At 73.3% G+C, this 55,572-nt stretch carries 50 protein-coding genes and 1 pseudogene (1 of these 51 only partly in view); 20 read left to right on the plus strand and 31 right to left on the minus strand.

The window, feature by feature from the left end; genetic code table 11:
• Window positions 1-103: 103 nt before the first annotated feature.
• The 15 genes from hpnH to AC3ET3_RS26320 all read right to left on the minus strand — a co-directional run bounded on the left by hpnH (window position 104) and on the right by AC3ET3_RS26320 (window position 15,913).
• Entirely contained in the window at window positions 104-1,126 is a 1,023-nt protein-coding gene (hpnH, locus tag AC3ET3_RS26250; RefSeq protein ID WP_435612999.1) for an adenosyl-hopene transferase HpnH, read from the minus strand.
• A gap of 5 nt (window positions 1,127-1,131) precedes the next feature.
• Complete coding sequence (locus AC3ET3_RS26255; protein ID WP_432138749.1) at window positions 1,132-1,776, minus strand: phosphorylase family protein; 645 nt, start codon at window positions 1,774-1,776, stop codon at window positions 1,132-1,134.
• Window positions 1,776-3,812 carry a squalene--hopene cyclase gene (shc, locus tag AC3ET3_RS26260; RefSeq protein ID WP_432138750.1) on the minus strand — a complete coding sequence of 679 codons (2,037 nt, stop codon included), beginning with the start codon at window positions 3,810-3,812 and terminating at the stop codon, window positions 1,776-1,778. The genes AC3ET3_RS26255 and shc overlap by 1 nt, the downstream gene beginning before the upstream one ends.
• A 120-nt stretch (window positions 3,813-3,932) precedes the next feature.
• Window positions 3,933-5,069 carry a polyprenyl synthetase family protein gene (locus AC3ET3_RS26265; protein WP_432138751.1) on the minus strand — a complete coding sequence of 379 codons (1,137 nt, stop codon included), beginning with the start codon at window positions 5,067-5,069 and terminating at the stop codon, window positions 3,933-3,935.
• Window positions 5,066-6,496, minus strand: a complete 1,431-nt coding sequence (hpnE, locus tag AC3ET3_RS26270; protein ID WP_435613000.1) for a hydroxysqualene dehydroxylase HpnE — start codon at window positions 6,494-6,496, stop codon at window positions 5,066-5,068. Before hpnE ends, AC3ET3_RS26265 begins: the two co-directional genes overlap by 4 nt.
• Window positions 6,493-6,645, minus strand: a complete 153-nt coding sequence (locus AC3ET3_RS26275) for a DUF6380 family protein (protein WP_432138753.1) — start codon at window positions 6,643-6,645, stop codon at window positions 6,493-6,495. The genes hpnE and AC3ET3_RS26275 overlap by 4 nt, the downstream gene beginning before the upstream one ends.
• Window positions 6,645-7,595, minus strand: coding sequence for a presqualene diphosphate synthase HpnD (gene hpnD / locus AC3ET3_RS26280; RefSeq protein ID WP_432138754.1), 951 nt, complete (start codon window positions 7,593-7,595; stop codon window positions 6,645-6,647). Before hpnD ends, AC3ET3_RS26275 begins: the two co-directional genes overlap by 1 nt.
• Window positions 7,592-8,503, minus strand: a complete 912-nt coding sequence (gene hpnC, locus AC3ET3_RS26285; RefSeq protein ID WP_435613001.1) for a squalene synthase HpnC — start codon at window positions 8,501-8,503, stop codon at window positions 7,592-7,594. The genes hpnD and hpnC overlap by 4 nt, the downstream gene beginning before the upstream one ends.
• Before the next feature lie 377 nt (window positions 8,504-8,880).
• Window positions 8,881-9,660 (minus strand): ABC transporter ATP-binding protein, encoded by a 780-nt coding sequence (locus tag AC3ET3_RS26290; RefSeq protein ID WP_432138756.1) that lies wholly within the window; start codon window positions 9,658-9,660, stop codon window positions 8,881-8,883.
• Window positions 9,653-10,552, minus strand: a complete 900-nt coding sequence (locus AC3ET3_RS26295) for an ABC transporter permease (RefSeq protein ID WP_432138809.1) — start codon at window positions 10,550-10,552, stop codon at window positions 9,653-9,655. The genes AC3ET3_RS26290 and AC3ET3_RS26295 overlap by 8 nt, the downstream gene beginning before the upstream one ends.
• A 134-nt stretch (window positions 10,553-10,686) precedes the next feature.
• Window positions 10,687-11,559: a glycosyltransferase family 2 protein gene (locus tag AC3ET3_RS26300; RefSeq protein WP_432138757.1), complete on the minus strand. Its 873-nt coding sequence runs from the start codon at window positions 11,557-11,559 to the stop codon at window positions 10,687-10,689.
• 5 nt (window positions 11,560-11,564) lie between these two features.
• Entirely contained in the window at window positions 11,565-12,344 is a 780-nt protein-coding gene (locus AC3ET3_RS26305) for a CDP-alcohol phosphatidyltransferase family protein (RefSeq protein WP_432138758.1), read from the minus strand.
• Window positions 12,322-13,383, minus strand: coding sequence for an iron-containing alcohol dehydrogenase family protein (locus tag AC3ET3_RS26310; protein ID WP_432138759.1), 1,062 nt, complete (start codon window positions 13,381-13,383; stop codon window positions 12,322-12,324). The genes AC3ET3_RS26305 and AC3ET3_RS26310 overlap by 23 nt, the downstream gene beginning before the upstream one ends.
• A complete protein-coding gene (locus AC3ET3_RS26315) occupies window positions 13,371-14,123 on the minus strand; it encodes a phosphocholine cytidylyltransferase family protein (protein ID WP_432158476.1) in 753 nt (250 codons plus the stop codon). Before AC3ET3_RS26315 ends, AC3ET3_RS26310 begins: the two co-directional genes overlap by 13 nt.
• Complete coding sequence (locus tag AC3ET3_RS26320) at window positions 14,120-15,913, minus strand: DUF5941 domain-containing protein (protein WP_435613002.1); 1,794 nt, start codon at window positions 15,911-15,913, stop codon at window positions 14,120-14,122. The genes AC3ET3_RS26315 and AC3ET3_RS26320 overlap by 4 nt, the downstream gene beginning before the upstream one ends.
• Window positions 15,914-16,337: 424 nt before the next feature.
• Between AC3ET3_RS26320 and AC3ET3_RS26325 the strand changes: the two genes are divergently transcribed.
• Window positions 16,338-17,273: a cation diffusion facilitator family transporter gene (locus tag AC3ET3_RS26325; RefSeq protein ID WP_432158477.1), complete on the plus strand. Its 936-nt coding sequence runs from the start codon at window positions 16,338-16,340 to the stop codon at window positions 17,271-17,273.
• 151 nt (window positions 17,274-17,424) lie between these two features.
• On the plus strand, window positions 17,425-18,018 hold the full coding sequence (gene idi / locus AC3ET3_RS26330) for an isopentenyl-diphosphate Delta-isomerase (protein ID WP_432138763.1): 594 nt from the start codon (window positions 17,425-17,427) through the stop codon (window positions 18,016-18,018).
• 6 nt (window positions 18,019-18,024) lie between these two features.
• Here idi and AC3ET3_RS26335 read toward each other — a convergent pair whose 3' ends face one another.
• Together AC3ET3_RS26335 and AC3ET3_RS26340 are read right to left on the minus strand one after the other, a co-directional pair.
• Window positions 18,025-18,543: an ATP-binding protein gene (locus AC3ET3_RS26335; RefSeq protein ID WP_432138810.1), complete on the minus strand. Its 519-nt coding sequence runs from the start codon at window positions 18,541-18,543 to the stop codon at window positions 18,025-18,027.
• Between the two features lie 174 nt (window positions 18,544-18,717).
• A complete protein-coding gene (locus tag AC3ET3_RS26340) occupies window positions 18,718-19,413 on the minus strand; it encodes an HdeD family acid-resistance protein (protein ID WP_432158478.1) in 696 nt (231 codons plus the stop codon).
• 118 nt (window positions 19,414-19,531) lie between these two features.
• Between AC3ET3_RS26340 and AC3ET3_RS26345 the strand changes: the two genes are divergently transcribed.
• Complete coding sequence (locus AC3ET3_RS26345) at window positions 19,532-20,305, plus strand: enoyl-CoA hydratase/isomerase family protein (protein ID WP_432138765.1); 774 nt, start codon at window positions 19,532-19,534, stop codon at window positions 20,303-20,305.
• Here AC3ET3_RS26345 and AC3ET3_RS26350 read toward each other — a convergent pair.
• Window positions 20,292-20,927 carry a DJ-1/PfpI family protein gene (locus AC3ET3_RS26350; protein ID WP_432158479.1) on the minus strand — a complete coding sequence of 212 codons (636 nt, stop codon included), beginning with the start codon at window positions 20,925-20,927 and terminating at the stop codon, window positions 20,292-20,294. The two genes, AC3ET3_RS26345 and AC3ET3_RS26350, sit on opposite strands and share 14 nt — an antisense overlap.
• 34 nt (window positions 20,928-20,961) lie before the next feature.
• Window positions 20,962-21,921, minus strand: coding sequence for a GlxA family transcriptional regulator (locus tag AC3ET3_RS26355; RefSeq protein ID WP_432138767.1), 960 nt, complete (start codon window positions 21,919-21,921; stop codon window positions 20,962-20,964).
• Between the two features lie 135 nt (window positions 21,922-22,056).
• Between AC3ET3_RS26355 and AC3ET3_RS26360 the strand changes: the two genes are divergently transcribed.
• The 3 genes from AC3ET3_RS26360 to AC3ET3_RS26370 all read left to right on the plus strand — a co-directional run bounded on the left by AC3ET3_RS26360 (window position 22,057) and on the right by AC3ET3_RS26370 (window position 26,079).
• Complete coding sequence (locus AC3ET3_RS26360) at window positions 22,057-22,188, plus strand: LPFR motif small protein (protein WP_432138768.1); 132 nt, start codon at window positions 22,057-22,059, stop codon at window positions 22,186-22,188.
• 90 nt (window positions 22,189-22,278) lie between these two features.
• Window positions 22,279-24,678, plus strand: coding sequence for a Tex family protein (locus tag AC3ET3_RS26365; protein WP_432138769.1), 2,400 nt, complete (start codon window positions 22,279-22,281; stop codon window positions 24,676-24,678).
• A 222-nt stretch (window positions 24,679-24,900) separates the two neighbouring features.
• The gene (locus AC3ET3_RS26370; RefSeq protein WP_432138770.1) at window positions 24,901-26,079 is read left to right on the plus strand and encodes a serine hydrolase domain-containing protein; all 1,179 of its coding nucleotides are present in this window, start codon (window positions 24,901-24,903) and stop codon (window positions 26,077-26,079) included.
• On the opposite strand, the gene AC3ET3_RS26375 is transcribed toward AC3ET3_RS26370, so the two are convergent.
• Window positions 26,076-27,716, minus strand: coding sequence for an ABC-F family ATP-binding cassette domain-containing protein (locus AC3ET3_RS26375; protein WP_432138771.1), 1,641 nt, complete (start codon window positions 27,714-27,716; stop codon window positions 26,076-26,078). The genes AC3ET3_RS26370 and AC3ET3_RS26375 overlap by 4 nt on opposite strands.
• Before the next feature lie 391 nt (window positions 27,717-28,107).
• On the opposite strand from AC3ET3_RS26375, the gene AC3ET3_RS26380 reads away from it, so the two are divergent.
• Together AC3ET3_RS26380 and AC3ET3_RS26385 are read left to right on the plus strand one after the other, a co-directional pair.
• The gene (locus AC3ET3_RS26380; RefSeq protein ID WP_435613003.1) at window positions 28,108-29,622 is read left to right on the plus strand and encodes a M1 family metallopeptidase; all 1,515 of its coding nucleotides are present in this window, start codon (window positions 28,108-28,110) and stop codon (window positions 29,620-29,622) included.
• Between the two features lie 118 nt (window positions 29,623-29,740).
• On the plus strand, window positions 29,741-30,433 hold the full coding sequence (locus AC3ET3_RS26385) for a MerR family transcriptional regulator (protein WP_432138773.1): 693 nt from the start codon (window positions 29,741-29,743) through the stop codon (window positions 30,431-30,433).
• A 27-nt stretch (window positions 30,434-30,460) separates the two neighbouring features.
• On the opposite strand, the gene AC3ET3_RS26390 is transcribed toward AC3ET3_RS26385, so the two are convergent.
• The 3 genes from AC3ET3_RS26390 to AC3ET3_RS26400 are packed head-to-tail and all read right to left on the minus strand — an operon-like array spanning window position 30,461 to window position 35,120.
• The gene (locus AC3ET3_RS26390; RefSeq protein WP_435613004.1) at window positions 30,461-32,659 is read right to left on the minus strand and encodes a 3-hydroxyacyl-CoA dehydrogenase NAD-binding domain-containing protein; all 2,199 of its coding nucleotides are present in this window, start codon (window positions 32,657-32,659) and stop codon (window positions 30,461-30,463) included.
• A 42-nt stretch (window positions 32,660-32,701) separates the two neighbouring features.
• A complete protein-coding gene (locus AC3ET3_RS26395) occupies window positions 32,702-33,916 on the minus strand; it encodes an acetyl-CoA C-acetyltransferase (RefSeq protein WP_432138775.1) in 1,215 nt (404 codons plus the stop codon).
• A 10-nt stretch (window positions 33,917-33,926) separates the two neighbouring features.
• A complete protein-coding gene (locus tag AC3ET3_RS26400) occupies window positions 33,927-35,120 on the minus strand; it encodes a CaiB/BaiF CoA transferase family protein (RefSeq protein ID WP_432138776.1) in 1,194 nt (397 codons plus the stop codon).
• Between the two features lie 287 nt (window positions 35,121-35,407).
• On the opposite strand from AC3ET3_RS26400, the gene AC3ET3_RS26405 reads away from it, so the two are divergent.
• Window positions 35,408-36,586 (plus strand): saccharopine dehydrogenase family protein, encoded by a 1,179-nt coding sequence (locus AC3ET3_RS26405; protein ID WP_435613005.1) that lies wholly within the window; start codon window positions 35,408-35,410, stop codon window positions 36,584-36,586.
• Window positions 36,587-36,593: 7 nt separating this feature from the next.
• Here the strand turns inward: AC3ET3_RS26405 and AC3ET3_RS26410 are convergent.
• Together AC3ET3_RS26410 and AC3ET3_RS26415 are read right to left on the minus strand one after the other, a co-directional pair.
• Window positions 36,594-36,710, minus strand: a pseudogene (locus tag AC3ET3_RS26410) (morphogenic membrane protein MmpA); the annotation flags it as partial.
• 119 nt (window positions 36,711-36,829) lie between these two features.
• Entirely contained in the window at window positions 36,830-37,546 is a 717-nt protein-coding gene (locus AC3ET3_RS26415; protein WP_432158484.1) for an endonuclease V, read from the minus strand.
• Window positions 37,547-37,609: 63 nt separating this feature from the next.
• Here AC3ET3_RS26415 and AC3ET3_RS26420 point away from each other — a divergent pair, with 63 nt between their 5' ends.
• The gene (locus AC3ET3_RS26420) at window positions 37,610-37,906 is read left to right on the plus strand and encodes a YciI family protein (protein WP_432158485.1); all 297 of its coding nucleotides are present in this window, start codon (window positions 37,610-37,612) and stop codon (window positions 37,904-37,906) included.
• Between the two features lie 19 nt (window positions 37,907-37,925).
• On the opposite strand, the gene AC3ET3_RS26425 is transcribed toward AC3ET3_RS26420, so the two are convergent.
• The gene (locus AC3ET3_RS26425; RefSeq protein ID WP_432138780.1) at window positions 37,926-38,264 is read right to left on the minus strand and encodes a plasmid stabilization protein; all 339 of its coding nucleotides are present in this window, start codon (window positions 38,262-38,264) and stop codon (window positions 37,926-37,928) included.
• Between the two features lie 229 nt (window positions 38,265-38,493).
• Between AC3ET3_RS26425 and ssgD the strand changes: the two genes are divergently transcribed.
• The 4 genes from ssgD to AC3ET3_RS26445 all read left to right on the plus strand — a co-directional run bounded on the left by ssgD (window position 38,494) and on the right by AC3ET3_RS26445 (window position 42,931).
• Window positions 38,494-38,910, plus strand: a complete 417-nt coding sequence (gene ssgD / locus AC3ET3_RS26430; RefSeq protein ID WP_432138781.1) for a spore wall synthesis regulator SsgD — start codon at window positions 38,494-38,496, stop codon at window positions 38,908-38,910.
• A gap of 324 nt (window positions 38,911-39,234) precedes the next feature.
• A complete protein-coding gene (locus AC3ET3_RS26435) occupies window positions 39,235-40,848 on the plus strand; it encodes an ABC-F family ATP-binding cassette domain-containing protein (RefSeq protein ID WP_432158487.1) in 1,614 nt (537 codons plus the stop codon).
• 92 nt (window positions 40,849-40,940) lie between these two features.
• A complete protein-coding gene (gene ddaH / locus AC3ET3_RS26440; RefSeq protein WP_432138783.1) occupies window positions 40,941-41,717 on the plus strand; it encodes a dimethylargininase in 777 nt (258 codons plus the stop codon).
• A gap of 239 nt (window positions 41,718-41,956) precedes the next feature.
• A complete protein-coding gene (locus AC3ET3_RS26445) occupies window positions 41,957-42,931 on the plus strand; it encodes an acyl-ACP desaturase (protein WP_432158488.1) in 975 nt (324 codons plus the stop codon).
• Window positions 42,932-42,958: 27 nt separating this feature from the next.
• Here AC3ET3_RS26445 and AC3ET3_RS26450 read toward each other — a convergent pair whose 3' ends face one another.
• The gene (locus AC3ET3_RS26450) at window positions 42,959-43,204 is read right to left on the minus strand and encodes a WhiB family transcriptional regulator (protein WP_432138785.1); all 246 of its coding nucleotides are present in this window, start codon (window positions 43,202-43,204) and stop codon (window positions 42,959-42,961) included.
• Window positions 43,205-43,481: 277 nt separating this feature from the next.
• On the opposite strand from AC3ET3_RS26450, the gene AC3ET3_RS26455 reads away from it, so the two are divergent.
• A complete protein-coding gene (locus AC3ET3_RS26455; RefSeq protein WP_435613006.1) occupies window positions 43,482-44,273 on the plus strand; it encodes a VOC family protein in 792 nt (263 codons plus the stop codon).
• A 124-nt stretch (window positions 44,274-44,397) separates the two neighbouring features.
• On the opposite strand, the gene ligD is transcribed toward AC3ET3_RS26455, so the two are convergent.
• On the minus strand, window positions 44,398-45,423 hold the full coding sequence (gene ligD, locus AC3ET3_RS26460; protein ID WP_432138787.1) for a non-homologous end-joining DNA ligase: 1,026 nt from the start codon (window positions 45,421-45,423) through the stop codon (window positions 44,398-44,400).
• A gap of 74 nt (window positions 45,424-45,497) precedes the next feature.
• Between ligD and AC3ET3_RS26465 the strand changes: the two genes are divergently transcribed.
• Window positions 45,498-46,574: an ATP-dependent DNA ligase gene (locus tag AC3ET3_RS26465; protein ID WP_432138788.1), complete on the plus strand. Its 1,077-nt coding sequence runs from the start codon at window positions 45,498-45,500 to the stop codon at window positions 46,572-46,574.
• Between the two features lie 52 nt (window positions 46,575-46,626).
• Here AC3ET3_RS26465 and AC3ET3_RS26470 read toward each other — a convergent pair whose 3' ends face one another.
• Entirely contained in the window at window positions 46,627-47,817 is a 1,191-nt protein-coding gene (locus AC3ET3_RS26470; protein ID WP_432138789.1) for a zinc-dependent alcohol dehydrogenase, read from the minus strand.
• Window positions 47,818-47,986: 169 nt separating this feature from the next.
• Here AC3ET3_RS26470 and AC3ET3_RS26475 point away from each other — a divergent pair, with 169 nt between their 5' ends.
• A complete protein-coding gene (locus AC3ET3_RS26475) occupies window positions 47,987-49,027 on the plus strand; it encodes a DUF3048 domain-containing protein (protein ID WP_435613007.1) in 1,041 nt (346 codons plus the stop codon).
• A 36-nt stretch (window positions 49,028-49,063) separates the two neighbouring features.
• Here AC3ET3_RS26475 and AC3ET3_RS26480 read toward each other — a convergent pair whose 3' ends face one another.
• Window positions 49,064-51,757 carry an ATP-binding protein gene (locus tag AC3ET3_RS26480; protein ID WP_435613008.1) on the minus strand — a complete coding sequence of 898 codons (2,694 nt, stop codon included), beginning with the start codon at window positions 51,755-51,757 and terminating at the stop codon, window positions 49,064-49,066.
• A 307-nt stretch (window positions 51,758-52,064) separates the two neighbouring features.
• On the opposite strand from AC3ET3_RS26480, the gene AC3ET3_RS26485 reads away from it, so the two are divergent.
• Window positions 52,065-53,108, plus strand: coding sequence for a DUF2510 domain-containing protein (locus AC3ET3_RS26485; RefSeq protein ID WP_432138791.1), 1,044 nt, complete (start codon window positions 52,065-52,067; stop codon window positions 53,106-53,108).
• A 151-nt stretch (window positions 53,109-53,259) separates the two neighbouring features.
• Here the strand turns inward: AC3ET3_RS26485 and AC3ET3_RS26490 are convergent, their stop codons facing one another.
• Complete coding sequence (locus AC3ET3_RS26490; protein ID WP_432138792.1) at window positions 53,260-53,874, minus strand: TetR/AcrR family transcriptional regulator; 615 nt, start codon at window positions 53,872-53,874, stop codon at window positions 53,260-53,262.
• A gap of 227 nt (window positions 53,875-54,101) precedes the next feature.
• On the opposite strand from AC3ET3_RS26490, the gene AC3ET3_RS26495 reads away from it, so the two are divergent.
• Together AC3ET3_RS26495 and AC3ET3_RS26500 are read left to right on the plus strand one after the other, a co-directional pair.
• On the plus strand, window positions 54,102-54,995 hold the full coding sequence (locus tag AC3ET3_RS26495; RefSeq protein WP_435613009.1) for a phosphatase PAP2 family protein: 894 nt from the start codon (window positions 54,102-54,104) through the stop codon (window positions 54,993-54,995).
• Window positions 54,992-55,572, plus strand: the 5' portion of a protein-coding gene (locus tag AC3ET3_RS26500) for a DMT family protein (RefSeq protein ID WP_432138794.1). The gene runs 391 nt beyond the window's last position; only the first 581 of its 972 coding nucleotides appear in the window; the start codon lies at window positions 54,992-54,994; its stop codon lies off the right edge, out of view. The genes AC3ET3_RS26495 and AC3ET3_RS26500 overlap by 4 nt, the downstream gene beginning before the upstream one ends.

Genomic DNA, 55,572 nt, shown 5'->3' on the forward strand with positions numbered 1-55,572 from the left:
GCCCACCGCGACGGAACCGACCTGGATCCGGCGCGACGGGCGGCGGGCGGCGACCGAGCGGGCGGGCACCTCGGGGACGCCCAGGGGTACGGCGGTCATGGGCTCACTCCCGGTTGCCGCTGACGGTCTCGCGCATGGCCCGCAGGGACTCCTTCAGGGAGCCCATGGTGGCCAGGACCGCGGTGGGTTCGTAGCCGCAGTGCGCCATGCAGTTGGCGCAGCGCGGGTCCTTGCCGCGGCCGTACTTGTCCCAGTCGGTGTCCTCGACCAGCTCCCGGTACGTCGGCACGTACCCGTCGCTCATCAGGTAGCAGGGCCGCTGCCAGCCGAACAGCGAGTAGTTGGGGATCGCCCACGCCGTGCACGGGAAGTCGACCTTGCCCTCCAGGAAGTCCAGGAAGAGCGGGGAGTGGTTGAGCCGCCACCTTCTGCGGTTGCCGCCCCCGAAGGCCTTCTTGAACAGCTCCCGGGTCTGCTCGACACCGAGGAAGTGCTCCTGGTCGGGGGCCTTCTCGTAGGCGTAGGCGGGCGAGATCATCATCTCGTCGACCTTGAGGTCGTCGTTGAGGAAGTTGAGCACCTCCACGACGGTCTGCGGGGTGTCGGTGTTGAAGAACGTGGAGTTGGTGGTCACCCGGAAGCCGCGCCGCTTGGCCTCCTTGATGGCCGCCACCGCCTCGTCGAAGACGCCCTCCTTCGCCACCGACTCGTCGTGCCGCTCGCGCAGCCCGTCGATGTGCACGGCGAAGGCGAAGTACGGGGAGGGCGTGAACCTGTCCATCTTCTTGCGCAGCAGCATGGCGTTGGTGCACAGGAAGACGTACTTGCGGCGGGCCACCAACTGGCGCACGATCTCGTCGATCTGAGGGTGCATCAGCGGCTCACCGCCGGCGATGGACACCATCGGCGCCCCGGACTCCAGCACCGCGCCGACGGCCTGCGCCACCGGCATGCGCTGCTTCAGCACCCCCGCAGGGTGCTGGATCTTGCCGCATCCCTCGCACTTGAGGTTGCAGGCGAACAGCGGTTCCAGCTCGACGATCAGCGGGAACTTGTCACGCCTGCGCAGCTTCTGTTCGGCCAAGTAAGTAGCGACCTTGATGGACTGACGCAGCGGCATGGCCATCGGGCTCACCTCCTGGGGAGCAGCACATTACGGTGCCATTCAAAGAAAGTAGGCAGAACGGAACGGAGAACGCGGAAGGCTGATATTCCACCGCGCAGTGTGCCGATCCGGACGAGTTCATGTTCTGGAGCGTCCACGACCACCCGGACGGCCGCAACGGGGCGCCCGCCGGCCCGGACGGCGCTCAGGAGCGTCGCCGCCGACTCCATGTCCACGGCGATCGCGCCGGTGGCGAGCAGATCGGAGCGCTCCGGTCCGCGCACCACATGGTCGGATCCGGTGAGCGGACCGGTGTGGACGGTGCGACCGGGCAGGGTGCGCGCGAGCTCCTTGACGAGCAGTTCGGTGCCGGCGCAGGGCACCGTGGCGCGCGGATCCCGGGTCTCCTCGGCGACGACCAGGTCGCCGGGGTGCATGCCGGGGGCGAGGCCCGCGCAGAAGCCGGTGGCCAGCACGGCCGCCCCGGCCAGCTCCGGGCCGGCCAGGAGCCGGGTGACGGAGCGTTCGGCCGCCTTCGGCCCCATGCCGGTGCGCAGCACGGTGACGGGCCCGGCGGCCCCGTCGCGGTCACCGGTGCGCAGGGCGAGGTGCTCGATGCCGAGCGCGCAGGCGATCAGCAGCGGCGGGACCGGAGCGGGCCGCGGGTTCATCAGCTTGCCTCGGCCCGGGCGGCTGCCGGGTCGTCCGCGGCCCGTTCGGCGGGGCGCCGCAGGACCGCGGGCTCCCCGTGCACGTACCGGCCGAGCGCGGTGAGCGGGAAGACCTGCCGGTAGAGGTGGTAGTTGATGGAGAAGTCCCACGGGAAGCCGGTGCCGGTGAAGTAGGGCTCGTCCCAGGTGCCGTCCTCGCGTTGGGTCTCGGCCAGCCACTCGACGCCGCGCTCGACGGACTTGGCGTCGCGCTCCCCCGCCGCCAGCAGGGCCATCAGCGCCCACGCCGTCTGGGACGCGGTGGAGGCGCCGGTTCCGCTCCACTTGGTGGAGTCCCGGTAGGAGCGCAGGTCCTCGCCCCAGCCGCCGTCGTCGTTCTGCACCCGCTCCAGCCAGGCCACCGCCCGCCGGATCGCGGGATGCTCGACGGGCAGTCCGGCGGCGGTCAGGGCGGGCACCACCGACCCGGTGCCGTAGACGTAGTTGACGCCCCAGCGGCCGAACCACGAGCCGTCCTGCTCCTGCTCGGCGAGCAGCCAGTCGATGCCCCGCCGGGTGCGCGGGTCGTGGGCGTAGCCCTCGACGGCGAGCATCTCCACGACGTGCGCGGTGACATCGGCCGACGGGGGGTCGATGACCTCGCCGAAGTCGCAGAACGGCAGCCGGTTGGGGAACGGGCTGGTGTTGTCGACGTCGAACGCGCCCCAGGCGCCGTTCCTGGACTGCATGCCGAGGTTCCAGCGCACCCCGCGCGCGATGGCGTTGTCCAGCCGCCGCGGGTCGTGGTGGCGGACCCGGCGCAGGGCGAGGACGACCTCGGCGGTGTCGTCGATGTCGGGGTAGTTGTCGTTGTGGAACTCGAACGCCCAGCCGCCGGGCGGCAGTCCGGGGCGCCGCACGGACCAGTCGCCGGGCCGGACGATCTGCTCACCGAGCATCCAGTCGGCGGCCTTGACCAGTTGCGGGTGGTCGGCGGGGACGCCGGCGTCGGCCAGCGCGATGGTGGCGAGACAGGTGTCCCACACCGGCGACTGGCAGGCCTCGACCATGCGGGCGCCGTCCTCGCGCCAGACGGTGTAGCGGTCCAGGGACTCCAGTCCGGCCCGCATCACGGGGTGTTCGAGGTCGTAGCCGAGCAGGTGGAGGGCGATGATCGAGTACACCGCCGGGGGCTGGATCCCGCCCCAGCAGCCGTCGTTCTCCTGCCGCTCGACGATCCAGCGGGCGGCGGAGTTCAGCGCCGCTCTGCGCAGGGATCGCAGCGCCACGTTGCGGTAGCCGCGGACCACCTTGTCGAGCCGCTGGAACAGGCCGTCCCAGGTGAACAGGGGGGCCGGCGGCCGGGGCGGGTTGGGGTTGCCGGGGTCGGTGTGCAGTTCGTCGAGCGCGAAGGGCGCCGGGCGCACCGGCCGTTTCGCGGAGACGACGGTCAGCGGCACGATGGTCTGCCGGGCCCAGCAGCCGAAGTTGTAGATGCTGAGCGGGAACCACTTGGGGAAGTAGACGAGCTCCGGGGGGAGTTCGGGCAGGTCCTCCCACTTCCACCAGCCGAACAGGGCGAGCCAGATCCGGGTGAAGACGCGGGTGGCGGCGATGCCGCCCCGGGCGCGGATCCAGGCGGCCGCGCGGGCCATGTGGGGGTCGTCGGGGGCGTCCCCGGCCAGCCGCAGGGCGACGTACGCCTCGACGGTGGCGGACAGGTCGCCCGGTCCGCCGTAGAAGGTGGCCCAGGTTCCGTCCTCGCGCTGCTCGCCGCGGATGAAGAGCGCGGCCGCCCGGGTCGTCGGCTCGTCCCGCACCCCGAGGAACTGACGGAGCATCAGATCCTCGGCGTCCATGCTGACGTTGGTCTCCAGGTCGCCCTTCCACCAGCCCTGGGCGTCCTGCCGGGAGAGCAGCTGGTCGGTCGCGCGGGTCATCGCGCGCCGGGCGGCTTCCTGGACCCCGGCCGCCTCGGGGGTGGTGATGTCGGTGTCGCTGGCCGAGGCAGCGCGGGGCGGGAGTGCCCCGGTGCTTCCGTCGGTCGTCGCTGTCATGGCTTCCCCTTCGTGCAGTCGTGCGAGTCGTGCTGCTGTGGGTCCGCCGTCGGCCGGTGCGGTGTTGTCGTCCCGCGGCACCGGCCGGCGACTACGCGAGGGTTATTCGACCGATAGTGATCATCTCTTTCGTACGACGACGAAGTCGGCGAGCGCCGTGAATCCGGCCCGCACCTGCTCGGGCATGTCGACGGCGTCGAGGGCTTCGATGGCGATGGCGTGCTGACGGCGCGCTTCCTCGGCGGTCCACTCGCGGCCGCCGGCCTCCTCGATCAGTCGCGCCCGGGCCGCGAACTCCTCCTCCGAGAAGTCCTCGGCGGCACTGCTCCCGGCGTCGGCGGCGAGCATCTCGCCGAGCCGCTCGGAGGCCGGCCCGCCCGCGGCCAGCGCGGCCACCACCGGCAGGGACTTCTTGCGCTGGCGCAGGTCGCTCCAGGTCTGCTTGCCCGTGGCCACCGGGTCGCCCCAGATACCGAGGAGGTCGTCGACGGCCTGGAAGGCCAGGCCGAGGTGGTGGCCGTAACGCTCCAGCGTGTCGGCCGTGCGCACGTCGGCACCGCCGAGCACCGCGCCGATGGAGCTGGCGCAGGCGAGCAGGGCACCGGTCTTGTTGCCCTCCATCTCCAGGCACTCCTCGACGGTGACGCGGTCGCGGTGCTCGTAGGAGATGTCCTGGGCCTGGCCGTCGATCAGGGCGCGGGTGGCGGTGGTCAGCCTGCGCGCGGCGCGGGCGGCCTCGGCGGACCCCAGTTCCAGCAGTACTTCGTTCGCGAGGGCGAACAGGGCGTCGCCGACCAGGATCGCCTGGGCGGGGCCGTGCACCTTCCACACCGTGTCGCGGTGGCGGCGCTGCTCGTCGCCGTCCATCAGGTCGTCGTGCAGGAGGGAGAAATTGTGGACCAGTTCGACGGCGACCGCGCCGGGCACGCCGGTCTCCGGGGCCGCCCCGGTGACCTCGGCGGACAGCACGGCGAGAGCCGGGCGGACGGCCTTGCCGCCGTCGCCGGACGTCGGGTGGCCCTGGGCGTCGATCCATCCGAAGTGGTAGGCGGCGACCGTGTCCATGGGAGGGGCCAGTCGGTCGACCGCCGCCCGCAGCACCGGCGTGGCCAGGGTCCGGGCCCGCTCCAGGAGCGCGGACACGTCCACCGCGGTCCTTCGAGCGGCCGTGGAGGCCGGGGGCACAGTGGGCACAGTTTCTCCTCTTGTTGCGGTACCGGAGGTGCGGGGGTCGGTCCCGCGCAGATCGGTCCTCACGCCGCCTCCCCGAAGAAGTCCGGGAGTCGGTCGCAGGACCGGCCCAGGGCGCCGAGGGCGGCCTCGGCCGCGCTCACACCGCTGCGGACCGCACTCTCCATCGTCGCGGGCCACCCGGTGGAGGTCCACGATCCGGCCAGGTACAGGCCGGGGGCCTTGGTGCGGGCGCCGGGCCTGAGCCGTCCGACGCCGGGGGCGGGAGCGAACGTCGCCGTCCTCTCCCGGGTCACGAAGAAGTCCGTCACCTCGGCGCCGCGCGCCGCGGGCAGCAGCCGCCGCAGTTCGGGCAGATAGCGCTCGCGCAACACGGCGACCGGCGCGTCGATCTCGTCCCGCGCGGCCGACTGCGACAGCGCCAGGTACTGGCCCGCCCGTCGCCCGCCGTCCAGCAGGCCCGCGGCGTCGGTGCGGTCGAACACCCACTGCACGGGCGTGCCGAGCGCGGCGAGGAAGGGGGCGTCGAGCACCTTGCGGTCGTAGACGACGTGCACGTTGAGGATCGGCGCGGTGCCGATCTCCAGCAGCCGTTCGGGGGCGTCGAGCGCCCCCTGCGGCAGCAGGTCGTGCGCCTCCCGCTGGGGCACGGCCAGCACCACGGCGTCGGCGTGCAGGGTCTCGCCGGGAACCTGAACGCTCCAGCGCCCGTTTCCGTGAAGGGAGAGGGAGGTGACGCGTGTACGGGTCTCGGTGCGTACGCCCGCGGAGTCGAGCGCCTTGCGGGCCAGCCGGTCGTGCAGTTCGCCCAGCGGGACGCGCGCCCAGCCGATGTCGGCGGCGCCCGGGTCGGACAGCAGGCCGGTCTTGAACACCATCGCGGCGAGCGCCAGCGACGCGTCGCCCGCGACCGCGTTGAGCGTGGCGACCCCGACCAGGTCCCACAGGACGCGCACGGCGCGCGCCGACTGGCCGTGCGCGGCCAGCCAGCTGCCGAAGTCCTGGGTGTCCAGGGCCGGATCGGCGAGGTCGAGGCCCTGGAGCGCGAGCGCGGCCCGGCCCACCCTGGCGCGTTCGGCGAGCGAGAGGTGCGGGTAGGTGGCGAGGCTGCGCCCGAGGTGGAGCGGCACGGGCAGCGGGTCGCGGCGCAGCCGGCCGAGCCGCCGCCCCTCGGGGCGGGTGACGTCGACGACGGGCACGTCGAGACGATCCTGCAGGGGCGCCAGCGCACTGCCGTCGATGCGGTCGAGGAACCAGCGGTAGGCGGTGCAGCAGCGCAGGTAGACGTGCTGGCCGTTGTCGACGGTGAGGTCGCCGCGGCGGAAGGAGAAGGCGAGGCCGCCGAGCCTCGGCCTGCCCTCCAGCAGGGTGACGCGGACGCCCGCGTCGGCGAGGGCGAGCGCCGCGGTGATGCCGGCGAGCCCGCCGCCGACCACGACGGCGTGCCGTCCGGGACCCGGCGGTGCGTCCGCCGGCCGCGTGCCGTCGCTCATCGTGGTTCCTCCCCTGCGCGCCCGCCGTGGTGCTTGAACTCTGCACGACCGGTGGTCGCCTTCAGGGACGCCGCGCCGTGGCGGAGGGTTGCGTGCCGCTTCCCGCCGCCGTCACCGCCCTGGCCGGCCGCGTCGCCGGTGGCGTCCATCAGCCCCGCCTCCTCAGGGCCTGCCGGGACACATGACGGGTGTCCAGACCGGACAGCCCGCGCACGGCGACGTACGCCTTCTCCCGGCCGGGCAGCGAGACCCGGCCGCGCAGCACGGCCTGCGGGTCGCGTTCGATGCGGTCCAGCAGCCGGCGGTAGATACCGGCCATGGCGGCGACGCAGGCACCGCTGCGCCGGTCGAGCAGCGGCAGCAGCCGGTAGCCCTCGGCGAACAGGGCGCGGGCCCGCCGCACCTCGAAGTGGACCAGACCCGCGAAGTCTGAGCCCTCCGGCGGGGTCGGCCCGTCGAACCCGGCCGAGCAGCCGAACTTGGCGAGGTCGTCGGCGGGCAGGTACGTCCGGCCGCCGCCCGCGTCCTCGCGTACGTCCCGCAGGATGTTGGTCAGTTGCAGGGCGAGCCCGAGGGTGTCGGCGTACTCGGGTGCGCGCTCGGCGCCGCGCGCGCCGGGTTCGGTGCCGAACACGCCGAGGGAGAGGCGCCCGATGGCCCCGGCCACACAGCGGCAGTAGGCCTTCAGGTCGTCCCAGGTCTCGTAGGTCTCGCCGCGGACGTCCATCAGCACGCCGTCGATCAGCTCGTCGAGGCCGCCCAGCGGGACGGGGAAGGCGCGGGCGGCGTGGGCGAGGGCGACCGCGACGGGGTCGGTGTCGTCCTCGTCGACGGCACCGGCGCGCACCCGGGCGAGCAGTCCCCGGGTGTCCTCCAGCCGTGCGATCTTGACGTCGTCGGCCAGCGCGCCGTCGCCGATGTCGTCGACGCGCCGGGAGAAGGCGTACAGCGCCGACATGGCACGGCGCTTGGGCGCCGGCAGCAGCCTGATGCCGTAGGCGAAGTTTCGGGCCTGCTGCCCGGTCACGGTCTCGCAGTAGCTGTAGGCGGCGAGTACCGGTGCGGACGCGTGTGGCCAGGACTCCACGGTCCGGATCACCCCTCTCCTCGCAGAGTCACGCCCACCTCGCGCAGCAGCCGGAGCTTGCCTGGCTTGGGCGGGCCGGGAAGGACGTCGTATCGGGCGGCGGCGATCGCCTGGATCGCCGCCCTTCCCCCCGCCACGAACCCCGCGAGCAGCAGCCTCAGCCTGCCGGTGACGCTACCCACCAGGGGGGCACCTTCATTCAGGAGATCGCGGGCGCGTTCGGCTTCGAAGGCGACCAGGGCGCGCACCGACGCGCCCGCGGTCCCCGTGGCGAGATCCGCCTCCTGGACGTGAAAGCGTTTCATGTCCTCGGCGGGCAGGTAGATGCGGTCGCGGCCGAGGTCCTCGGACACGTCCTGGAGGTGTTCGACGATCTGCAGCGCGGTGCAGACCTCGTCGGAGCGGCGGATCCGCTCGGGACTGGCGGTGCCGGTGACGGCGAGGACGAGGCGGCCGACGGGGTTGGCGGACAGCTCGCAGTAGGCGAGCAGGTCGTCGAAGGTCTCGTACCGGCCGACCAGCTGGTCCTGGCGGTTGGCGGCGATCAGTCCGAGGAAGGGCTCGGGGGTGAGCGAGCGGCGGCGGACGGTGGGCTGCAGCCGGCGCAGCAGGGGGTGGCGCGGGGTGCCCTCGAAGACCCGGCGCAGATCGGCCTCGAAGGCGTCGAGCAGCACCAGCCGGTCGTCGGCCTCCGCGGCCGACACGCCGAGCAGCTGGGCGTCGGCGCCGCCGGGGGCGAGGTCGCCGTCACCGATGTCGTCGACGAGGCGGGCGAAGCCGTAGACGGCCATGAGGTCGGCCCGCCAGTCCCGGGGCAGGAAGAAGGGGGCCACGGGGAAGTTCTCGTGGGCGGCCTTGTCCAGCGTGGAGCGCGTGTCGCGCTCGGGGTCGCCGGTGTACGGCGAGGTGGTGCGCGTCATCGCGCGCTGCCCGCGGCAGGGACGGCGCATGCTGCGTTGAGCTGGGGAGTTTCCGTAGCCATTGCCGTCACATCTCCCGTTCTACACTGCGGACCCAATGCACACTATTTCGGACACGCCGCCCGACCGCTCGCGCGCAGCCCTGACCGGGGGTGTCGCGCATTATCGCCCCACTTGGCGCGTTTCGGGACCGGTACAGCTTACGTTGTACAGCGCGGCCCGGGTCCGCCGGGTGTCCCGGACATCACAACAACACACCGATTGCCGTCAAGCTTCCTGACACGACGGGGAGTTGACGTTTCCTTTGCAGACGCGGGGCCCCGCCGGACGGTCTCGGCGGGGCCCCGGTGCCACAACGTCGCGGCGGGCTCGGCGGGCTACCGGCCCGTGAACTTCTCGTACTCCCGGATGACCTCGTCGGTCGGTCCGTCCAGGCGCAGCACGCCGTGTTCCAGCCACAGCACCCGGTCGCAGGTGTCCCGGATGGACTTGTTGCTGTGGCTGACCAGGAACACCGTACCGGCCTTCTCGCGCAGCTCGCGGATGCGCGCCTCGGAGCGCACCTGGAACTTGCGGTCACCGGTGGCCAGCGCCTCGTCGATCATCAGGACGTCGTGGTCCTTGGCGGCGGCGATGGAGAAGCGCAGGCGGGCCTGCATGCCGGAGGAATACGTGCGCATCGGCAGCGAGATGAAGTCGCCCTTCTCGTTGATGCCGGAGAAGTCGACGATGTCCTGGTAGCGCTCCCTGATCTGCTCCCGGGACATGCCCATCGCCAGACCGCCGAGGATGACGTTGCGCTCGCCGGTCAGGTCGTTCATCAGGGCCGCGTTGACCCCGAGCAGGGAGGGCTGGCCGTCGGTGTACACCTTGCCGCTCTCGGGCGGCAGCAGGCCGGCGATGGCGCGCAGCAGGGTGGACTTGCCGGAGCCGTTGGAGCCGATCAGGCCGATGGCCTGGCCCCGGTAGGCGGTGAAGGACACGCCCCGCACGGCGTGCACCTTGCGCACGCCGCGCTCCTCGCCGCGCCGCACGATACGGCTGAGGGCGGCGGTGGCGCTGCCCTTGCCGGTCTTGGCTCCGTTGACGCGGTACACGATGTGGACGTCGTCGACGATCACGGTGGGGATGCGACGCTCGGACCCGAAGTCAGCCACGGCCGTACCTCTCCTCCGCCTGCCAGAAGTACACGAACCCGCCGACCGCGAAGAGCACGGCCCAGCCGAGGGCCACGGCCCAGACGTGGGCGGGGAGGTTCTCGGAGCCGTAGCCGTCGATGAGCGCGAAGCGCATCAGGTCCATGTAGACGGCGGCCGGGTTCCACTGCAGGACGTCCGCGATCCACTGCGGCTTGTCCTTCAGCATCACCGGGATGGAGAACATCACGCCGGAGGCGTACATCCAGGTGCGCATCACGAACGGCATGAGCTGCGCGAGGTCGGGGGTCCTGGCCCCGGCGCGGGCGAAGATCAGCGCCAGGCCGGTGTTGAAGAGGAACTGCAGGACCAGCACTGGGAGGGCCAGGGCCCAGGAGCCGTCCGGATAGCTGCCGAAGCCGATCACGATGACGATCAGCACGATCATCGAGTACAGCAGCTGCTGGAGCTGCTGCAGGGCGAAGGAGACGGGCAGCGCGGCGCGCGGGAAGTGCAGGGCGCGCACCAGGCCGAGGTTGCCGGAGATCGCCCGGACCCCGCTCATCACCGAGCTCTGGGTGAAGGTGAAGACGAAGATGCCGGTGACCAGGAAGGGGATGTAGACCTCCTTGTCCAGCCCCCGGTCGGCCCCCAGGATCAGGCCGAAGATCAGGAAGTACACGGCCGCGTTCAGCAGCGGCGTGGCCACCTGCCACAGCTGGCCGAGCTTGGCCTGGCTGTACTGGGCGGTCAGCTTCGCCGAGGAGAAGGCGAGGATGAAGTGGCGTCGGCCCCAGAGCCGGCCGACGTAGTCCGGCAGGGAGGGCCGGGCGCCGCTCACGGCCAGCCCGTGCTCGGCGGCGAGCTGCGCCGCGGACAGGCCCTCGTCGGGTGACGGAGGCGGGCTCACCAGAACACCGCCGTCACCGCCGTCATGGCTTCTCTCACTCACAGTGGAAACTTTCGTCTTCGGTCTGCACGGCCGGAAGGGTGCCGGGCGCACCGGGACCGCGGTACGGCCCGGGGTGCCCTCGCGGGACGAGCTTGTCAGATCACCGGGGGCCGGCCCAGTCGGGTCAGCCGCCACACCGTACGCCACTTCATGGGTCTGCGGGGCCCGCAGGGAGCGGACCAGCCCTCCCGGAAACCGCCGAACCAGGCCCGCAGCGCGGCCCCGGAGGGGCGGCGGGCCAGGGTGAGCAGCAGCCACGTCCCGAGGTAGACGGGGACCAGCGGCGCGGGCAGGTTGCGGCGGGCCAGCCAGACCCGGTTGCGCGCCACCATGCGGTGGTAGACGGCGTGCCGGGAGGGCTGGGTCGTCGGGTGGTACAGCACCATGTCGGACCGGTAGTCGATCATCCAGCCGGCGTCCAGCGCCCGCCAGGCCAGGTCGGTCTCCTCATGGGCGTAGAAGAACTCGTCCGGCAGCGCGCCGACCTCGGCGAACACCTGGGTGCGCACGGCGTTGGCGCCGCCGAGGAAGGTGGTGACCCGGGAGGAGCGCAGGGGGTCCGAGGCGCGCAGCCGGGGCACGTGGCGGCGCTGAGTGACGCCGGTGTCGGGGTCGGCGATGCGGAAGCTGACGATGCCGAGCCGCGGGTCGGCGGTGAAGGCCTGCCGGCACAGCTCCGCGGTGTCGTGGTGGGCGAGCAGGCCGTCGTCGTCCAGGAACAGCAGGATGTCGACGTCGCGGCCGCTGGGCCCGAACGCCTCGATGCCGACGTTGCGGCCGCCGGGGATGCCGAGGTTCTCCGGAAGTTCCACGGTGCGTACGCCGTCGGGCACCTCGGGCACGGGCGAGCCGTTGCCGACGACCACCACCTCGACGGGGTCGCCGTCCTGCTTGGCGACCGAGTCGATCAGGGCGCGCAGTTCGTCGGGGCGGTTGCCCATGGTGATGATCACCGCGCCGACCTTCATGCCTGTCACCTCAGCCTGCTCGAGACGAGGACGGACACCAGGTGCAGCAGGGTCTGGAGCAGCGCGATCCCGGCGAGCACGGCGGTGCCGAGGCGGGTGAAGAACAGGTCGCCGCGGTTGGCGTCCACGATCGCGAGGACCAGTATCAGCAGGGAGGCCTCGATGCCGAGGATGAGGCGGTGGAACTTCAGCGCGGCGGCGGCCCGGCGGGCCAGCGCCATGCCGGAGGAGCGCGGCTCGGCCGCGGCGTCCTTCACCGGGGCCAGCCCCGCCTGGTGGCGGGCCACGCCGACGAGGTCGGTCTCCGCCTTGATCAGGACGGCGCCCAGGGCGGCGAGGGTGCCGAGGAACGCCCACAGCCAGTCGATGCGTCCGGTTCCCCACAGGTCGGCGGCGCGCAGTCCGAGGCCGACCAGGACGGCGGCGTCGGTGAGGTAGGCTCCGACCCGGTCGAGGTAGACGCCGCTGAGCGAGTACTGGGAGCGCCAGCGCGCGATCTCCCCGTCGACGCAGTCGAGCAGCAGGTACAGCTGCACCATGACCACGCCGAGGACGGCGCCCCAGACACCGGGCACCAGCAGGGCGGGGGCGGCGAGGACGCCGCAGACCGTCATCAGGTACGTGAGCTGGTTGGGCGTGACCCGGGTGTTCACCAGGTAGCGGTCGACCCGCAGGGACACCTCGCGCATGTAGAGGCGTCCCATCCAGTGCTCGCCGCTGCGCCGGTCCTTCACCCCCGCGGGGTGGACGACCGGGCGGAGTTCAGCTACCGAGGGCCTTGACATAGTCGGCGTAGACGTCCTTGATCTGTTCGGTTGTGAGGTCGAGGTGTTCCAGGATCGTGTAGCGGCCGGGCCGGGTCTCGGGGGCGAACTCCACCGCCCGGACGAACTCGTCCACGGTGAAGCCGATCTCCTCCGGCAGCACCGGAAGGCCGTGCCGGCGCAGTACCTCGGCCATGTACGCCGCTTCCTCGTGCGCGCCGCGCAGGTACATCGCGAAGGCGGCGCCGAGGCCCACCTGCTCGCCGTGGGCGGCGGCCCGCTTCGGGTAGAGCAGGTCGAAGGCGTGGTTGATCTCGTGGCAGGCGCCGGAGGACGGACGGGAGTCACCCGACACGGACATGGCGATACCGGTGAGGACCAGCGCCTCGGCCAGGACCTGGAGGAAGCCGTCGTCACCGACGCCGCCCGGGTGGCGCAGCACGGCCTCGCCGGCCTGGCGGGCCATCGCGGAGGCCAGTCCGTCGATCTTCTCGCCGTTGACGCGGTTGGACAGCTCCCAGTCCGCGACCGCCGAGATGTTGGAGATCGCGTCCCCGATGCCGGAGCGCACGAACCGGACCGGGGCCTCGCGGATCACGTCGAGGTCGATGACGACCGCGATGGGGTTGGGCACGCCGTAGGAGCCGCGGCCCGCGTCGTTGTCCAGGGTGGCGACCGGGGAGCACAGGCCGTCGTGGGCGAGGTTGGTGGCGACCGCGACCAGCGGCAGGCCGACCCGGGCCGCCGCGAACTTGGCACAGTCGATGATCTTGCCGCCGCCGAGCCCCACGACCGCGTCGTGGTGGCCGGACTTCATCTCGCCGGCCAGCCGGACGGCGTCGTCGATGGTGCCGCCGTCGACCTCGTACCAGGTGGCGCCCGGCAGCGAGGGGGCGAGGCGCTCGCGCAGCCGGGCCCCGGAGCCGCCGCTGACGGCGATGGCGAGCCGGCCGGTCTGGGCGATCCGCTGGTCGGCGAGGACCCCGCCGAGGTCGTCGAGGGCACCCGGGCGGATGTCCACGACGACCGGCGACGGGATCAGCCGGGTCAGTACTGGCACGCGATCTCCCGGCCACGGGCGAGGTCGTCGTGGTTGTCGATCTCGACCCACTTGACGTCACCGATCGGGGCGACGTCGATCTTGAACCCGCGGTTGACGAGCTCCTGGTAGCCGTCCTCGTAGTACAGCTGCGGGTCACGCTCGAAGGTGGTCCGCAGGGCGTCGGCCAGCTCCGCGGCGGCGTCGCCCTCGATGAGGGTGACACCGATGTACTCGCCGGTGGCCTCGGCCGGGTCCATGAGCTTCGTGATCTTCTGGACGCCCTTGTCGGGGTCGACGACGACCTTCATCTCCTCGTCGGCGAGCTTCTTCACCGTGTCCAGCGCGAGGATGATCTTCTTGCCGTCGCCGCGGGCGGCGAGCAGCGTCCGCTCGACGGAGACCGGGTGGACGGTGTCGCCGTTGGCGAGGATCACGCCGTCCTTGAGGGCGTCACGGCCGCACCACAGGGAGTAGGCGTTGTTCCACTCCTCGGCCTTGTCGTTGTCGATCAGGGTGAGCTTCAGGCCGTACTTCTCCTCCAGGGCGGCCTGGCGTTCGTAGACGGCCTCCTTGCGGTAGCCGACGATCACGCCGACCTCCGTGAGGCCGATCTCGGCGAAGTTGCCGAGGGTGAGGTCGAGGACCGTCAGGCTGTCCTCCGCACCATCGGGCCCCACCGGTACCAGTGCCTTGGGCAGGGTGTCGGTGTAGGGGCGCAGACGCCGTCCGGCGCCGGCCGCCAGCACGAGGCCGATCATGCGGGTTCTCCTTCATCGTGTACGGCTGGGGCGCCGGCCCGGTGGGCGGCGACCCAGAAGCGGATGCTCTCGGCGAGCACCACGAGGGCGACGGCCACGGCCAGAACGGTGAGCGCGGCCGTGAACCGCTGAGCGGTGAGCAGAGCGGCGAGGACGGTGACGAGCAGCGTCCGCCCTTCCTGCCCCCCGATGGCGCGCACCAGCCAGGCCGGTGGCGCTCCGGCGTCACCGCGGATGCGGTACACCGTGTCGTAGTGATGGTAGGCGACGGCGGCCACCAGCCCGAAAGCCGCGGGCAGCGCTCCGTTCACGTCCGCGTGGGCCGCGAGCAACAGGATCGTCGTGTACTCCGCGGTACGGAAGAGGGGCGGGACGAGCCAGTCGAGGCGGCCCCCCAGCGGCCGGGCGACGGCCGCGCCGGACAGCAGGGCGTAGACCAGGGCGCCGAGGACCGCCGGCAGGCCGGGCCCGTCGAGCGCGGCCACGAGCAGCAGCAGGACGGTGCCGGCGAAGGCGAGGGGCAGCGGGCCGGCGAACGGCGTGCGCGGCAGGACGCGGGCGGCCTGCCCGGCCAGGGGCCCGCTGTCGGCCAGGTCCACGAGGGCCCGGACGGCCCGGTCCGTACGCGGTGCCGTGCGCCGCAGCGAGCGCAGCACCCGCCCGGCGGTGGTGTACAGCGTGGCGAAGGCGCAGCCGGCGAGCAGCGCGTAGAAGGTGATGCGGGGTGTCGCCACCGCGGTGAGGAGGGCGATCATGGCCCAGCGTTCGCCGATGGGCAGGACGATCACCCGGCGGACCCAGACCGTCCAGCCCGCGCTGTCCAGCTTGTCGGAGAGGGCGGCGGTGGCCGTCGGGTCTCCGGTGTTGGCCTCGTGGAAGGCGAAGTCGACCATGTGCCGCACGGTCTGCAGGATCATCGCGGCGAGCGCGAGAGCCCACACGTCGTCGCCGTCGCGGGCCGCGCCGAGCGCGAGTCCGGCGAAGAAGGCGTACTCCTTGGCCCGGTCGAAGGTGGCGTCCAGCCAGGCGCCGAGCGTGGAGTACCGCAGCGCGTAGCGGGCCAGCTGGCCGTCGGTGCAGTCGAGGACGAAGGAGAGGAGCAGCAGGACGCCGGCGGCGACGTACCCGGCGCGGGTGCCGGTGGCCGCGCTGCCGGCCGCGATCAGGGCGGTGAGCAGGGAGGCGGTGGTGACCTGGTTGGGGGTCAGACCGCGCCGGGCGCACCAGCGGGCCAGATAGCGCGAGTAGGGGCTGACGCAGTAGGTGGTGAACAGGCCGTCGCCGGACTTCACGGCCGACTTCAGGCGTACGGCCTCGTCGTCGACGGCGGCGACCGCCTGCCGTGCCTCGTTGCGGGCCTGGGGGTCGTCGGGGACGACGGCGACGAGGCTGCCGAGCCGGGGCCGGTACACCTCGGCGCCGTCGGCGTCGAGAGCGGTGACGACCTGGTCGGCCAGGCTGTCGACGGCCAGCGCGGTGCCCCCGCCGGTGGTGGCGGTGGCGTCCAGCGCGCGGCCGAGGGCCGGCCGGGCGGACGGCTGGGCGGTGACGGCGCCGGGGATGGCGGCGAGCGGGAAGCGCGGGTCGACGAGCCCGAGGCGCAGGGCGTGCAGGTGGCCGACGAAGCGGGCGTCGACGAGGGCGACCCGTTCCTCACCCGGTACGGCGGCCAGCAGCTCCCGCGCGTCGGCCGGGTCGGCTGCGGCGCGGACCTCGAAGCCCAGGCCGCGCAGGTCCGACTCGATCGACGATCCGGGGACCGGCTGACCGGTGAGGATGGCGGTCGGCAACCGAACTCACTCCCTGGGATCCCGGCGCGGGCGCCGGTCGACTGCATGGCGGGGCGCCGCTGGGCGGCTCCCGGCGGGCGGCATGTCGGCTGAGGCTATCGGATCGCCGGAACCCCTCGTTCACCGGCTGTTCAGGCCGGTTCAAGGGCGTCGGCACCGCGCTTCGCCGCGATCATCATCGGGGATCGGCGGCCTCCCTCACAAACCGCGGGCCCCGGGCAGCGCTCCCTCGCGCGGGGGACGGGCGCGCCCGCGCGCGAGGAGGCGCCGGCCGGGGGTGCGCGACCCGCCTGACCTGCGGTTGGTTTACGCAGGTCAGGGCATATGACAACGGTGTTCAGTGCCGCGTTGCCGGGTACCCCCCGCCCGTAGTTGACTGGGCTGCCGGACCAGGCGTCGGATGATCTCAGGAGGGCGGCTTCGCATGGGGGCTGGGCACGACCACGGGCACACGCACGGGCCGCCCGCCGGGACGGCGACGGCCGCCTACCGGGGCACCCTGCGGATAGCTCTCGGCATCACGCTGACCGTGATGGTCGTCGAGATCGTCGGCGGGGTGCTCGCGGACTCCCTGGCACTGATCGCGGACGCCGCGCACATGGCGACCGACGCGCTGGGCCTGGGCATGGCCCTGCTGGCCGTCCACTTCGCGGCGCGGCCGGCGAGCGCCAACCGCACCTTCGGGTTCGCCCGCGCGGAGATCCTCGCCGCGCTCGCCAACTGCCTGCTGCTGCTCGGGGTCGGCGGGTACGTGCTGTACGAGGCGGTGCAACGGTTCTTCACGCCGGCCGGCACCGAGGGCGGGCTGATGATCGTGTTCGGCGCGATCGGCCTGGTGGCGAACATGATCTCGCTGAGCCTGCTGATGCGCGGGCAGCGGGAGAGCCTGAATGTGCGGGGGGCTTTCCTGGAGGTGGCGGCGGACGCCCTGGGTTCGGTCGCGGTGATGGTCTCGGCGCTGATCATCATGACCACCGGCTGGCAGGCCGCCGACCCGATCGCCTCCCTGGTCATCGGCCTGATGATCGTGCCGCGCACCGTACGGCTGCTGCGCGAGACGCTGGACGTGCTGCTGGAGGCGGCGCCGAAGGACGTGGACATGGAGGAGGTGCGGTCGCACATCCTGGACCTGGACGGGGTGGAGGACGTGCACGATCTGCACGCCTGGACGATCACCTCCGGGATGCCGGTGCTCTCCGCGCACGTCGTGGTGCGCTCGGACGTGCTGAGCGCGATCGGCCACGAGAAGATGCTGCACGAGTTGCAGGGGTGTCTGGGCGATCACTTCGACGTGGAGCACTGCACCTTCCAGCTGGAGCCGGGCGGCCACGCGGAGCACGAGGCGCGGCTCTGCTTCTAGGGAGCTCCGGTGCACCGCCCCGCGGGGCGGTGCACCGTCCGCCGCGCCGGGCAAGATCACACACCGGGCCCCCTTCCGTTGCCGTGTAGCGCCGGAAGTGCCGTGTGCGTGCGGCAGACTGGGGTCGCCAGGACCGATGCTAAGGATGGGTATGCCGATCACACCTGCCGCCGCGACGCACACCTCGTCGAACGGCACCGCGGACGCGATTTTGCTGGAACTGGTCGACGAGGACGGCGTGACGATCGGGACCGCCGAGAAGCTCACCGCCCATCAGCCGCCGGGGCAGCTGCACCGGGCCTTCTCGGTGTTCCTCTTCGACGAGCGGGGCCGGCTGCTGCTGCAGCAGCGGGCGCTGGGCAAGTACCACTCCCCCGGCGTGTGGTCCAACACCTGCTGCGGTCACCCGTACCCGGGCGAGGCCCCGTTCGCCGCGGCCGCCCGGCGGACCTTCGAGGAGCTGGGTGCCTCCCCGGCCCTGCTGGCCGAAGCGGGCACGGTGCGCTACAACCACCCGGACCCGGACTCGGGCCTAGTGGAGCAGGAGTACAACCACCTCTTCGTCGGGCTGGTGCGCACCCCGCTGCGGCCGGACCCGGAGGAGGTCGGCGGGACGGCCTTCGTGACGGCCGCCGAGCTGGCGGAGCGGCACGCGAAGGACCCCTTCTCCTCCTGGTTCATGACCGTGCTGGACGCGGCCCGGCCCGCGATCCGGGAACTGACGGGGGACACCGCGGGCTGGTGAGCCCGGTCAGGGGACCCGGGCGGGGACCAGCGGCAGGGCGGCCCAGATGACCTTCCCGCCGCTCGCCGTGTGCTCGACGTCGCACACCCCGCCCGCCTCCCGGGTGATCTCACGCACCAGGAGCAGTCCCCGGCCGCCGGTCGCGCTGTGCGGGTTCTCCAGGGCGGTGGGCCGGTAGGGGTGGTTGTCCTCGACCGAGACCCGCACCCACTCGGCCCCGACGGCCACCTCCACCGCCAGCGTCGGCGACAGCAGCGCCGCGTGCCTGACGGCGTTGGTCACCAGCTCCGAGACGATGAGCAGCAGCCCCTGTTCCACGTCGTCCGTGGTGGGGACGCCCTGCCGGCGCAGCAGGTCCCGCACGGCGTGCCGGGCCTGCGGGACCGAGGCCTCCACAGCGGGGGCGGTGAACCGCCAGACGCCCTCGTAGGGCAGGGTCGGCGGCGCCGGTACCGCGAGGGGGTCGTGCGGTGTCTCCGCGCCGCCGTCTGGGCGTGGGCCGGGCCCGCGCCCGTGATCGTCCATGGTCCGGTCGCCACCCTTGCGCTCGATTGTCGCCACGCGTCGAGTGTTGGCACCGGGGCGCGCGACACCACCTGACTGAACACAAGTCAGCGCCTTTCGGCCGCTTCCGACCGTCCGCGCGTGTTCCCGGCGAAGACACGACCACCGCTGTCCGGGTCGGGCCGACTTCACGACCTATTCGGGGCGTACGGGTTTGACGGCCCCCTCGTCCGCTTCGTCCCCGGCACCCGCGGGCCGGCCGTCATCGGAGCCCCCGCCGCGCTCGGTCTCCCCGCCGCTCTCGGTGTCCCCGCCGGTGAGCCGCTCCGAGACCATGCCGACGATCCGCCGGCCCCCGTAGCCGGTGGCGAGCAGGCCGAGGCCGTCGAAGAGCAGGGCCAGGGAGAAGAAGGTGCCGATGACGTACTGGCTGCTGCTGGGCCAGTTGCCCAGCACCAGGATGCCGAGGAGCAGGTCGAAGGCGCCCAGCAGCAGCGTCCAGCCGAACTGCGGTCCGCGCACCACCAGGCTGCCCACCAGCCGGAACAGACCGGCGGTGAGGAACAGCAGGGCGGCGAACATGGTGAGGGCGGCGGCGCTCTCGTCGGGCTTACGGATGACCACGACACCCGCGGCGATGTTCAGCGCGGCCACGATGACGCCGAGCCAGAAGAAGTTGGTGCCGCGCGCCTGGACCGCGTGCAGCAGGCCGACCGCACCGCCGATCAGCAGCAGCCAGCCGAACAGGAGCATCGAGGTGAGCGTGGCGACGCCGGTGTAGACGAGGCCGACGAGTCCCGCGACGACCAGGATCACCCCGAGCGCGGCGAGCCAGCCGAATCCTCGCCTGAGCTTCGCCGTCTCCTGCTGGGGTCCGGTGGACGTGGTCATGGCGGCGCCTCCTCGATCCTCACCCTCCGTCCCCCAGTCCCCTCATCCCGAGTGATGTAACGCTCATCGGTGCGACCGCCGTGATCACCGGGCGGGCGCGGCGGCTAGCATCCGGCCCATGGAGCCCCAGCTGCTGCACGACGTGACCGGTCCGGTCGCCACGGTCGTCATCCACCACCCGGCCAAGCGCAACGCCATGACGGCCGCGATGTGGGCCGCGCTCCCACCGCTGCTGGACGCGCTGGCCGCCGATCCGGCCGTCCGGGTGCTGGTGCTGACCGGGGAGGGCGGCACGTTCTGCGCGGGCGCCGACATCAGCACGCTGCGCGGCGGGCCGCAGGAGGCGCAGCGGCTGGCCGTCGCCGCCGAGGAGGCGCTGGCCGCCTTCCCCAAGCCGACGCTCGCGGCGGTCCGGGGGCACTGCGTGGGCGGCGGGGCCCAGCTGGCGGCCGCGTGCGACCTGCGGTTCGCCGAGGAGGGGGCGCTGTTCGGGGTGACTCCCGCCAGGCTCGGCATCGTCTACCCGGCGTCGGCCACCCGGCGGCTGGTGGCACTGGTGGGTCCGGCGACCGCCAAGTACCTGCTCTTCTCGGGCGAGTTGATCGACGCGCCGCGGGCACTGCGCACCGGGCTGGTCGACGAGACGCTGCCCGAGGAAGAGCTGGCCGGACGGGTGGCGGAGTTCGCCCGGATCCTCGCCTCGCGCTCGCAGCTGACGCAGGCGGCGGCCAAGGAGTTCGCGGACGGCCGGACCGACCGCGACGAGCACTGGGCCGAGCAGGCCCGCGGCAGCGGCGACACCGCCGAGGGGGTCGCCGCCTTCCTGGAACGCCGGGCTCCGCGCTTCGCCTGGACCGCGGGCCCCGCGTCCGCGGGCACTACATCAGGGTGAAGCGGCTGTCGGTGCGGAACTCCTCGACGAGGTGCGCGGGCGCCTTGTGCGGGGAGCCCGCGTCGTAGGGCGGTCGCGGGTCGTACTCGGTGAACAGCTGGACGGCGCGCGCGTGGTCGTCGCCGGCGATCCTGCCGACGAGGGCGAGCGCCATGTCGATGCCGGCGGAGACCCCGGCCGCGGTGACGTACTTGCCGTCGAACACGACCCGCTCGCCGGTGGGCTCGGCGTCGTACTGCCGCAGGAGGTCGGCGGCGAGCCAGTGGCAGGTGGCGCGCCGGCCGCCGAGCAGGCCGGCGGCGGCCAGCAGCAGCGAGCCGGAGCATACGGACGTCGTCCAAGTGGTGCCGGCGTCGGCAGCGCGCAGCCAGTCCAGCAGGGCCGGGTTCCCGGCCTGGGCGAAGGTGCCGGGCCCGCCGGCCACGACGACCACGTCCGGGCGCCGCACCTCGTGCAGGGCCCGGTCGGCGACGACGGAGAGGAACCCGGTGTCGGCGCGCACCGGTCCGGCCCGCTCGGCCACGAACTCGACGCGCGCGTCCGGCAGGCGGCTCAGCATCTCGTACGGCCCGACGACGTCGAGGGCGGTGAAGCGGTCGTAGACGACCATCGCGATGTGCATGGTGGGTCCCCGTTCGGTGGAGGGGTGAGGCCGTTCAGTGCAGGGGTGCGGTGCGGAACCGGCGGCGGTACTCCGCCGGGGAGGCGCCGAGCGTCCGGACGAACGCCCGGCGCATGGCCTCGGGCGTGCCGTAGCCGCTGGCGCGGGAGATCTCCTCGACGCCGCGGCCGGTGTCCGCCAGCAGGCGGCGGGCGTGTTCGACGCGGACCCGGTCGACGTAGCGGCCGGGCGTCATGCCGGTCTCGGCGTGGAAGGCGCGGGCGAAGTGGCGCGGCGACAGGCGGGCCCGGGCGGCCAGTGCCTCGACGCTCAGATCGCCGTCCGGGTGCTCGGTGATCCACTGCTGGACGTCGCGCAGCGGCTCGCGCCGGGCGGTCTGGGCGGCGAGCTGGGCGCTGAACTGGGCCTGGTTGCCCGGCCGGCGCAGGAAGACCACCAGGTGCCGGGCGACGTTCAGCGCGGTGTCGCGGCCCAGGTCCTCCTCCACCAGGGCGAGCGCCAGGTCGATGCCGGAGGTGACGCCGGCCGAGGTGGACACCCGCCCGTCGCGCACGAAGACGGGGTCGGGGTCGACCTCGACGGCCGGGTGGTCGCGGGCCAGCTTGTCGGCGTACGCCCAGTGGGTGGTGGCGCGGCGGCCGTCCAGCAGGCCGGCCCGGGCGAGCAGGATCGCCCCGGTGCACACCGAGACCAGCCGCGCGGCCCGCGGCCCGTGTCCGCGCAGCCACTCCACCACGCGCGGGTCGGGCCTGCGGGTCCCCGCGCCGCCCGGGACGACCAGCGTGTGCGGGTCGGCCGCGTCGGCGAGGGACTGCTCGGGTACGAGCGTCAGCCCGCTGGACGTGCGCACGGGAGCCCCGTCCGGGGAGGCCGTGCGCAGCCGGTAGCTGCCCGGGGTGTGCGCCTCGGCCCCCGCGAACACCTCCAGGGGCCCGGTGACGTCGAGGCTCTGCACCCCGTCGAAGAGGACGAGAAGAACGGTCAGCCGCGCCATGGCCACGATTCTTCGGCGCCGGCCGCACGGCCGCAATGACGTACTCCCCACCTTTCCTGCCATGGCGCCGGTGTGTCCGGCGCGCCGCGAGGTACCCGCACCCACGTCATCGGACCGTCGAGGAAGGGATGTGCCATGCTCCGGGCGATCGCGGACGTGCTGCGGCAGATCGGGAGCGCGGTGGCGACCGTGGTGACCCTGCCGTTCCGCGCACTGAGCCGGCTGCTGGGCGGAGCGTCGGGCGGGGCGCGCCGGGGCCGGGCCTGACGTCGGCCGGGTCCGTGCCCCGGCCCCCGGATGTCGGTGTCACCTGCCACAATTGCCGCGCAACCTCAGTGGAGAAGGCGGTACGGGATCGTGACGACACCCGGGTCCAACGCAGTAGGGTCCATCGAAGGCAGGATCGCCGAGGAACTCGGCGTACGGGAGCGGCAGGTCAAGGCCGCCGTGGAGCTGCTGGACGGCGGCTCCACGGTGCCCTTCATCGCGCGTTACCGCAAGGAAGCGACCGAGATGCTCGACGACGCGCAGCTGCGCACGCTCGAGGAGCGGTTGCGCTATCTGCGGGAGCTGGAGGAGCGGCGGACCGCGATCCTGGAGTCGGTGCGCGAGCAGGGCAAGCTCACCGAGGAGCTGGCGGCGCGGATCCGGGGCGCCGAGACCAAGGCGCGGCTGGAGGACATCTACCTGCCGTACAAGCCGAAGCGGCGCACCAAGGCGCAGATCGCGCGGGAGGCGGGGCTGGAGCCGCTGGCGGAGGGGCTGCTCGGGGACCCGACCGTGGAGCCGTCCGCGGCGGCCGCCGCCTTCGTCGACGCGGACAAGGGGGTCGCCGACCCGCAGGCCGCTCTGGACGGCGCGCGGGCGATCCTCACCGAGCGGTTCTCGGAGGACGCCGACCTGATCGGCGAGTTGCGCGAACGCATGTGGGTGCGTGGTCGGCTGGCCGCCAAGGTGCGCGAGGGCAAGGAGGAGGCGGGCGCCAAGTTCGCCGACTACTTCGACTTCGCCGAGCCGTTCACCGAGCTGCCCTCGCACCGGATCCTGGCGATGCTGCGCGGCGAGAAAGAGGAGGTCCTCGACCTCGTCCTGGAGCCCGAGGAGCCCACGGACGGGCCGTCGTCGTACGAGGGGATCGTCGCGGCCCGGTTCGGCATCGCCGACCGGGGCCGGCCGGGTGACAAGTGGCTGAGGGACACGGTCCGTTGGGCGTGGCGGACCCGGATCCTCGTCCACCTCGGCATCGACCTGCGGCTGCGGCTGCGCACGGCGGCCGAGGACGAGGCGGTGAACGTGTTCGCGGCCAACCTGCGCGACCTGCTGCTCGCCGCCCCGGCCGGGACCCGCGCGACGCTGGGCCTCGACCCCGGGTTCCGGACGGGTGTGAAGGTGGCCGTGGTCGACTCCACCGGCAAGGTGGTCGCCACGGACGTGATCCATCCCCACGTCCCGGCCAACAGGTGGGACGAGGCGATCGCCAAGCTGGCCCGCCTGGCCGAGGAGCACGCCGTCGAGCTGATCGCGATCGGCAACGGCACCGCGTCCCGCGAGACCGACAAGCTCGCCGGTGAACTGATCACGAAGCACCCCGGGCTGAAGCTGACCAAGGTGATGGTGTCCGAGGCGGGAGCGTCGGTGTACTCGGCTTCGGCGTTCGCCTCGCAGGAACTGCCGGACATGGACGTGTCGCTGCGCGGCGCGGTGTCCATCGCCCGGCGTCTGCAGGACCCGCTGGCCGAGCTGGTGAAGATCGACCCGAAGTCGATCGGTGTCGGCCAGTACCAGCACGACCTGTCCGAAGTGAAGCTGTCGCGTTCGCTGGACGCGGTGGTGGAGGACTGTGTGAACGGCGTCGGCGTGGACGTCAACACCGCCTCCGCGCCGCTGCTCGCGCGGGTCTCCGGCATCACCTCGGGACTGGCCGAGAACATCGTGGCCCACCGTGACGCGAACGGGCCGTTCAGGTCGCGCACCGAACTCAAGAAGGTCCCGCGGCTCGGTCCGAAGGCGTACGAGCAGTGCGCGGGCTTCCTGCGCATCCGCGGCGGCGCCGACCCGCTGGACGCGTCCAGCGTGCACCCCGAGGCGTACCCGGTGGTGCGGCGCATGGTGAAGACCGCCGGTCAGGAGGTCGCCTCCCTGATCGGGAACACGGGTGTGCTGCGCTCGCTGCGGCCGCAGGAGTTCGTGGACGAGACGTTCGGTCTGCCGACCGTCACCGACATCCTCAAGGAGCTGGAGAAGCCGGGGCGCGACCCGCGTCCGGCCTTCCGGACCGCCACCTTCAAGGAGGGCGTGGAGAAGATCTCCGACCTGTCCGCCGGGATGATCCTGGAGGGCGTGGTGACGAACGTGGCGGCCTTCGGGGCGTTCGTCGACGTCGGCGTCCACCAGGACGGGCTGGTGCACGTCTCGGCGTTGTCGAAGACGTTCGTGAAGGACCCGCGGGAGGTCGTCAAGCCCGGGGACATCGTCAAGGTGAAGGTCCTGGACGTGGACATCCCGCGCAAGCGGATCTCGCTGACGCTGCGGCTGGACGACGAGGCGGCCCCGCAGGGCGGTCGGGCCTCCGGCGGGGGCCGGCAGCAGCGGGGCGGCGGTGGCCGTCCGCCGCAGCAGCGGCAGGGGCGCGGCGGTGGCGGCGGCTCCCGCCAGGCACCGCCCCCGGCCAACAGCGCGATGGCGGACGCGCTGCGGCGGGCTGGGCTGGTGGACCCGAAGAAGGGCAGGGGTCAGGGCCACCGTCCGACGGGCTGACGGGCGGGCGGACTGACGGGCTGGCGGACTGGCGGACTGACGCGACGCCGCGGAGTGCCTCGGAAGGATCCGGGCCGGGTCACGGCGGCGGCACGGAGCTTCCCGGGCCGCCGTCGGGCCGGCGGGCCGTCGACCGTTGGGCCGAGTGCAGCAGGCGCGGCGGGCGGGACGGACGGGGCGGGGTGAAGCTGGACGCCCGTTCTCGCACCCCCGGAGTGACCGATGCCGACCCGACGTGCCCGCTTGCGTCCTCGTCCCGCCGCCGCGCTGGCGGCCTGTCTGGCCCTGGTGGCCGCCGCGCCCGCGGTGGCCGCCGGGCATCCCGAGCCACCGCACGGCGAGTCCGGGTTGCGGCAGCAGCTGGAGGAGCTGGTGCGGGCACCGGGCGGCCCGCCCGGGATCATCGCCGTGCTCGCGGACGGCAGGCACAGCCGGGTCGTGCGGGCCGGAGTGGCGGACCTGGAGACCGGCCGCGAGCCCCGGCCGGACGACCACATGCGCATCGCGAGCGCCGCCAAGGCGTTCAGCGGCGCGGTGGCGCTGTCCCTCGTCGACCTGGGCGACCTGGGCCTCGACGACACCCTGGGCGAGCGGCTCCCCCGGCTGCCGGACGCCTGGAGCGCGGTGACGCTGCGCCAGCTGCTCAACCACACCAGCGGACTGCCGGACTACTCGCGCAGCCCCGAGTTCGTGGCGATCCTGCGCGCCGACCCCCGGCACCGCTTCGACTCGCGCCGGCTGCTCGACTTCGTCGCGGGGCAGCCGCTGCTGTTCCCGCCGGGCAGCCGGTACCAGTACTCCAACTCAGACAACATCGCGGTCGCCCTGATGGCGGAGGCGGCCACCGGCGTCCGCTACGAGCGGCTCCTGGAGGAGCTGGTGTACCGCCCGCTGGGTCTGCGCAGCACCAGCCTGCCGCAGGGGTACCGGATGCCGAGGCCGTACCTCCACGGGTACGACGTGAGCCCGCCGCCGCCCCCGGAGGACGTCAGTGAGCTGATCGGCATGTCGGGTGTGTGGGCGTCCGGCGGCATCGTCTCCACGCCCGCCGACATGACCCGGTTCGTGCGCGGCTACGTCGGGGGCCGGCTGTACGGCCCCGACGTGGTGCGCGAGCAGCGCCGCTGGGTGCCGGGCGGGGCGTCCGAGCCGGCCGGGCCGGGACGCAACGACGCCGGGCTGGCGCTGTTCCGCTACACCACCCGGTGCGGGGTCGTGCTCGGGCACACCGGCAACACGGCCGGGTACACCCAGCTGATCGCCGCCACGCCGGACGGGCGCCGGTCGCTGACCTTCTCGGCCACCAGCCAGATCAACCAGGCCATGACCCCGGAACTCCTGCAACGGATGCGCGCCGTGCAGGAGAACTTCGTGTGCGCGCTGCTGAAGGGGAAGTCCTAGCGTTCGGTCACCTTGCCGCCGGCCACCTCCAGGCGGCGGGTGACGTGGACGGCGTCCAGCATGCGGCGGTCGTGGGTGACCAGGAGGAGGGTGCCGTCGTAGGAGTCCAGGGCGGACTCCAGCTGTTCGATGGCGGGGAGGTCGAGGTGGTTGGTCGGCTCGTCGAGGACGAGGAGGTTGACGCCCCGGCCCTGGAGGAGGGCGAGGGCGGCGCGGGTGCGCTCACCCGGTGAGAGGGTGTCCGCCGGACGCAGCACGTGCTCCGCCTTCAGGCCGAACTTGGCCAGCAGGGTGCGGACCTCCGCGGGCTCGGTGTCGGGGACGGCCGCGCGGAAGGCGTCGAGCAGGGTCTCGGGCCCGTGGAACAGCTTGCGGGCCTGGTCGACCTCGCCGACCAGCACGCCGGAGCCGAGCGAGGCCTGCCCCGCGTCCAGGGGGACGCGGCCCAGGAGGGCGGCCAGCAAGGTGGACTTGCCGGCGCCGTTGGCGCCGGTCACCGCGACCCGGTCCGCCCAGTCGACCTGCAGCGACACCGGGCCGAAGTGGAAGTCGCCGCGCCGCACCTCGGCGTCCCGGAGGGTTGCCACGACCGCACCGGAGCGCGGGGCGGCCGCGATCTCCATCCGCAGTTCCCACTCCTTGCGGGGCTCCTCCACCACGTCCAGACGCTCGATCATGCGCTGGGTCTGCCGCGCCTTGGCGGCCTGCTTCTCACTGGCCTCGCTGCGGAACTTGCGGCCGATCTTGTCGTTGTCGGAGCCGGCCTTGCGGCGGGCGTTCTTGACGCCCTTGTCCATCCAGGAACGCTGCGTCTGCGCCCGGTCCTGCAGGGCGGCCCGCTTGTCGGCGTACTCCTCGTACTCCTCTCGGGCGTGCCGCCGGGCGACGTCGCGCTCCTCCAGGTAGCCCGCGTAGCCGCCGCCGTAGAGGTTGATCTGCCGCTGGGCGAGATCGAGTTCGAGGACCTTGGTGACCGTGCGGGTGAGGAACTCGCGGTCGTGGCTGACGACGACGGTGCCGGCGCGCAGGCCGGCCACGAAGTGCTCCAGCCGCTCCAGGCCGTCCAGGTCGAGGTCGTTGGTCGGCTCGTCGAGGAGGAAGACGTCGTAGCGGGAGAGCAGCAGGGAGGCGAGGCCCGCGCGGGCCGCCTGGCCGCCGGACAGGGCGGTCATCGGCTGGTCGAGCCCGACACCGAGGGCCAGGGAGTCGGCGACCTCCGCCGCCCGCTCGTCCAGGTCCGCGCCACCGAGGCCGAGCCAGCGCTCCAGGCTCATCGCGTACGCGTCGTCGGCGCCGGGCGCGCCGTCGACCAGGCCCTGCGTGGCCTCGTCCATCGCCCGCTGGGCCTCGGCGACGCCGGTGCGGCGGGCCAGGAACTCCCGTACGGTCTCGCCGGGCCTGCGCTCCGGCTCCTGCGGGAGGTGGCCCACGGTCGCGGTCGGCGGGGAGAGCCTGAGCTCGCCCTGCTCGGGGGCGCCGAGCCCGGCCAGCAGCCGCAGCAGGGTGGACTTGCCGGCGCCGTTGGCACCGACCAGCCCGATCACGTCGCCGGGGGCGACCACGAGGTCGAGCCCGGAGAAGAGCGAGCGGTCACCGTGCCCGGCGGCGAGGTTCTTGGCGACGAGAGTGGCAGTCATCAGGGCGCCGATCCTAATGCCCGCAGGCGGGGCACCGGCCCCGCAGGGGCACGCCCGGGTACCTGCCCCGCGGGGATGCGCCCGGATGCCCGCCCCGCAGGGGCACGCCCGAGTACCCGCCCCTCAGGGATACGCCCGGGTCCCGGCCGCCCGGTGGGGACAGGTGCCGGGCCGAAGGCCGTACGCGCGACCCGGTGACCGGACTTCCCGGCAGACGAACCGACGCGTGCGCGGACGAGCGGCCGGAGTGGCTGGATCAGGTCGTCGGGAGGATGGTGGCGAGGTCGGCCGAATGGTGCTCGTGTGACGGCGCAGGGGGTGGACATGATCTGAGCGACGCGGAGCCCCCCGGCTCCGTCCGGACCTCGTGCCCCTAGGACTTGGAGCATCAGTGCACCGCAGACTCATCGTGCCTGGCGCGTTCGCAGCGGCCACCGTCCTGCTGGCGATCCCGGCATCGGCCGCGAGCGGCACCCCCGGCGCTCCGGGTGTCGGCGACCCCTACTACCCGGCCTACGGCAACGGCGGATACGACGTCTCCCACTACGACCTGCGCCTGAAGTACCAGCCCGCGACGGACCGTCTGGAGGGGACGGCCACGATCCTGGCCCGGACCACCCAGGACCTGTCGCGGTTCGACCTGGACTTCCTGCTGGACGTCAGCGAGGTCCGCGTGAACGGCGCGAAGGCCGCCTTCACCACCTCCGGCGAGCACGAACTGGAGATCACCCCGAAGCGGCCGCTGGCCGCGGGCGCGCCGGTGACCGTCGTGGTGCGCTACAGCGGTGTGCCGTCGTCGAAGCGGGCGTACGGCTTCACCAGTTGGCACCGCACCCCGGACGGCGGGGTGGGAGCCAACGAACCCGAGGCCGCCTGGTGGTGGTTCCCCAGTAACGACCACCCGCTGGACAAGGCGACCTACGACGTGTCGGTGCTGGTGCCGGACGGCACCCAGGCCATCTCCAACGGCACGCTGCGCTCGACGAGTTCGCAGCGCGGCTGGACTCGCTTCAACTGGCGCTCCGACAAGCCGCAGGCGACCTATCTGGCCACGCTCGCGGTCGGCAGGTTCGACATCACGACCGGGACGTCCGAGAGCGGTGTCCCGGTCGTCAACGCGTACAGCAAGGACCTCGGTGACGACTACGGGGCCGCGCGGGCGAGCGTCGAGCGCACCGGGGAGATCGCCGACTGGCTGAGCGGCTACTTCGGTGCCTACCCGTACAACGCGCTCGGCGGCTACGTGCCGAACACCGACACCGGCTATGCGCTGGAGACGCAGACCCGGCCGTTCTACAGCCCGCGGCAGTTCGCGAACGGGTCGAACGTCTCCGTGGTGGTGCACGAGCTGGCCCACCAGTGGTACGGGGACCTGGTCTCGGTCGCCGGCTGGAAGGACATCTGGATCAACGAGGGTTTCGCACGGTACGCGCAGTGGCTGTGGTCCGAGCACGAGAACGAGGGCACGGCCCAGGAACTCGCCGACTACGTGTACGCCTCCCACCCGGCCGACGACCCGTTCTGGACCGTGGCCCCGGCGGACCCGGGCCCGGAGAACCAGTTCCACCGCGCGGTCTACGACCGGGGCGCGCTGGCGCTGCAGGCGCTGCGCGACGAGATCGGCGACGACGCCTTCTTCGCCATCCTCAAGGGCTGGCCGGCGCGGTACGCCTACGGCAACGCGTCGGTCGGTGACTTCGTCGCGTACGCGCAGCAGGTGTCGGGCCGGGACCTGGCGGCGCTGTTCGACACCTGGCTGTACCAGCCGTCGAAGCCGTCGGCCTCGGCCTCGGCGTCCGTGGCCCCGACCGCGCGGCTCGCCGGGTCGCGGGTGCGGGCGCTGCCGGTGAAGCCGAAGTCGTGGGAGAGGATCGCGGCCACGAACGGGGTGCACCAGCGGCACTGAGCCCGACGGCCGGGCCGGCCGGCCGAGACCGCCGACCGGCCGAGACCGTGGACCGGCCGGGGCGGTCGGAGGCCGCCCCACGTGTCACAGTTCCGGTGGTACAGCGATACTGCTGCACATGACGATCGAGACGGAGGAGCCGGCCCTCACGGTCGACGAGCTGGCCGCGCGGGCCGGGGTCACGGTGCGCACGGTCCGGTTCTACAGCACCAAGGGCCTGCTGCCGCCGCCGGTGATCGGTCCGCGCCGGGTGGGGCACTACGGCCCGGAGCATCTGGCGCGGCTGGCGCTGATCGAGGAGTTGCAGCGGCAGGGCATGACACTGGCGGCGATCGAGCGCCATCTGCGGCAGCTGCCGCCCGGTCTGAGCGCGCAGGAACTGGCCATCCACCGGGCGGTGGTGGCGTCCTGGGCGCCGGACACGGTGGAGACGCTCTCCCGCGAGGAGCTGCACCGCCGGGCCGGCCGGGAGCTGACCGACGCGGAGGTCCGGCGGCTGGCCGACCTGGACGTGGTGACCGTCCGGGACGGCGCCTACCGGGTGGACACGGGGCTGCTGCGGGTCGGCGTGGAGCTGCTCGACGTACCGCTCTCGCAGGAGGTCCTGCTGGCCGCGCGGGAGGCGCTGCTGGAGCACTCCCGCGCGGCGGCGCAGGCGCTGTCGCGGCTCCTGCGGGACGCCGTCGCCGAGCGCGCCGCGCGCGATGTGCGGTCGCTGTCGGCGCACATGCAGCCGCTGGTGGTGCAGGCCCTGCTGACCACGTTCCAGCGCTCCCTGCGGGAGGAACTGCGCCAGTGGCTGGCGCAGTGACCTCCGCGCGGCCGGTGGGCGGCCCGGTCAGCGGGCGTCGGTGAAGGTCTCCCCCCGCTCGGCCTTGGCGACCAGCAGCGCCGGCGGCGTGAAGCGGTCCCCGTAGCGTTCGGCGAGCTCCCGGGCGCGTGCCACGAACGCCGGCAGCCCGGTCCCTCCCTCGGCGCCGCCGTCGTAGCCGTTGATGTACTGCAGCACGCCGCCGGTCCAGCCGGGGAAGCCGATGCCGAGGATCGAGCCGATGTTGGCGTCCGCCACGGAGGTCAGGACGCCCTCTTCGAGGAGCCGGACGGTGTCCAGCGCCTCGGCGAAGAGCATGCGTTCCTGCATGTCCTCGAACGGGATGCGGTGGCCGGGCCGGGTGAAGTGCTCGCGCAGCCCGGGCCACAGGCCGGTGCGCCCGCCGTCCGCCCCGTACTCGTAGAAGCCGGCGCCGCCGCTGCGGCCGGTGCGGCCGAACTCGTCGACCATGCGGTCGATGACGGCCTCGGCGGGATGTGCGGTCCAGGTGCCGCCGGCCTCCTGCACGGCCCGCTTCGACTCGTTGCGGATCTTGCGCGGGAGGGTGAGGGTCAGCTCGTCCATCAGGGAGAGGACCTTGGCCGGGTAGCCGGCCTGGGCCGCCGCCTGCTCCACGGAGGCGGGCTCGATGCCCTCGCCGACCATGGCGACGCCCTCGTTGATGAAGTGGCCGATGACGCGGGAGGTGAAGAAGCCGCGCGAGTCGTTGACGACGATCGGCGTCTTCCTGATCTGCCGGACCAGGTCGAAGGCGCGGGCCAGCGCCTCGTCGCCGGTGCGCTCGCCCTTGATGATCTCCACCAGCGGCATCTTGTCGACCGGGGAGAAGAAGTGCAGTCCGATGAAGTCGGCCTGGCGCTCGACGCCCTCGGCGAGGGCGGTGATGGGCAGGGTGGAGGTGTTGGAGCACAGCAGGGCGTCGGGGGCGACGATGCTCTCGATCTCCTGGAACACCTTGTGCTTGAGCGCGGTGTCCTCGAACACCGCCTCGATGACCGCGTCGCAGCCCGCGAGGTCCTGCGGGTCGGCGGTGGGGGTGATCCGGGCGAGCAGCGCGTCCGCCTTCTCCCGGCTGGTGCGGCCCTTGGCGACGGCCTTGGCGCACAGCTTCTCGGAGTAGCCCTTGCCCTTGCGCGCGGCGTCCGCCGAGACGTCCTTGAGGACGACGTCGATGCCGGCGCGGGCGCAGGAGTAGGCGATGCCCGCGCCCATCATCCCGGCACCCAGGACGGCCACCTTGCGGACGTGGCGGGGCTCGACGCCCTTGGGGCGGTTGGCGCCGGAGTTGACGGCCTGCAGGTCGAAGAAGAAGGCCTGGATCATGTTCTTCGACGTCTGGCCGGCGGCCAGCTCGACGAAGTAGCGGGCCTCGACGAGCTGCGCGGTCTCGAAGTCGACCTGGGCACTCTCCACGGCCGCGGCGAGGATGCCCCGCGGGGCCGGGTAGGGGGCGCCGTTCGTCTGCTTGCGCAGGGTGGCGGGGAAGGCGGGCAGGTTCGCCGCGAACTTCGGGCTGGCGGGGGTGCCGCCGGGGATCCGGTAGCCCGGCCGGTCCCAGGGCTGCTGCGACTCGGGGTGGTCGTCGATGAAGGCGCGGGCCCGGGCCATCAGCTCCTCGGGGGTGTCCACGACCTCGTGGACCAGGCCGTTGTCGAGGGCGCGCCGCGGGCTGTACTGGGTGCCCTGCAGGAGCACCTTCAGCAGGGCGTCGGCAATGCCCAGCAGGCGTACGGTGCGCACCACGCCGCCGCCTCCGGGGAGCAGACCGAGGGTGACCTCGGGGCAGCCGATCTTGGAGCCGGGGGCGTCCAGGGCGACGCGGTGGTGGCAGGCGAGGGCGATCTCGAAGCCGCCGCCGAGGGCGGCGCCGTTGATCGCGGCGACGACCGGTTTGCCGAGGGTCTCGATGCGGCGCAGGTTCCGCTTGATGGCGAGGCCGCCGTCGTACAGCTGCTGGGCGGTCTCGGGGGTGACGCGGATCAGGTCCCGCAGGTCGCCGCCGGCGAAGAAGGTCTTCTTGGCGGAGGTGAAGATGATGCCGCGGACGGTGTCCTGCTCCGCCTCCAGCCGGGCGGTGACGGCGGCGAGGGAGTCGCGGAAGGCCGCGTTCATGGTGTTCGCGGACTGGTCGGGGTCGTCGAGGACGAGGGTGACGACGCCGGTGCGGTCCTGTTCCCAGCGGATGGTCGTGGGCTGAGTGCTCATCAGAGGTGCTCCGTAGCTCCGTGGTGATCCGTCGGGAAGGGGTCAGACGCGCTCGACGACGGTGGCGATGCCCATGCCGCCGCCCACACACAGGGTGGCGAGGCCGTAGCGCTTGTCCTGGCGCTCCAGTTCGTCGACGAGGGTGCCGAGGATCATCGCGCCGGTGGCGCCGAGCGGGTGGCCGAGGGCGATGGCGCCGCCGTTGACGTTGACCTTGTCCAGGCTGAGGCCCATGTCCTTCACGAAGCGCAGCACGACGGCCGCGAACGCCTCGTTGATCTCGACGAGGTCGATGTCGTCGATGGTCAGGCCGGCCCTGGCCAGCGCCTTGCGGGTGGCCGGGGCGGGCCCGGTGAGCATGATGGTCGGCTCGGAGCCGGAGACGGCGGCGGAGACGATCCGGGCGCGCGGGGTGAGCCCGTGGCGCTCGCCGACCTCCTTGGTGCCGATCGCGACGAGGGAGGCCCCGTCGACGATGCCGGAGGAGTTGCCCGCGTGGTGGACGTGGTCGATCTTCTCCACCCAGTGGTACTGCTGCAGGGCCACGGCGTCGAAGCCGCCGAGTTCGCCGACGTCGGCGAACGACGGCTTCAGCTTGGCCAGGGAGTCCGCGGTGGTGCCGGGGCGCATGTGCTCGTCCCGGTCGAGGACCGTCAGTCCGGTGCGGTCCGTCACGGGCACCACGGAGCGGGCGAAGCGGCCCTCCTTCCAGGCGGTGGCCGCGCGCTCCTGGGACAGCGCCGCGTACTCGTCGACGTCGCGCCGGGAGAAACCCTCGATGGTGGCGATGAGGTCGGCGCCGATGCCCTGGGGGACGAAGTTGACGGCCAGGTTGGTCATCGGGTCGTTGAACCAGGCGCCGCCGTCCGAGGCCATCGGCACCCGGGACATCGACTCGACGCCACCGGCGAGGATCAGGTCCTCCCAGCCGGACCGGATCTTGGCGGCGGCCAGGTTGACGGCCTCCAGGCCCGACGCACAGAAGCGGTTCTCCTGCACGCCCGCCACCGTGTCGGGCAGTCCGGCGGCGATGGCGGCGATCCGTGCGATGTCGGAGCCCTGGTCGCCCACCGGTCCGACGACCCCGAGGACGATGTCGTCGATCGCCGCCGGGTCCAGGCCCGGGAAGCGGTCGCGCAACTCGTGGATGAGGCCGACGACCAGGTCGATGGGCTTGGTGCCGTGCAGGGCGCCGCCGGCCTTGCCGCGCCCGCGCGGGGTGCGGATCGCGTCGTACACATACGCTTCGGTGCTCACGGGTGGCCTTTCACTGAGGGTTTCGGGGCTCGCCGGGAGGCCGGCGGGTGGTGAGGGGTCGAGTGCCCGGGCTGTCCGGGCCGGTGAGGCCGGGTACGTCCCAGTCTCGGGCCACGTCCCGGGTGTCGGCGCCCGGGCGGGCGGGCCCGCGGCGGACGGCCGTGGGGGTCGACGAGAAGCGGGGGGCGGGGGCGGGCTGGGTGATGCCTCCGTGGCCGGTGAAGGTGGAGCGCGCGGCGAGGTGCGGGTGGTGCGGGGCCTCGCGCAGGGTCAGGACGGGTGCCACGCACGCGTCGGAGCCCTCGAAGACGGCCGTCCACTCGTCGCGCGTACGGCTCCGGAAGCGGGCGGCGACGGCGGCGCGCAGTTTCTCCCAGCGGGTGACGTCCGTCCGGGCGCCGTCGAGGTCCGCCAGCCCCAGCAGGCGCAGGAACTCGGCGTAGAACTGGGGCTCCAGGGCTCCGACCGCCATGTAGCGGCCGTCGGAGGTCTCGTAGGTGCCGTAGTAGGGGCAGCCGCCGTCGAGGAGGTTGGCGCCGCGCCGGTCCTGCCAGGCGCCGGCCGAGAGCATGCCGTGGATCATCGCCGACAGATGGGCGGTGCCGTCGACGATGGCCGCGTCGACGACCTGGCCGGTGCCGCTCACGCGCGCGTGGTGGAGCGCCGCGAGGACGCCGACCACCAGGTACAGCGAGCCGCCCGCGTAGTCGCCCAGGAGATTGGCGGGGACGGCCGGGGGACGGCCGGGCTCGCCGATCAGGCCGAGGGTGCCGGTGAGCGCGATGTAGGAGATGTCATGGCCGGCCCGGTCGGCGAGGGGGCCGTCCTGGCCCCAGCCCGTCATCCGGCCGTAGACCAGGCGGGGGTTGCGGGCCCGGCAGTCGTCGGGGCCGACACCGAGGCGCTCGGCGACGCCGGGACGGTAGCCCTCGATCAGGACGTCCGCGCGCGCGGCGAGGTCCAGCACGCGCGCGGGGCCGTCGGGTGCCTTGAGATCGACGATCACGGAGCGCTTGTTGCGGTTGGTCACGTCGTGGGCCGGGTCGACGGCCAGGCCGGGGCCGGCCGGGCGGTCCACGCGGACCACGTCGGCACCGAGGTCGGCCAGCAGCATGGCGGCGAACGGACCGGGGCCGATGCCGGCCAGTTCCACCACCCGTACACCCGTGAGCGGGCCGTGCCCGGGCGTCCCTGCCGTTGCCATCCAGCCCCCTCGCTGTGACACCACCGATGTAACACCAGTGATGTTAAGAACACGTTCCAGTGGGCACAAGGTGTGGGCGAGCAAGCGCTTGGACACCGTACCCGCACCCCAGGGCCCGGTGCCCGCCCTCCCGCGTCGCCGCCTCCCCGTCCACGCTAGCCTCGGCCACCGACAGCGGCACGGGCCGAACGCGGAACGCGCGGGCCGGGTCACCGGGGCGCGCCGGCCGGCAGGACGGGCGGCGCGATGAGCAGGGCTGAAAGTGTCACGAGCAGACTGGGGATGTCATGAGCAGGCCGAACACGGCTGACCGTCCGTACGATCTCGTGCTCTTCGGGGCCACCGGCTTCGTGGGCACGCTCACCGCGGAGTACCTCGCCGCACACGCTCCCGAGGGCCTGCGCTGGGCCGTCGCGGGCCGCAGCACGAGCAGGCTGCGGGAGCTCCGCGACCGGCTGCCCGGCGGTGACCGGGTGGGGGTGCTGCGGGCGGACGTGGCCGACCCGGCGTCGCTGCGCGCCCTCGCCGGGCACGCGCGCGTGGTGGCCACGACGGTCGGCCCGTACGTGACGTACGGCGAGGAACTGGTCGCCGCCTGCGCGGACGCCGGGACGGACTACCTGGACCTCACGGGTGAGCCGGAGTTCGTCGACCTGATGTACGTCCGCCACGACGCACGCGCGCGTGAGACGGGCGCCCGGCTGGTGCACGCGTGCGGCTTCGACTCGGTGCCGCACGACCTGGGCGTGTACTACACGGTGCGGCAGCTCCCCGAGGACGTTCCGGTGACGGTGGACGGCTTCGTGACCGCCGACGCGGCCTTCTCGGGCGGCACGTTCGCCTCCGCGCTGGGCCAGTTCGCGCGCGGCCGGCAGATGGCGGCCGCGGCGCGCGACCGGGCCCGGCACGAGCCGCGCGTGCCGGGCCGGCGGACCGCCGCGCCGCTGGGCGCGCCCCGGTTCGCCCCGGAGGTCGGCGCCTGGGCGCTGCCGCTGCCGACCATCGACCCGCAGGTGGTACGCCGCTCGGCGCGGGCCCTGCCCCGCTACGGCCCGGACTTCCGCTACCGCCACTACGCGGCCGTGCGCCGGCTGCCCGTCGCGCTGGGCGGGGTCGCCGCGGTCGGTGCGCTGGCGGTGGCGGCGCAGGTTCCGCCCGCCCGGCGGCTGCTGTCGGACCGGCTGCGGCCCGGCACGGGGCCGAGCGCCGAGCGGCGAGCGCGCAGCTGGTTCTCGATCCGCTTCGTGGGCGAGGGCGGCGGTCGCCGGGTGTACACCGAGGTCTCCGGCGGCGATCCGGGCTACGACGAGACGGCCAAGATCCTCGCGGAGGCCGCCCTGGCGCTGCTCCTCGACGACCTTCCGCCCACCTCGGGTCAGGTCACCACGGCGGTGGCGATGGGCGACGCGCTCACCGAGCGGCTGGTCCGCGCGGGCATCCGCTTCCGGGTGGCGGCCCGCCGCTGACCCGCCCTCAGCCCGGCCGGGCGGCCAGCGTGCGGATCATCCCGACGACCCGGCCGGGTCCCGCCGGCACGCCGAGCACCGGCGCGGCGTTCACGGCGCGCCCGACGGGCCCGTCGGGGTCGGCGAGGGGCTTGGGGCGCGGTGCGTCGTCAGGCGGCCCGCCCTTCCGGCCGGGCCGGGGGCGGGCGCATCCGTACGGATACTCAGTGGCGGTGCTGGGTCACCGCCCCGGCGACGGCCCGTTCAGCCGCGCTGCTCACTCACCGCCCCGGCGGCGGCCGCCTCCTTCAGCGCCCGTCGGCACAGGGCGTCGGCCCGGCGGGTGGTCTCCGGGAGGCGGTAGGCCGGGGTGAGCGCGAGGACGTGGGCGCAGGCGCCGGCGAGGCTCACCCGGTGGCCGACGGACACGAAGACCGGCTTGACGCCGTCGCGGGTGCGCAGCGCTCGGCCCACCTCCTCGGCGCCGGCGAGGAGCGGGGCGGACGACCCGCGCGGGGTGGCAGGCTCGTCGTACGTGAAGGTGAACGGGTTCTTCGCGACCCCGATCGTGGGCAGGCCGGTGAGCACGCCGAGATGGCTGGCCAGGCCGAAGCGGCGCGGGTGAGCGAGTCCGTAGCCGTCGCACACCACCAGGCCGGGCGGGCAGGGCAGCGCGTCCAGGGCGGCGAGGACGGCGGGGATCTCGCGGAAGGCCAACAGTCCGGGCACGTACGGGAAGGAGATCCGGCCGACGGCCGTGGCCTCGGCCACGACGTCGAGGCTCGCCGCGTCCAGCACGACGGCCGCAGCCGCCACCAGGTCGCGCTCGTCGTCATAGGCGACGTCCACGCCGGTCACCTGGCCGCTTCCCGGCGGCGGACCCGGATCGTCCAGCACCACGCGCGCGCGGAGCCGGTCCTGGACGGCGCGGGCCGCCTCCTCGGTCGTGGGCCAGTCCTCGGGGATGGGTACGGTCGTCATGGTGGCCACGAGACTACGGGCCCGGGAGCGTCCGGCGCGACCACGAGGGGTAGCCTCGTGATCATGTTCGTGCTGGAACTGACCTACACCGCCCCCCTCGACGCCGTGGACGCCGTCCTTCCGGCGCACGTGGCCTGGCTCGACGAGCACTACGCCCACGGGGTCTTCCTGGCGTCCGGGCGCAAGGACCCCCGGGACGGCGGGATCATCCTCGCGGTCGCGGACAGCCGCGCCCGGATCGAGGAGATCACCGCAGCGGACCCCTTCGTCACCGCCGGGGTGTGCTCCTACCGCGTCACGGAGTTCCTCGCGACGAAGACGGTCCCCGAGCTGGCCCGGTTCCGGGAGACGGCGGGCTGACCCCCGATCCCCGCCCGAGTCAGCCCTTCTTCCGGTCCAGCGCGCGCTGCAGCTCGTCCTTGTTCATGTTCGAGCGGCCCTCGACACCGCGCCGGCGGGCCTCGTTGTACAGCTGGTCCTTGGTCGGGCCGTGGGAGCCGACGCGATTGCCCGACCGCTGACCGCCGCGCTTGGCGGACGACATGTCCTGCGTCGAACTGCGGCTGGCGGTCTTCGACTCGCCGGAGCGGGCGCGCTCCTTGTTCACCGTACGGGCCGCGATCTCCTTGGCGCGTCCGGTGCTCTCGCCGCGGTCCTCGGCGCTCTTCTTGATGTGCTCGTACTGGCGTTCCCGCTTGGGACTCGAACCGGCTGGCATGGTCTCACTCCTCTCGCAGTCGGCGTCCGGGTACCCCGTCGGCGGGCCGGCTCTCCTCCGGTGGCCGCGGAACCCCCGGGCCGGCCGGTCGGGGGCGGTCGTGTGCATGAAGGCGGTGACCGAGGTCACTCGATTCCGGTGTTCACTGATCGGCCGGTTCCGACGTCTCTTCCAGTGCCGGCCCTCACCCGACCGGAAGTCCGTCCCGCCGTCCCAAGGGAGCAAGGCGTTGTCCACCGTCATCGAGCAACCCGTAGAGGTCCGTCTGGTCGCCGCCGCGCCACGGATGGCCACCATCCCGGCCACCCTGCACTACGACCGGACCGATCCGTTCGCCGTCCGCATGACCTTCCCGGCCCCGGCCACCCTGGAGGGCGTGGACGTCTGCTGGACATTCGCCCGTGAGCTGCTGGCCGCCGGCCTGACCCGCGCGGAGGGCCACGGCGACGTGCGGGTCAGGCCGTACGGCTACGACCGGACGGTGCTGGAGTTCCACGCCCCGGAGGGCACCGCGATCGTGCACGTGCACTCGGCGGACGTGCGCCGCTTCCTGCGGGCCACCGACGAACTGGTGCCCACCGGGCTGGAGCACCTGCAGCTCGACCTGGACCACGACCTCGCGGAACTGATGCGCGACGCCTGCTGACGGCCCGCCCCGGCAGGCGGCCGGGCTCCGCGCGTCGAAAAACGCGTTGACGCGTGCGCGCGGCCTCCCTACGCTGCGAAGCGTTCCTGTTGCCGCCGATTGGAGAAGGACGTTGCTCGTCTGAGGTCCTGAGACACCGCGTCACACCGGTGAGGTGTGTGCGTAGCGTGCGACCTCGGCGTACGAGCCGTCCTTGTGGAGCGGGATCTTCCGGACCGTGTGTCCTCTCCCCTCCGTTCTGCTCGGTACCGCTTCCGCGACGGTCGCCGCCCCGGTGTCTCGATACGTGTCGCCCTGACCGCACACGCCATCGCGAGGCCCGACTTGTCCCTTTCCCTTTCCTGTACCTCCCTGTCCTTCGCCTGGCCCGACGGCAGCCCCGTCTTCGACGGCCTCGACGTGTCCTTCGGCTCCGGCCGTACCGGGCTCGTCGGCGTCAACGGCTCGGGGAAGTCGACCCTGCTGAAACTGCTCGCCGGGGAACTCGCCCCGTCCGACGGCGTCGTCCGCGCCACCGGTGAGATCGGCTACCTTCCGCAGAACGTCACCCTCGACACGTCCCTGCGGGTCGACGAGGCCCTCGGTATCGACGGCCGACGGGCCGCCCTGCACGCCATCGAGGCGGGCGACGTGTCCCAGGAGCACTATGACGCCGTGGGCGACGACTGGGACGTGGAGGAGCGCGCGCTCGCCACACTCGGCGAACTCGGCCTGGACCACATCGACCTGGACCGCACCACGGGTGAGCTCTCGGGCGGCGAGTCGGTGCTGCTGAGGCTGGCCGCGCTGCTGCTGCGCCGACCGGACGTGCTGCTCCTCGACGAGCCCACCAACAACCTGGACCTGTACGCGCGGCGACGGCTGTACGCGGCGATCGCCGCCTGGCCGGGCGTCCTGGTCGTGGTCAGCCACGACCGTGAACTGCTGGAACTCGTCGACCGGATCGCCGACCTGCGCGCCGGGCGGATCACCTGGTACGGCGGGAACTACTCCGCCTACGAGGAGGCGCTGGCCGGCGAACAGGAGGCGGCCGAGCGGATGGTGCGGGTCGCGGAGAACGACCTGCGCCGGCAGAAGCGCGAACTGGTGGACGCTCAGGTGAAGTTGGCGCGGCGCAAACGGTACGGACAGAAGATGTCCGAGCAGAAGCGCGAGCCGAAGATCGTGATGGGGGCGCGCAAGCGGGCGGCGCAGGAGTCCGCCGGCAAGCACCGCATCCTGCACGAGGAGCGGCTCGCCGAGGCGCGCGAACGGCTCGACGAGGCGGAACAGGCCGTGCGGGACGACGACGAGATCCGCGTCGACCTGCCGTACACGGCCGTACCGCCGGGCCGCGCCGTGCTCACGCTGCGGGACCTCGAACTGGTCCACGGGGCGCGGGTGACCGGCGGGCTCGATGTGCACGGTCCGGAGCGGATCGCGCTGATCGGGCGCAACGGGGCGGGCAAGACGACGCTGCTGCGGACGGTCGCCGGGGAGCTGGCCCCGGTGGCGGGCGAGGCGACGGCGCACGTGCCGCTGCGGTTCCTGCCGCAGCGGCTGGACGTCCTCGACGGTGAGCTGTCCGTCGCCGAGAACGTGGCCCGGTTCGCGCCGGGCGCCACCGACAACCGGATCCGGGCGCGACTGGCCCGCTTCCTGTTCCGGGGCGCCCGCGCCGACCGCAAGGCGGCCACGCTCTCGGGCGGCGAGCGCTTCCGGGCGGCCCTGGCCGCCCTCATGCTCGCCGAGCCCGCTCCCCAGCTGCTGCTGCTGGACGAGCCGACGAACAACCTGGACATGACCAGCGTCCGCCGGCTCACCACCGCGCTGGAGTCCTACGAGGGCGCCCTGATCGTCGCCGGCCACGACCTGCCCTTCCTCCGGTCGATCGGCATCACCCGCTGGCTGCTCCTGGACGGCGAACTCCGGGAGACGACACCGGAGGCGATCGGGTAGCCGGCCCGGGTGCGGGGGCGGCCCCGGCCTGCGGAAGGGCGGGGCCGCGCTGCATCATGGTGGGGACAGTGACACCGATCCGGAGATGCCTCGTGCCCAGCAAGAAGGCCCTGGTCCGCCGTCCCAGCCCGCGTCTCGCCGAAGGGCTGGTCACGCACATCGAGCGGGAGAAGGTCGACGTCGACCTCGCCGTCGAGCAGTGGGAGGCGTACGTGGCGGCGCTACGGACGCACGGGTGGGAGACGGTCGAGGTGGATCCCGCCGACGACTGCCCAGACTCGGTGTTCGTCGAGGACGCCGTCGTGATGTACCGCAACGTGGCCCTCATCGCCCGCCCCGGCGCCGAGTCCCGCCGCGAGGAGACCGCCGCCGTCGAGGAGGCCGTGGCACGCCTGGGCTGCTCGGTGAACTGGGTGTGGGAGCCCGGCACCCTCGACGGCGGCGACGTGCTGAAGGTCGGCGACACGATCTACGTGGGCCGCGGCGGCCGGACGAACGCGGCCGGCGTGCAGCAGCTGCGCGCCGCGTTCGAGCCGCTCGGCGCGCGTGTCGTGGCCGTGCCGGTGAGCAAGGTGCTGCACCTGAAGTCGGCGGTGACCGCGCTGCCGGACGGCACGGTGATCGGGCACATCCCGAAGGTGGACCGCCCGTCGCTGTTCCCGCGTTTCCTGTCCGTGCCGGAGGAGGCGGGCGCCCACGTCGTGCTCCTCGGCGGCCACGAGCTGCTCATGGCGGCGAGCGCGCCGAAGACGGCGGAGCTGCTCACCGATCTCGGCCACGAGGTCGTCACGGTGGACATCAGCGAGTTCGAGAAGCTGGAGGGATGTGTGACGTGCCTCTCGGTGCGACTGCGGGAGCTGTACGCCTGAACGGGTGAGCCGCTCCCCCGCTCGGCCCCGGGACCTGCGGGTTCCAGGGCTGCGCGCTGTCCGGGCCCGGGACCTCGGTGACCTGCGGTTCGTCCCGTTTCGCCCCCGCTGATCAGCGCTCTTTACGCCGCACTTAACCTACGGGTTCGTAACCTACGGATTCGTAGCCTACGATCCCGTAGGTTCCGCGCCCGCTCGCCGGAGCGCCTCGTTCCGTTTCACGTCCCCCTGGAGTTCCCGTGACGATCGCTTCCCCTCACCTCGGCAGCCCCGCCGTCTGGACCGACGCCCGGCTGCTGTACGCACTGGAGGAAGTGGTCGAGCAGGAACTCGACCGGCACCTGAAGGCCGCCAAGGACTGGATGCCGCACGAGTACGTGCCCTGGAGCGACGCACGCAACTTCCCCGGCATCTTCGAGGACGGCGAGGCCTGGGACAAGGAGCAGTCGAAGGTCACCGAGATCGGCCGCACGGCCCTGATCGTGAACCTCCTGACCGAGGACAACCTCCCCAGCTACCACCACGAGATCGCCACCCTGTTCGGCCGCGACGGCGCCTGGGGCACCTGGGTGCACCGCTGGACCGCCGAGGAGGGCCGCCACGGCATCGTCATGCGGGACTACCTGCTCGCCTCACGCGCGGTGGACCCGGACAAGCTGGAGCAGTTCCGCATGGCCCACATGGGCGAGGGCTTCGAGCTGGACCACCGGCACTCGATGCTGCACTCCGTCGCCTACGTGTCGTTCCAGGAACTGGCGACCCGCATCTCGCACCGCAACACCGGCTTCCAGTCCGGCGACCCGGTCTGCGACCGCATGCTCGCCCGCATCGCGGCCGACGAGAACCTGCACATGATCTTCTACCGCAACCTCCTGAAGGCCGCCTTCGAGCTGGCCCCCGACCTCACCATGCAGGCGGTGCGTGACGTGGTCGTGAACTTCCGGATGCCCGGCCACGGCATTCCCGGCTTCGAGCGGGCCGCGGCGCAGATGGCCATCGGCGAGGTCTACAACCTGCGCATCCACCACGACGACGTCCTCCAGCCCGTGCTGCGGTTCCTGAAGGTCATGGACATCGACGGCCTGGGCCCCGAGGGACGCCAGGCCCAGGAGGAACTGGGTCTGTTCATGAACGGGCTGGACGCGGAGGCCGTGAAGTTCGACGAGAAGCTCGCCGCGCGCAAGGCCCGCATGGCGGCCCGCGCCGCGGGCTGACGCGCCGGCCCCGCTGCGCCCGGGCGGTCAGTGCGGCGTGCGCCGGATCCGCAGCCGCTCCTTCTCGGACAGGCCGCCCCACACGCCGAACCGCTCGTCGTTGGCGAGGGCGTACTCCAGGCAGGCCGAACGGATCGGGCACAGGCCGCAGATCTGCTTCGCCTCACGCACCGAGCTGCCGGGCTCCGGGAAGAAGAAGTCCGCCCCGGTCTGCGCGCACAGCGCCTCCCGCTGCCAGGCGAGGTCGGGCGTGGGGATCGTGTCGGTGTACATGGCGGACAGCGTGGCGCGCGGCGAAAAACGTTCGATCAACGCGCGATCAACGCCGCCTCGGCGCGGCGGCCCGGGACCTGCGGACCGCCCCGATGATGCCCGCGCGGGACGGTCCGGCGCACGGCGGCGCGCGGGGCCTGCCAGGGACGGTGCGAAGGCGGTGCCCGAGCGGCGGTGGCCCCCGGGCGCCGCGTCCGTAAGCGCTCCGGCGGCGGTTGTCAGTGGGCGGTGCCAGACTCGGCAGTGCACAGAACGGCGACCTGCGAGGAGGGCGACGATGCTCACCACCCGTTTCGTGGACGGTGCCCCGAGCTGGGCGGACCTCGCCACCCCCGACCTCGACGGCGCGGCGTCGTTCTACCGCGGGCTCTTCGGGTGGGAGTTCCGGTCGGCGGGGCCCGGGGCCGGCGGCTACGGCTTCTTCCAGCTGGCCGGGCAGACGGTCGCCGGGGCGATGCCGGCCACCGCCGAGCAGCAGGGCCCGCCGTCCTGGACCGTCTATTTCCGGACCCCGGACGCGGAGACCACCGCCCGGGGCGCCGAGCGGGCGCACGGAGCGGTGCTGCTGCCGCCGACGGAGGTGATGGGCCAGGGCACGGTGGCGGTCCTCGCCGACCAGGCGGGGGTGCCGTTCGGGCTGTGGCAGCCGGGACGGACCAAGGGCGTCGACGTGGCGAGCGAGCCCGGTGCGCTGTGCTGGGTGGAGCTGTACACGCCGGACATCGCCGCGGCCGCCGCCTTCTACTACGCGGTGCTGGGGCTGGAGACCTCGGCGGTCTCCTTCCCCGGCGGCACCTACACGTGCGTGAATCCCTCCGGTGCCGGCGAGGAGGCCATGTTCGGCGGGATCGTGCCGCTGGCCGACGACCGCGTCGAGGCGGCGTCGGGCGCGTACTGGCTGCCGTACATCGCGGTCACGGACGCGGACACGGTGGTCGCCCGGACCCGGGAGCTGGGCGGCACCGTACGGATGCCGGCGACGGACCTGCCCGGCGTGGGCCGTGTCGCCAAGCTGGCCGATCCGTACGGGGCGCGCTTCGCGGTGATCAGACCCGAGCCGCAGTCCTGACGCCGGGAGCGGCGCGGCGCCGCGCCGCGTAGCGGCCTTGTGTGTCGGCGCCGCGGAAGCCGTCAGGGTCTCACCCCGCCGCGGCCGGACGACCGGCGCCCGCCGGGCCTGCGCGTGCGGGACCCTACGGCTTCCCCGTCCCCTGCTCGCGGGCGCGGCTCGGCTGGACGCGCTTCGGCTCGCCCGGCATCTTCGGGTACTCCGGCGGATACGGCAGGTCGGCCAGCCCGTGCTCGCGTTCGTCGCGGCGGGCGAGGTCGAGCAGGGCGTCGAGGGAGTGGGCGCGGTCGTCCATGCCGGCGTGGACGTCACCGAGTTCGGCGAACCGGGCCGGCATGGTGGCGAGGTCGAAGTCGCGGGGGTGGGCGTCACCCACCTCCTCCCAGCGCAGGGGCGCGGAGACGGGGGCGTGCGGGCGGGGCCGTACCGAGTAGGCGGAGGCGATGGTGCGGTCGCGGGCGGTCTGGTTGTAGTCGAGGAAGACGCGCTCGCCGCGCTCCTCCTTCCACCACTTGATGGTGACGAGATCGGGCATCCGGCGTTCCATCTCCCGGCCCACGGCGATGGCGGCGCGCCGGACCTCGGTGAAGGTCCAGCGGGGCTCGATGGGCACGAAGACGTGCAGGCCCCGGCCGCCAGAGGTCTTGGGCCAGCCGCGCAGGCCGCCGAACTCGTCCAGGACGGCGCGCAGTTCGTGGGCGGCGCGGACGGCGTCGGCGTAGTCGGTGCCGGGCTGCGGGTCGAGGTCGATGCGCAGTTCGTCGGGCCGGTCGACGTCGGTGCGGCGCACCGGCCAGGGGTGAAAGGTGAGGGCGCCGTACTGGGCGGCCCACACCACCGCGGCCTCCTCGGTGGGGCACATCTCGTCGGCGCTGCGACCGCTCGGGAAGGTGATGTGGGCGGTGGGGATCCAGTCGGGCATGTTCTTCGGCGCCCGCTTCTGGAAGAACCACTCGCCGGTCACGCCGTCGGGGTAGCGCTCCAGCGTGGTGGGGCGGTCGCGCAGGGCGCGCAGGATGCCCGGCGCGACGGCCAGGTAGTAGCGGGCGAGGTCCAGCTTGGTGAAGCCGCGCTCCGGGAAGAAGACCTTGTCGGGATTGGTCAGCCGCACGGTCCGGCCGCCGGCCTCCAGTTCCACCGCATCGCCCATGGGTGCCACGGTAGGCGGCCCCCGCGGACCGCGCACACCAGGCGGCATCAGGCGTACCGGAGCAGAATCGCCTCATGGACCTGCCGGTGATGCCGCCCGTGAAGCCCATGCTCGCCAAGTCGGTGGCGACGATCCCGCCGGGTATGCAGTACGAGGCCAAGTGGGACGGGTTCCGGGCCATCGTGTTCCGCGACGGAGCCGAGGTGGAGCTGGGCAGCCGTACCGGCAAGCCGTTGACCAGGTACTTCCCCGAACTGGTGGCGGCGGTGCTCGAACGGGTGCCCGCGCGGTGCGTGCTGGACGGGGAGATCGTGATCGAGCGGGAGGGGCGGCTGGACTTCGACGCGCTGACCGAGCGGATCCACCCGGCGGCGTCCCGGGTGCGGACGCTGGCCGAGCGGACCCCGGCCTCGTTCGTCGCCTTCGACCTCCTGGCTCTCGACGACGAGTCGCTGCTCGACGTGCCGCTCGCCGACCGGCGTGCACTGCTGGTGGGAGCGCTGTCCGGGGTGACTCCCCCCGTGTACGTGGCACCGGCGACGACCGATGCGGAGGTGGCGCGGCAGTGGTTCGAGCAGTTCGAGGGCGCGGGGCTGGACGGGGTGGTCGCCAAGCCGCTGGCGCTTCGCTACCGGCCGGACGAACGCGTGATGTTCAAGATCAAGCACGAGCGCACCGCGGACGTCGTGGTCGCGGGGTACCGCTTGCACAAGAGCGGTCCGGTGGTCGGCTCCCTGTTGCTCGGCCTGTACGACGGCCGGGGCGCCCTGCAGCACGTGGGGGTGTCGGCGGCGTTCCCCATGAAGCGGCGTGCCGAGCTGGTGGAGGAGCTGGAGCCGCTGCGGATGGCCGACATCGCGGACCATCCGTGGGCGGCCTGGGCGGACGAGGCCGCCCACCAGGGCGCCCGGCTGCCGGGCGCGCCGAGCCGGTGGTCGGGCAAGAAGGACCTGTCGTGGGTGCCACTGCGGCCCGAGCGGGTGGCGGAGGTCGCCTACGACCACATGGAGAACGGGGCGCGTTTCCGGCACACGGCCCGGTTCCGCCGCTGGCGCCCGGACCGTGCGCCACAGAGCTGTACGTACGCCCAGTTGGAGGAGCCGGTGCGCTACGACCTGGCGGAGATCCTCGGCCCCGGCGCGGGCGGCTGACCGACCGCCCGCGCCACGGCGTCACCGCGTCAGGCGTCACGGCGTCACGGCGTCACGGCGTCATCAGGACCTTGACCGCGCCGTCCTGCTTGCGCTGGAACATCTCGTAGGCGTGCGGCGCCTCGTCCAGCGGCACCCGGTGGGTGGCGAAGTCGTCGACACCGAGCGGGTCCTCGTCGGTGAGGTAGGGCAGGATCTCGTCGCTCCAGCGGCGGACGTTGGCCTGGCCCATGCGGATCTGCAGCTGCTTGTCGAACATGGTCAGCATCGGCAGCGGGTCGGCCGTACCACCGTAGACGCCGACCAGGGAGAGGGTGCCGCCGCGGCGCACGAGTTCGATCGCGGTGTGCAGGGCGGCGAGGCGGTCGACACTGAACCGCTCGGCGAGCGGCCCGCTCAGCTTGCGGGGCAGGACCGACGACGCCTGCTGGGCGAGCCGGGCGGCGGCGCTGCCGTGTGCCTCGGTACCGACGGCGTCGATCACCGCGTCGGGGCCGCGCCCGTCGGTCTCGTCACGGATCGCCTCGACCAGGTCCTTCTCGCTGTCGAAGGCGCGCAGGTCGTACGTCTCCACCCCCCGGGCGCGGGCCCGCCGCAACCGGTCACCGACCAGGTCCACCCCGAACACCCGGCCGGCACCGCGCGCCTGGGCGATCCGGCAGGCCATGTCGCCGATGGGCCCGAGGCCGAGGACGGCGATGCTGCCGCCCTGCGGTACATCGGCGTACGCGACGGCCTGCCAGGCGGTGGGCAGCACGTCGGAGAGGTAGACGAACCGGTCGTCGGGCGGCCCCTCCGGCACCTTGATGGGACCGTACTGGGCCTGCGGGACGCGCAGGTACTCGGCCTGGGCGCCCGGGACCGCGCCGTACAGCCGCGTGTAGCCGAACAGGGCGGCGCCCATTCCCTCGCCGGTGACCTGCGTCGTCTCGCACTGGGTGGGCAGGGAGTTCAGACACATCCAGCAGTTGCCGCAGGCGATCTGGAAGGGGACGACGACCCGGTCACCCGCCTGCAGGTCGGGGACGGCGGGGCCGACCTCCTCGACGATGCCCATCGGCTCGTGGCCGAGGATGTCCCCCGGGGTCATGAACGGTGTGAGCACCTCGTACAGGTGCAGGTCGGAGCCGCACAGCCCGGTGGACGTGATACGGATGACGGCGTCCGTCGGTTCCTGGATCGCCGGGTCCGGCACCGTCTCCACTCGGACGTCCCGCTTGCCCTGCCAGGTCACTGCCTTCATCGCGCCCTGCTCCCTCCGCCGAGTCGGGGATCCCGGGGTCGGTGCCCCGGGGTGCGGCCCGGGTACCCGGGCGCCAACGGGCCGAACCGCACCCTCTTCGCACCCTCGGCCGATCGGACGATCCCCGGCGAAGCGCCATGAATGATCGGGTTTGGCCATCGATGACCTGATGAGCGCACAATCCAGGAAACGGGACAGGACGACGACTGTGAGCACGGTACGAGGAGCACGGACCCGGCGCGGTGCCATGACGCGGGCGCTGCTGGCCGGTGCGATGACGGCCGCCCTGGCGGTGGGCTGTACCGGCACGCACGGCACCCGCGACGACGGGCGCGGCGGAGACCGGGAGAGCGGTACGCCGAGCGCGTCACCCGACGGCCCACCGAGCGAGCTGCGCGGCTCGGTGCTCGCGGTGAAGATCGACAATTCCCGCTCCGCCCGCCCGCACACCGGTCTCGGCGCGGCGGACGTCGTCTACGTCGAGCAGGTCGAGGGCGGGCTGAGCCGGCTGATGGCGGTGTACGCGACCCGGTTGCCGTCCGCCGTCGGCCCGGTGCGCAGCGCCCGCGAGGCCGATCTGGAGCTGCTGCGCCAGTTCCGCCGGCCCGTACTGGCCTTCTCCGGCGCGCAGGGCAAGCTGCTCCCGCTGATCGACGAGGCGCCCCTGACGGCCGTGACACCCGAGAAGGCGTCCGGCACCTTCTACCGGGAACCCGGCCGCCCCGCGCCGCACAACCTCTACCTGCGCCCCGGCCGGCTGCTGCCCGAGGCGCCCGGCGGGAAGGCCCTCACGACCGGCTTCCACTACGGCGCCCCGCCCTCGGGCGGGACCGCGGAGACCTCCCGCACGGTACGTTACCCGGCCGCCCGCTTCACCTTCACCTGGTCGGCGCAGCGGGAGCGGTGGCTGGTCTCCATGGACGGCCGGGCGGCGTTCACCACCGACGGCGGCCGGCTGGCACCCGCGACGGTGGTCGTGCAGTACGTGAAGGTGCACCGCAGCGACTTCCACGACTTCCTCGGCAACTACACGCCCTACACCGAGACGGTCGGGTCCGGGAAGGCACGGGTGCTGCGCGACGGGCGCGCCTACGACGTGCGGTGGGAGCGCACCGAGGCGGCCTCGGGCACGGCGTTCACCACGCCGGACGGCCACCGGGTGAACTTCGCCGAGGGGCAGGTCTGGGTGGTGTACGCCAAGGCGTCCTGACCGGCGTCGGCGCGTCGGTGCCCGGCAGCCGGCGGCTCATTGCGCCCGCAGCGCCGACAGCTCACGCAGTGCGCGCTCCGCCTGCGCGGCGAGGCCGTCCGCACCGCAGGAACGGGCCAGGGTCAGACCGCGCTCCAGTTCGGCGCCGGAGCGAGCGGCGATGCCGTACTCCACGCGGGCCGCCGCGTGCTCGAACTGGCAGGGCGAGGACTCCAGAAAGGTGACGGCCTGGCCGGCCAGCTGGACCGCGCGCCTGCCCGTCTCCAGGGCGGCGGCGCAGCGCAGCGCCTCGCCGATGGCGGTGTCGGTCCCGAACCGCTCGGCCTGCCGGCGGACGTCGGCGGCAAGCCGCGCGGCCCGCGAGGGGTCCTCGACCGCGAGCGCGCGGGCGAGGTCGACCGCCCAGGGCACCATGACCGGGTTGAGGTGACCGCGCGCGGCGGCCGCCTTCCCGGCCTCCTCCAGTTCGTTGACGCCGTCCTGGGTGCGACCCGCGGCGAGCAGCAGGCGGCCGCGGACCGAGCGGGGGTCGGGCAGCACGATCGTCGAGGGGTAGGGCGGCGCGAAGCCGTACTGCTCGGCTGTCCGCCACGCCTCGTCGACATGGCCGCGGGCGAGCAGGGTGTCGACCAGGTTGCAGGTGGCCGACCAGTACAGGGGAAGTCCCCGGCCGACGTGCTCGGCGAGGCGCAGCGACTCGCGCAGGGATCGCTCCGCGTCCCGGAGGCGGCCGCGACGGCGGTGGCCGAGACCGACGTAGGCGTGGGCCAGGGCGAGGTGACCGCCGCTCCAGCGGGCGGACTCGTAGGCGTTGAGGGCCTCGGTGAACAGGGCTTCCGCACGGTCCAGGCGATCGGTGTAGGCGTAGGCGCTGGCCAGCATCATCGGCAGTTCCAGACCCCACTCGGTGTCGGTCCAGCCGAGACCGGGTGCGAGGCGGCCGTTGACTAGGGCGCGGTCGCAGGCCTCCACGGCCTCCTCGGCGTTGTCGCCGCGGGTCATGGCGTCGAAGCCGCGCAGGATGAGCAGGGCCCGCTCGGAGGTGTCGCGGCCGGTGCAGGTGGCGGCGAGGGCGGCGAGCCGCTCGGAGCGGCCCGGTGCGGGGGTCTCCCCGGCGTGCACGCCCTCCCACATGAACTGCACGGCCTGCAGCCGCATCCGGGCCGGTCCGGGGCCGAGCCGCGCCACCTCCGCCTCGACGGTGCGGACCGCCTCCTCGGGCTGGTTGTTGTGGAGCAGTGCCTGGGAGAGGCGGTAGACGGCGTCGACCCGGTCGGCGCCGTCGAGGCCGGGCATGGCGAGCGCGGTCCGCAGGTGGCCGATGGTGGTCGCGGGCGCGGTGAGCAGGCTGGCGCAGCCCAGTTCGTAGAGCACGCGCGCGTGGACGTGCGGCCGGGGCGGCTCGGCGAGGGCGCGCTCCAGGCAGCGGCGGGCCGCGTCGGGCGCGCCGACGGCGAGGTGTTCGCGGGCGGCCTCGCGCAGCTGCGCGACGAGTTCCTCGTCGTCGTCCGGGTGGACCTGCAGCAGGTGCCGGGAGGCGGCGGCGACTCCCTTGCCCGCCTGGGTGACGATCTGTGCGGCGATGCCGTGCATGGCCCGCCGCAGGGCCTCGGGGACGGAGTTGTAGACGGCGGTGGCGATCAGCGGGTGCACGAACTCCAGCTCGCCGTCGCCGCCCGGGACGCCGACCGTGGGGTCGGGCGTGGTGAGGATGCGGGCGCCGCGCAGGAGTTCGGCGCAGTGCCGGGCATCGTCGGCGGCCAGCCCGGACAGCCTCGCCACCTGGTCGAGGGTGATGCCGGCGCCGAGGATCGCGGCCGCCCAGGCGAACCGGGTGGCGTCCACCCCGAGATCCTCCAGGCGGGCGACCAGGCCGCCGCCGCGGGCTGCCTTGTTGAGGGGGCGCAGTCGCGCCGCGTGCGCCTCGGTGGGTTCCAGCTCGCTGTCGGAGACCTTGGCGAGCAGTTCGACGGTGTCGTACGGGTTGCCGCCGGTGACCGCCCACACCTCGCGGCAGAACGGCGCGTCCGCGTGCTCGCCGAGGGCGGCGCGGGTGAGTCCGGCGACGGCCTCGGGGGTGAGGGCGCTCAGGCTGGTCACGGAGCGGCCGGCGACGGCGGCGACCGCGTCGAGGCACCGGGCGCCCTCGCCGCCGGCCTCACCGTCCCGGCAGGCCACGGCGACCAGCACGGGCAGGTCGTCGAGACGTTCGACGAACGCTGCCAGCCAACGCAGGGTCTCCAGATCGGCCCAGTGCGCGTCGTCGATCAGCAGCACCAGCGGCCACTCGCGCCGTGCCAGCCGGCGTACGGCGGCGACGAGGCCGTCGGAGACGTTGCGCGGGTCGGCGGGCGGACCGTCGGGGTCCGCTATGCCCAGGGCGGGGCCCGCGATGCCGTACCAGTCGCCGAGGTACTCCCGGGCCTCCTCGGGCAGCAGCGACAGCAGCGCGGGCTGCAGCAACTGCCGTACGACGTTGAAGGGGACCGACCGCAGCGTCTCGCCGCCGCGCGCCGACCAGACGGTGCAGCCGTGGGCCTCGGCCGTGCGGCGGGTCTCGGCCAGCAGGGCTGTCTTGCCGAGACCGGCGTCGCCGCGGAAAACCAACACCCGCCCCGAGGACGACCGGTCGGCCCGCAGCGTCTGCACCGCCCGTGTGATGACGCCGACTTCCTCCTCGCGCTCCCACAGAGAGGCCGAGGCGGCCGCCACCGGCCGAACCTCCGTCATCCCGCTACCTCCCCAAGTCGCCCGAACGACGTACGAACCCGAGGGTAGCTCCCCGACGGCCGGAACGGCGTCCGCTCCGGGCACCTGTTCCCGCCGCGGGTGACGCCCTCTCGCCCGTCGCCGCCCGGAGGCCTGCGGCGGACCGGCCGGGACGTCAACCTCATGTGCGTACCGCGGACTTGACGAACGTGGGGTGGCGTACGCGGTGGCGCGGGCCGGGGTCGCGCGGCTCCGGGCGGGCCGCCCTCGCGCGGCCCCGCGGCCGCCCTCTCATCCGGCTTTCACGGTCGCCTCATACGGTGGGGGCATGACGCAGGTGACTCCTCCGGGGTGGTATCCCGACCCCGGACAGACAAGTGACGGCCCCGCCTCCGAGCGCTGGTGGGACGGCAAGGCATGGACGGACCGGACCCGCCCGGCGGGCTCGGCCGCGGCGTGGGGGCCGCCGGGCGGGGCGCCGGCCGCCGGCGCGCAGACGGGGTTCGCGGCCCACCCGACCGTGCCGGCCTTCCCGGCCCACCCGGCACTTCCCGCGCCGCCCGGGGCCCCCGCCGCGCGGCGGGGCGTGCGGACCGGGATAGCCGTCGCCGCGGCGGTCGCGGTGCTGGCGAGCATCGGAATAGGCGTGTACACGCTGACCAAGGACGACGGCGGGGACGGCCGGCCGGGCACCGCTCAGGGCGACGGCGGCCGGGGCGGCCCGTTCGGCGGCCCCGGGGGCGGTGACGGCGGCGGCGACCGCGACGGTGGACGCGGCTCCGGCGGGCCGGGCGACTCGGACGAGGACTCACCGTCCCCCCGGGAATCCGAGGCACCGAAGATCAGGAGCGGTTCGGTGACCGACGCCCTCAACGGGATCAGCATCCCGATCCCGAAGGGCTGGACGGGCCAGCAGAGCGGCGCCGGCGCCCAGGTGATGTCCGACACGACGTACCCCTGCCCGGGCGCCGCGGACAAGACCTGCGTCAAGGGCGGCGTGTACTCCGCGCCGCGCGAGCTGCACCGCACCAAGGGGGGCACGCCCGAGGAGGTGGCCAAGGCGGACATCGCCGCGAACGCGGAGGAGTCCTACGGCGGCTCCACCTACGGCTCGATCACCTCGCACCAGGTACTCGCCTCCCAGGCGGTGACCGTGGCCGGCCAGAAGGGCTACCTGGTGCGCTGGAAGGCCATCACCGGCAAGGGGGTCGACGGCTACGTCGAGTCGCTGGTCTTCCCGGCGCCCGCGGAGCCGAGCCGGCTGGTGGTGCTGCGCTTCGGTCTGGACGCCGATCAGCAGGTGTCCGTCATCGACACGATCACCAAGGGCATCGCGGTGGCGAAGGGCGGCGGCACCGGCCGCGACGTCTGATCCGCGCCCCGGCCGCCGTACGGGTTCGGCCGGGTGGGCGCCCCTCCGCTCAAGGGACCCCCACCCGGCCGGGGGTGCGCCGCCCCCGTCCCCACGGTGCGGCGCGAGCAGGCCACCGTCCAGTCATCCCGTGGACGGCGGCCCGGGTCGGTCAGGCGAGGCCGAGGGCGGGCAGTACCGCCGCCTCGACGAACCGCAGCAGGTACTCCGAGTCGGCCTGCCGCCCGTCGATCACGGGCCGCACCCGCAGCACCCCATACAGCTGCGCGGGGACGAACTCCAGCGCCGGGTGGTCCGCCGGGACCTCACCGCGCTCCACCCCGCGCCGCAGGATGCCCCGGAGTTCGGCGAGTTCCGGCTCCACCAGCGCCTCGCGCAGCGCCCGCTGCAGGGCGGGGTCCTGGGTGACCGCGTGCCCGAGGGCCTGCAGCAGGCGGGTGTCCTCGCCGGCCCACCGCCCGCCGGCCCGGGCGGCGGCCCGCAGGTCGCCGGCGAGCGTGCCGGTGTCGATCCCGGCGAAGCGCGCCCGGTGGGAGGAGCGCAGGGCCGCGGCGACGAACTGGGGCTTCGTCTTCCACTGCCGGTAGAGCGTGGACTTGCTGCAGCGGGTGCTGGCCGCGATGCCCTCCATGGTCACGGCGTCGTACCCGCACTCCCGGATCTGGTCGAGGACGGCGTCGAAGAACTCCCTCTCCCGTTCGGGCGTGAGTTTGGAGCGGCGCGACGCGGCGACCGTGTCGGGTCCGTCCGCGGCCTGCGACGTCATCGGTCTGTCTCCTCGCTGCCTCTTGGCCGGCTCTTCTTCCGCGGCCGGTCCGTCCCGCCTCCAGTGTGGCGCAGATCAACCGGCTCGATCGATACGCCAGTGTACCGGTACATGACCGTATCGGTACACTGGCGTATCGGTACGATCCCGTATCGATGGTGGCTCACCGCGTCGGTGGGACCCCACCACCACACCGCACGCACCACCGTCAGCGAAGGGGCCGGGGGATGACTGCCCGCACCGAGCCTGCCGAAGCGGAGTCCGACCGGACCCCGCGACCGCCCGTGGTCCGGGAGCTCCTGCTGGTCGCAGGGCTCTTCCTCGTCTACAAGCTGGGCCGCCGGGCGGCGACCGGGCACACCGGGGAGGCGTTTCGCAACGCGCGGGATCTGTGGGACGCCGAACGGTGGCTCCGGCTGCCGGGCGAGAACTCGGTGCAGTCGCTCCTGCTGCACGGCGACGCCCTGGTGCGCGCCGCGAACACCTACTACGCGACGGTCCACTTCCCGGCCACCGTGGCCTTCCTGGTCTGGCTCTACCTGCGCCGGCCCGCGCACTACCGCTGGGCCCGGCGGGTGCTGGCCGCGGTCACCGCCGCGGCCCTGGCGCTGCACCTGGCGTTCCCGCTGGCCCCGCCCCGGATGCTCACCGAGGCCGGACTGATCGACACCGGCGCGGTGTACGGCCCGTCGGTGTACGGGCCGCCGGCCACCGACCACCTGTCGAACCAGTTCGCGGCGATGCCCTCGCTGCACTTCGGCTGGGCGCTGATGCTCGCGATCGGCCTCATGACGGCGACCCGTTCCCGCCTGCGCCCGCTCTGGCTGCTCCACCCGGCGCTGACCCTGCTGGTCATCGTCGGCACGGCCAACCACTACTGGCTCGACGCACTGGTGGCGGCCGCCCTGCTCGGCGCAGGCCTCGTGGTGATCCGGCCGCCCCGGCGCCGGGAGACGTCTCCGGGGCGTCGTACCGCCACCCCGGCGCCGGTCGGGGACCGGACCCCGGAGGGCCTGGGGGCCGGGCAGGGGCCTTCGGAGGGCGGCGGCCGGGCCGCGGTCGGCGGCGGCGCCGGGTCGGGGAGAGCGGTCGCCGCGCCGCTGGTGGGGGCGGACCGATGAGCGCCACCGTGCTCGCCGTCGTCCTGTCGCTGTTCTCGGCGGTCGCCTACGCCGCCGCGGCCGTCGCCCAGGAACGGCTGGCCGCCGGCTCCCCCGGTTCGGGGCTGCTGCGCCTGCTGGGCAGCGGCGCGTGGTGGTGGTCGGTGGTGCTGAACGCCTCCGCCGCCCTGCTGCACGTCGTGGCGCTCAAGTACGGCCCGCTGACCGTCGTGCAGCCGCTGGGCGCGCTCACCCTGGTCGCGGCCGTGCCGCTGGGCGCCCGGCTGGCGGGGCGGCGGGTACGTCCGGCGGAGTGGCGCGGCACCGCGTTCACCCTGGTGGGGCTGGCCGCCGTGCTGACCGCCGCGTCCGGGCCCGCCCCCGACGACGTGCTGAGCGTGCCGGAGGCGGTGGCGGTGGCGGGGGCCACTGCGGCGCTGATGGGGCTGCTGGCCCGGCCCGGCGCTCGGCCCGGACTGCGCCACGCGACCGCGTCGGGGTTCGCCTCCGGGGTCGCCTCGGCGCTGACCCAGACCGTGACGGTGGCCGCGACGGACCGCTCGGGCCCGGTGCTGAGCGTGCAGGTGGCGGGGGTGGC

It is taken from the genome of Streptomyces sp. bgisy159, from assembly GCF_057707805.1.

What these genes read in the sequence shown, in the direction of transcription:
- AC3ET3_RS26275 (WP_432138753.1), bottom strand. Translation starts at nt 6,645, where the DNA reads ATGGACGCCACCGGCGACGCGGCCGGCCAGGGCGGTGACGGCGGCGGG.
- AC3ET3_RS26335 (WP_432138810.1), bottom strand. Translation starts at nt 18,543, where the DNA reads ATGGACGATCACGGGCGCGGGCCCGGCCCACGCCCAGACGGCGGCGCG.
- AC3ET3_RS26345 (WP_432138765.1), top strand. Translation starts at nt 19,532, where the DNA reads ATGGAGCCCCAGCTGCTGCACGACGTGACCGGTCCGGTCGCCACGGTC.
- AC3ET3_RS26305 (WP_432138758.1), bottom strand. Translation starts at nt 12,344, where the DNA reads ATGTCAAGGCCCTCGGTAGCTGAACTCCGCCCGGTCGTCCACCCCGCG.
- AC3ET3_RS26485 (WP_432138791.1), top strand. Translation starts at nt 52,065, where the DNA reads ATGACGCAGGTGACTCCTCCGGGGTGGTATCCCGACCCCGGACAGACA.
- AC3ET3_RS26360 (WP_432138768.1), top strand. Translation starts at nt 22,057, where the DNA reads ATGCTCCGGGCGATCGCGGACGTGCTGCGGCAGATCGGGAGCGCGGTG.
- AC3ET3_RS26400 (WP_432138776.1), bottom strand. Translation starts at nt 35,120, where the DNA reads ATGGCAACGGCAGGGACGCCCGGGCACGGCCCGCTCACGGGTGTACGG.
- AC3ET3_RS26490 (WP_432138792.1), bottom strand. Translation starts at nt 53,874, where the DNA reads ATGACGTCGCAGGCCGCGGACGGACCCGACACGGTCGCCGCGTCGCGC.
- AC3ET3_RS26420 (WP_432158485.1), top strand. Translation starts at nt 37,610, where the DNA reads ATGTTCGTGCTGGAACTGACCTACACCGCCCCCCTCGACGCCGTGGAC.
- AC3ET3_RS26405 (WP_435613005.1), top strand. Translation starts at nt 35,408, where the DNA reads ATGAGCAGGCCGAACACGGCTGACCGTCCGTACGATCTCGTGCTCTTC.
- AC3ET3_RS26355 (WP_432138767.1), bottom strand. Translation starts at nt 21,921, where the DNA reads ATGGCGCGGCTGACCGTTCTTCTCGTCCTCTTCGACGGGGTGCAGAGC.
- AC3ET3_RS26255 (WP_432138749.1), bottom strand. Translation starts at nt 1,776, where the DNA reads ATGAACCCGCGGCCCGCTCCGGTCCCGCCGCTGCTGATCGCCTGCGCG.
- hpnH (WP_435612999.1), bottom strand. Translation starts at nt 1,126, where the DNA reads ATGGCCATGCCGCTGCGTCAGTCCATCAAGGTCGCTACTTACTTGGCC.
- AC3ET3_RS26425 (WP_432138780.1), bottom strand. Translation starts at nt 38,264, where the DNA reads ATGCCAGCCGGTTCGAGTCCCAAGCGGGAACGCCAGTACGAGCACATC.
- AC3ET3_RS26475 (WP_435613007.1), top strand. Translation starts at nt 47,987, where the DNA reads ATGAGCGCACAATCCAGGAAACGGGACAGGACGACGACTGTGAGCACG.
- AC3ET3_RS26470 (WP_432138789.1), bottom strand. Translation starts at nt 47,817, where the DNA reads ATGAAGGCAGTGACCTGGCAGGGCAAGCGGGACGTCCGAGTGGAGACG.
- AC3ET3_RS26340 (WP_432158478.1), bottom strand. Translation starts at nt 19,413, where the DNA reads ATGACCACGTCCACCGGACCCCAGCAGGAGACGGCGAAGCTCAGGCGA.
- idi (WP_432138763.1), top strand. Translation starts at nt 17,425, where the DNA reads ATGCCGATCACACCTGCCGCCGCGACGCACACCTCGTCGAACGGCACC.
- AC3ET3_RS26315 (WP_432158476.1), bottom strand. Translation starts at nt 14,123, where the DNA reads ATGATCGGCCTCGTGCTGGCGGCCGGCGCCGGACGGCGTCTGCGCCCC.
- shc (WP_432138750.1), bottom strand. Translation starts at nt 3,812, where the DNA reads ATGACAGCGACGACCGACGGAAGCACCGGGGCACTCCCGCCCCGCGCT.
- AC3ET3_RS26480 (WP_435613008.1), bottom strand. Translation starts at nt 51,757, where the DNA reads ATGACGGAGGTTCGGCCGGTGGCGGCCGCCTCGGCCTCTCTGTGGGAG.
- AC3ET3_RS26350 (WP_432158479.1), bottom strand. Translation starts at nt 20,927, where the DNA reads ATGCACATCGCGATGGTCGTCTACGACCGCTTCACCGCCCTCGACGTC.
- AC3ET3_RS26300 (WP_432138757.1), bottom strand. Translation starts at nt 11,559, where the DNA reads ATGAAGGTCGGCGCGGTGATCATCACCATGGGCAACCGCCCCGACGAA.
- AC3ET3_RS26385 (WP_432138773.1), top strand. Translation starts at nt 29,741, where the DNA reads ATGACGATCGAGACGGAGGAGCCGGCCCTCACGGTCGACGAGCTGGCC.
- ligD (WP_432138787.1), bottom strand. Translation starts at nt 45,423, where the DNA reads ATGGGCGATGCGGTGGAACTGGAGGCCGGCGGCCGGACCGTGCGGCTG.
- AC3ET3_RS26455 (WP_435613006.1), top strand. Translation starts at nt 43,482, where the DNA reads ATGCTCACCACCCGTTTCGTGGACGGTGCCCCGAGCTGGGCGGACCTC.
- AC3ET3_RS26415 (WP_432158484.1), bottom strand. Translation starts at nt 37,546, where the DNA reads ATGACGACCGTACCCATCCCCGAGGACTGGCCCACGACCGAGGAGGCG.
- AC3ET3_RS26370 (WP_432138770.1), top strand. Translation starts at nt 24,901, where the DNA reads ATGCCGACCCGACGTGCCCGCTTGCGTCCTCGTCCCGCCGCCGCGCTG.
- AC3ET3_RS26450 (WP_432138785.1), bottom strand. Translation starts at nt 43,204, where the DNA reads ATGTACACCGACACGATCCCCACGCCCGACCTCGCCTGGCAGCGGGAG.
- AC3ET3_RS26495 (WP_435613009.1), top strand. Translation starts at nt 54,102, where the DNA reads ATGACTGCCCGCACCGAGCCTGCCGAAGCGGAGTCCGACCGGACCCCG.
- hpnE (WP_435613000.1), bottom strand. Translation starts at nt 6,496, where the DNA reads ATGAGCGACGGCACGCGGCCGGCGGACGCACCGCCGGGTCCCGGACGG.
- AC3ET3_RS26465 (WP_432138788.1), top strand. Translation starts at nt 45,498, where the DNA reads ATGGACCTGCCGGTGATGCCGCCCGTGAAGCCCATGCTCGCCAAGTCG.
- hpnC (WP_435613001.1), bottom strand. Translation starts at nt 8,503, where the DNA reads ATGACGCGCACCACCTCGCCGTACACCGGCGACCCCGAGCGCGACACG.
- AC3ET3_RS26390 (WP_435613004.1), bottom strand. Translation starts at nt 32,659, where the DNA reads ATGAGCACTCAGCCCACGACCATCCGCTGGGAACAGGACCGCACCGGC.
- AC3ET3_RS26325 (WP_432158477.1), top strand. Translation starts at nt 16,338, where the DNA reads ATGGGGGCTGGGCACGACCACGGGCACACGCACGGGCCGCCCGCCGGG.
- AC3ET3_RS26375 (WP_432138771.1), bottom strand. Translation starts at nt 27,716, where the DNA reads ATGACTGCCACTCTCGTCGCCAAGAACCTCGCCGCCGGGCACGGTGAC.